Source organism: Mastigocoleus sp. MO_188.B34 (genome assembly GCF_030065675.1).
GTDB lineage: Bacteria > Cyanobacteriota > Cyanobacteriia > Cyanobacteriales > Nostocaceae > Mastigocoleus.
The window spans coordinates 1-47,045 of sequence record NZ_JASJDK010000027.1 but is presented as its reverse complement, the minus strand read 5'-3'; the positions used below and the strand labels follow the sequence as shown (position 1 = coordinate 47,045).

40 protein-coding genes are annotated in these 47,045 nt (G+C 42.0%); 19 read left to right on the top strand and 21 right to left on the bottom strand.

Going from position 1 to position 47,045, the window contains the following annotated elements; all coding sequences use genetic code 11:
* Positions 1–174: 174 nt before the first annotated feature.
* The 10 genes from QNJ50_RS09495 to QNJ50_RS09450 form a co-directional block, all read right to left on the bottom strand.
* Complete coding sequence (locus QNJ50_RS09495) at positions 175–663, bottom strand: GPW/gp25 family protein (protein WP_300634586.1); 489 nt, start codon at positions 661–663, stop codon at positions 175–177.
* 83 nt (positions 664–746) lie between these two features.
* Positions 747–1,040 (bottom strand): PAAR domain-containing protein, encoded by a 294-nt coding sequence (locus QNJ50_RS09490; RefSeq protein WP_300634583.1) that lies wholly within the window; start codon positions 1,038–1,040, stop codon positions 747–749.
* 50 nt (positions 1,041–1,090) lie between these two features.
* Positions 1,091–2,863: a type VI secretion system tip protein VgrG gene (gene vgrG, locus QNJ50_RS09485; RefSeq protein WP_300634580.1), complete on the bottom strand. Its 1,773-nt coding sequence runs from the start codon at positions 2,861–2,863 to the stop codon at positions 1,091–1,093.
* Entirely contained in the window at positions 2,860–3,588 is a 729-nt protein-coding gene (locus QNJ50_RS09480; protein ID WP_300634577.1) for a LysM peptidoglycan-binding domain-containing protein, read from the bottom strand. The genes vgrG and QNJ50_RS09480 overlap by 4 nt, the downstream gene beginning before the upstream one ends.
* A gap of 3 nt (positions 3,589–3,591) precedes the next feature.
* On the bottom strand, positions 3,592–3,768 hold the full coding sequence (locus QNJ50_RS09475; protein WP_300634574.1) for a DUF5908 family protein: 177 nt from the start codon (positions 3,766–3,768) through the stop codon (positions 3,592–3,594).
* Positions 3,769–3,824: 56 nt separating this feature from the next.
* Complete coding sequence (locus QNJ50_RS09470; RefSeq protein ID WP_300634571.1) at positions 3,825–4,277, bottom strand: phage tail protein; 453 nt, start codon at positions 4,275–4,277, stop codon at positions 3,825–3,827.
* Between the two features lie 27 nt (positions 4,278–4,304).
* A complete protein-coding gene (locus QNJ50_RS09465) occupies positions 4,305–4,745 on the bottom strand; it encodes a phage tail protein (protein ID WP_300634568.1) in 441 nt (146 codons plus the stop codon).
* 94 nt (positions 4,746–4,839) lie between these two features.
* The gene (locus tag QNJ50_RS09460) at positions 4,840–6,276 is read right to left on the bottom strand and encodes a phage tail sheath family protein (protein WP_300634565.1); all 1,437 of its coding nucleotides are present in this window, start codon (positions 6,274–6,276) and stop codon (positions 4,840–4,842) included.
* 272 nt (positions 6,277–6,548) lie between these two features.
* Positions 6,549–6,809 (bottom strand): hypothetical protein, encoded by a 261-nt coding sequence (locus QNJ50_RS09455; RefSeq protein WP_300634563.1) that lies wholly within the window; start codon positions 6,807–6,809, stop codon positions 6,549–6,551.
* A gap of 610 nt (positions 6,810–7,419) precedes the next feature.
* Positions 7,420–8,760, bottom strand: a complete 1,341-nt coding sequence (locus QNJ50_RS09450) for an ATP-binding protein (protein ID WP_300634560.1) — start codon at positions 8,758–8,760, stop codon at positions 7,420–7,422.
* A gap of 707 nt (positions 8,761–9,467) precedes the next feature.
* Between QNJ50_RS09450 and QNJ50_RS09445 the strand changes: the two genes are divergently transcribed.
* From QNJ50_RS09445 to QNJ50_RS09405, 9 genes are all read left to right on the top strand, one after another.
* A complete protein-coding gene (locus QNJ50_RS09445; RefSeq protein WP_300634557.1) occupies positions 9,468–9,998 on the top strand; it encodes a hypothetical protein in 531 nt (176 codons plus the stop codon).
* Positions 9,999–10,315: 317 nt separating this feature from the next.
* The gene (locus QNJ50_RS09440) at positions 10,316–11,203 is read left to right on the top strand and encodes a hypothetical protein (protein WP_300634554.1); all 888 of its coding nucleotides are present in this window, start codon (positions 10,316–10,318) and stop codon (positions 11,201–11,203) included.
* 311 nt (positions 11,204–11,514) lie between these two features.
* Positions 11,515–12,273: an N-acetylmuramoyl-L-alanine amidase gene (locus QNJ50_RS09435; protein WP_300634551.1), complete on the top strand. Its 759-nt coding sequence runs from the start codon at positions 11,515–11,517 to the stop codon at positions 12,271–12,273.
* 25 nt (positions 12,274–12,298) lie between these two features.
* Positions 12,299–12,898 (top strand): DUF4255 domain-containing protein, encoded by a 600-nt coding sequence (locus tag QNJ50_RS09430; RefSeq protein WP_300634549.1) that lies wholly within the window; start codon positions 12,299–12,301, stop codon positions 12,896–12,898.
* Positions 12,899–12,900: 2 nt separating this feature from the next.
* Positions 12,901–14,127: a hypothetical protein gene (locus QNJ50_RS09425; RefSeq protein WP_300634545.1), complete on the top strand. Its 1,227-nt coding sequence runs from the start codon at positions 12,901–12,903 to the stop codon at positions 14,125–14,127.
* A 156-nt stretch (positions 14,128–14,283) separates the two neighbouring features.
* On the top strand, positions 14,284–19,884 hold the full coding sequence (locus QNJ50_RS09420; RefSeq protein WP_300634542.1) for a polymorphic toxin-type HINT domain-containing protein: 5,601 nt from the start codon (positions 14,284–14,286) through the stop codon (positions 19,882–19,884).
* A gap of 17 nt (positions 19,885–19,901) precedes the next feature.
* Positions 19,902–20,390 carry a hypothetical protein gene (locus QNJ50_RS09415; protein WP_300634540.1) on the top strand — a complete coding sequence of 163 codons (489 nt, stop codon included), beginning with the start codon at positions 19,902–19,904 and terminating at the stop codon, positions 20,388–20,390.
* Positions 20,387–20,560: a hypothetical protein gene (locus QNJ50_RS09410; RefSeq protein WP_300634537.1), complete on the top strand. Its 174-nt coding sequence runs from the start codon at positions 20,387–20,389 to the stop codon at positions 20,558–20,560. Before QNJ50_RS09415 ends, QNJ50_RS09410 begins: the two co-directional genes overlap by 4 nt.
* On the top strand, positions 20,557–21,567 hold the full coding sequence (locus tag QNJ50_RS09405; RefSeq protein ID WP_300634535.1) for a pentapeptide repeat-containing protein: 1,011 nt from the start codon (positions 20,557–20,559) through the stop codon (positions 21,565–21,567). Before QNJ50_RS09410 ends, QNJ50_RS09405 begins: the two co-directional genes overlap by 4 nt.
* 261 nt (positions 21,568–21,828) lie before the next feature.
* On the opposite strand, the gene QNJ50_RS09400 is transcribed toward QNJ50_RS09405, so the two are convergent.
* On the bottom strand, positions 21,829–21,957 hold the full coding sequence (locus QNJ50_RS09400) for a hypothetical protein (protein ID WP_300634532.1): 129 nt from the start codon (positions 21,955–21,957) through the stop codon (positions 21,829–21,831).
* 70 nt (positions 21,958–22,027) lie between these two features.
* On the opposite strand from QNJ50_RS09400, the gene QNJ50_RS09395 reads away from it, so the two are divergent.
* Positions 22,028–22,690 carry a DUF4157 domain-containing protein gene (locus QNJ50_RS09395; RefSeq protein WP_300634530.1) on the top strand — a complete coding sequence of 221 codons (663 nt, stop codon included), beginning with the start codon at positions 22,028–22,030 and terminating at the stop codon, positions 22,688–22,690.
* A gap of 102 nt (positions 22,691–22,792) precedes the next feature.
* On the opposite strand, the gene QNJ50_RS09390 is transcribed toward QNJ50_RS09395, so the two are convergent.
* On the bottom strand, positions 22,793–25,639 hold the full coding sequence (locus tag QNJ50_RS09390; RefSeq protein WP_300634528.1) for a glycosyltransferase family 39 protein: 2,847 nt from the start codon (positions 25,637–25,639) through the stop codon (positions 22,793–22,795).
* Positions 25,640–25,925: 286 nt separating this feature from the next.
* On the opposite strand from QNJ50_RS09390, the gene QNJ50_RS09385 reads away from it, so the two are divergent.
* On the top strand, positions 25,926–26,159 hold the full coding sequence (locus tag QNJ50_RS09385) for a hypothetical protein (RefSeq protein ID WP_300634526.1): 234 nt from the start codon (positions 25,926–25,928) through the stop codon (positions 26,157–26,159).
* Positions 26,160–26,228: 69 nt separating this feature from the next.
* Here the strand turns inward: QNJ50_RS09385 and obgE are convergent, their stop codons facing one another.
* The 3 genes from obgE to QNJ50_RS09370 all read right to left on the bottom strand — a co-directional run bounded on the left by obgE (position 26,229) and on the right by QNJ50_RS09370 (position 28,809).
* Complete coding sequence (gene obgE, locus QNJ50_RS09380) at positions 26,229–27,260, bottom strand: GTPase ObgE (protein WP_300634523.1); 1,032 nt, start codon at positions 27,258–27,260, stop codon at positions 26,229–26,231.
* A 108-nt stretch (positions 27,261–27,368) separates the two neighbouring features.
* A complete protein-coding gene (locus QNJ50_RS09375; protein WP_300634520.1) occupies positions 27,369–28,052 on the bottom strand; it encodes a Mo-dependent nitrogenase C-terminal domain-containing protein in 684 nt (227 codons plus the stop codon).
* 619 nt (positions 28,053–28,671) lie between these two features.
* The gene (locus QNJ50_RS09370) at positions 28,672–28,809 is read right to left on the bottom strand and encodes a hypothetical protein (protein ID WP_300634519.1); all 138 of its coding nucleotides are present in this window, start codon (positions 28,807–28,809) and stop codon (positions 28,672–28,674) included.
* Between the two features lie 13 nt (positions 28,810–28,822).
* Here QNJ50_RS09370 and QNJ50_RS09365 point away from each other — a divergent pair, with 13 nt between their 5' ends.
* Positions 28,823–29,935 (top strand): glutamate--cysteine ligase, encoded by a 1,113-nt coding sequence (locus QNJ50_RS09365; RefSeq protein ID WP_300634517.1) that lies wholly within the window; start codon positions 28,823–28,825, stop codon positions 29,933–29,935.
* Positions 29,936–30,144: 209 nt separating this feature from the next.
* Here the strand turns inward: QNJ50_RS09365 and QNJ50_RS09360 are convergent, their stop codons facing one another.
* Positions 30,145–30,309, bottom strand: coding sequence for a hypothetical protein (locus tag QNJ50_RS09360; RefSeq protein WP_300634514.1), 165 nt, complete (start codon positions 30,307–30,309; stop codon positions 30,145–30,147).
* Between the two features lie 804 nt (positions 30,310–31,113).
* The gene (locus tag QNJ50_RS09355) at positions 31,114–34,131 is read right to left on the bottom strand and encodes an Ig-like domain-containing protein (protein WP_300634511.1); all 3,018 of its coding nucleotides are present in this window, start codon (positions 34,129–34,131) and stop codon (positions 31,114–31,116) included.
* A 711-nt stretch (positions 34,132–34,842) separates the two neighbouring features.
* Between QNJ50_RS09355 and QNJ50_RS09350 the strand changes: the two genes are divergently transcribed.
* The 3 genes from QNJ50_RS09350 (at position 34,843) to QNJ50_RS09340 (ending at position 37,628) form a co-directional block, all read left to right on the top strand.
* Positions 34,843–35,877, top strand: coding sequence for a chlorophyll a/b binding light-harvesting protein (locus QNJ50_RS09350; protein ID WP_300634508.1), 1,035 nt, complete (start codon positions 34,843–34,845; stop codon positions 35,875–35,877).
* A gap of 66 nt (positions 35,878–35,943) precedes the next feature.
* Entirely contained in the window at positions 35,944–36,909 is a 966-nt protein-coding gene (locus QNJ50_RS09345; RefSeq protein ID WP_300634505.1) for a chlorophyll a/b binding light-harvesting protein, read from the top strand.
* Between the two features lie 371 nt (positions 36,910–37,280).
* A complete protein-coding gene (locus tag QNJ50_RS09340) occupies positions 37,281–37,628 on the top strand; it encodes a hypothetical protein (protein WP_366914242.1) in 348 nt (115 codons plus the stop codon).
* A gap of 118 nt (positions 37,629–37,746) precedes the next feature.
* Here the strand turns inward: QNJ50_RS09340 and QNJ50_RS09335 are convergent, their stop codons facing one another.
* Positions 37,747–39,372: a 2-isopropylmalate synthase gene (locus tag QNJ50_RS09335; protein ID WP_300634502.1), complete on the bottom strand. Its 1,626-nt coding sequence runs from the start codon at positions 39,370–39,372 to the stop codon at positions 37,747–37,749.
* A 127-nt stretch (positions 39,373–39,499) separates the two neighbouring features.
* Here QNJ50_RS09335 and QNJ50_RS09330 point away from each other — a divergent pair, with 127 nt between their 5' ends.
* The 3 genes from QNJ50_RS09330 (at position 39,500) to QNJ50_RS09320 (ending at position 43,223) form a co-directional block, all read left to right on the top strand.
* Positions 39,500–40,189 carry a GntR family transcriptional regulator gene (locus QNJ50_RS09330; protein ID WP_300634499.1) on the top strand — a complete coding sequence of 230 codons (690 nt, stop codon included), beginning with the start codon at positions 39,500–39,502 and terminating at the stop codon, positions 40,187–40,189.
* 264 nt (positions 40,190–40,453) lie between these two features.
* Complete coding sequence (locus QNJ50_RS09325; RefSeq protein ID WP_300634497.1) at positions 40,454–41,980, top strand: acyl--CoA ligase; 1,527 nt, start codon at positions 40,454–40,456, stop codon at positions 41,978–41,980.
* 262 nt (positions 41,981–42,242) lie between these two features.
* Positions 42,243–43,223 carry a 2-dehydropantoate 2-reductase gene (locus QNJ50_RS09320; protein ID WP_300634496.1) on the top strand — a complete coding sequence of 327 codons (981 nt, stop codon included), beginning with the start codon at positions 42,243–42,245 and terminating at the stop codon, positions 43,221–43,223.
* A 195-nt stretch (positions 43,224–43,418) separates the two neighbouring features.
* Here the strand turns inward: QNJ50_RS09320 and QNJ50_RS09315 are convergent, their stop codons facing one another.
* Positions 43,419–43,937 carry a shikimate kinase gene (locus QNJ50_RS09315; RefSeq protein WP_300634495.1) on the bottom strand — a complete coding sequence of 173 codons (519 nt, stop codon included), beginning with the start codon at positions 43,935–43,937 and terminating at the stop codon, positions 43,419–43,421.
* A 151-nt stretch (positions 43,938–44,088) separates the two neighbouring features.
* Here QNJ50_RS09315 and QNJ50_RS09310 point away from each other — a divergent pair, with 151 nt between their 5' ends.
* Positions 44,089–44,394 carry a hypothetical protein gene (locus QNJ50_RS09310; protein ID WP_300634494.1) on the top strand — a complete coding sequence of 102 codons (306 nt, stop codon included), beginning with the start codon at positions 44,089–44,091 and terminating at the stop codon, positions 44,392–44,394.
* Here the strand turns inward: QNJ50_RS09310 and QNJ50_RS09305 are convergent.
* Both QNJ50_RS09305 and QNJ50_RS09300 read right to left on the bottom strand, forming a co-directional pair.
* Complete coding sequence (locus QNJ50_RS09305; RefSeq protein ID WP_300634492.1) at positions 44,363–45,499, bottom strand: ATP-binding protein; 1,137 nt, start codon at positions 45,497–45,499, stop codon at positions 44,363–44,365. The two genes, QNJ50_RS09310 and QNJ50_RS09305, sit on opposite strands and share 32 nt — an antisense overlap.
* A 5-nt stretch (positions 45,500–45,504) precedes the next feature.
* Positions 45,505–47,045: WD40 repeat domain-containing protein (locus tag QNJ50_RS09300; RefSeq protein ID WP_300634489.1), on the bottom strand; the 1,541-nt coding region annotated here is incomplete at its 5' end.

The window sequence follows — 47,045 nt, the reverse complement described above, 5'->3', positions numbered from 1 at the left end:
CTGACTCAGGTTGTAAGCAAAAATCAGAAAATCAGCCAAATCGCCCTCGTCAATTTTGACGAAATCGGGTGACAGGGCTGGAAGTTGTCGCTGTCCCTGGCTCACACCATCGCGGATTAATGGATTTTTCGGTGGTTCGCGGCGGATGTTCATGGGTTTCTGGAGCGAAAAAAATTAAACATTGGTAAAATCGGTAACACTCCCTAATTGCAGATTAACGGGGATTTCTCCTGTATTAATAGCCGGAAGCAAACTACCAGTATTTTCTTCTATGTAGAAGGGATAGACCAAATTAAAGCGAGAATTAGTAGTAATAATTGTGTAATCTATGGTGAGCTTTACACGTCCTTCTAATTGCTCATCCAGACTCAGGTCTAAACTGTTGAGCAGGATGCGCGGTTCGTGATAGATAATAGAAGTACGCAGTTGTTCTTTAATACTACTAGTGATAGTCGGACTTAGGGGTTCAAACACAAAATCTTGGAGGTTGCAACCATAGGTCGGCTGCATTACCCGTTCTCCCAAACTGGTGGATAGGAGAATTTGTAAACTTTGACAAATATCCTCCTCCGCGCTCACTAACTGTATAGTCCTAGAACCTCGATCAAAGGTGGGTGGAAATCCCCAACCAGTTCCCAAAAAAGCTTTATCCTCATTTTCCATTGCCAGTGCTTCGCCCTAATGGATAAATTTTTAATTATGAATTATGAATTATGAATTATGAATTATGAATTATGAATTATGATTCAGCCTCCAATTAACACATTAAATGCTCCTAACACAATTGAACCTCCGTGAGCTGTTGTATCCCCAATCCTGGCGGCGGGTTTTCCGCCAATGAGCACGGTTGTGGAACCCAGGATAATGGTATCCGGTGGTCCGGTACAGGTGCAGGTATCGCCGACTACAGCTGCTGGCATTCCAGCAATTAAAACCGTTGGTACACCTGGACTGATTATTGGTCCACCTACATGGGGGACAACTCCAGTTACCATCGGACAAATATGCATATCTGTCAGACGAGCAGCAGGTTTTCCCATGTTTTCTCCCTTTGTTTTTCTCCCTTTATATATTTAGTCAGGTTTTTATATTAATTAATCTGTACTAATGAGCCTTTCAGCACAGCGATCGCACTAGTCGAGACTTCAGCCCCAGCATTTCCTTCGGCTTTAAATTGAGCGTTGGCTTTCGCATTCACATTCAACCCCTCAATACTGGTATCCTGTTTTGCTGTGAGTGTCAGCTTTCCTGTGGCCTCCACGGTAATATCCTTGGGACTTTTGATACTGATACCACTATCATTCATGGTCATGCTATTATCATTTTGGTCTTTCAAGGTAATACCCTTATCCTCATCGGATATGATAATTTTGTTACCTCCGGGTGTTTCCAAAGTGATAATTTTTTTATCGTCATCGAAGCTGATCTTCATTTCCGAACGCGTAAAAAAGCCCTTGTGGTGGTTGTCATCTTCGGCTTTCAGGGGTGCTGGTTTGGCGCTACTGTTGAGCATTCCCAGAACAATCGGGTCACGGGGGTCGTCATTGAGAAAGCCCAGAACCACTTCATCACCAATTTCGGGACGAAAGAAGGAACCACGATTATCTCCTGCGTCTAAGGTGGCAATCCGAGACCAGATACCATCGCTTTGAGAGTCAATTGTGGGGACTTTGACTAAGATGCGGTCTTCCCCATTGGGGTCATCTTGTAACTGCACCACTACCCCAATTTGCAAGCCGTTGACACCGGGGAGCAGTCCTGATGCCGGTCGTTCCACGATATCTGCTTCTTGGTAAAACCACTGAGGTGCCAGTCCAAGCTGCATATGAGTATACCATGATCCACTATTGATCTCGTGCCGAACGCTGGAGACATATGCTAAACCGTTGAAACGTTTACCTACTCCTTTGAGTTCGATCAAAGCGTCAGGTTTAGCGTCGGGATAGCCAACAGTTTTTACCCGTCCTTGAATCTTGGCTAACCGACTTTTCAGCAGTTGGGCATCAGCCCAGGCTTTTAGTTGCGGTTCTTGTACTCGACCGCTGTGGCGTAATTCCCAGGCGCTTAGGTCAATCGCCTCAGCCAATTTCTTACCTGACAAATTTCCCTGCTTGTTGACTGTAGGCTCGGTTCCTTCAACTTCAACTAACGCCTGATCGGCATAGCTCCATGCCTGTGCCTTCACTGCTTTATACTGGGATCTAGCATCCATTTCGGCTTCAAATTCCAACAGGTTAACGCCATAGTTAAGGGTAATAAGGGAGTTACCACTGGTGCTAGGGGCTTTTACCTTTAGCTTGCCGTTATCCGCGAGGACAATCTGCCCGTTCATTTCAGCCCGTGAGAGAATAAAGTCCCAATCGGTAGCGTAGTATTGGACAATCTCCGGATGCTTGCCTTTAGTACTTTCCACATCCTTAGATATACCACTGTAACTGCCGATAATTTCTTCAATGGCATCGCTGTCTTTTTGTTCGGTAAAATACCGACTGTGACGACCGATGGTTAACTTGGTAGCCAAACCTTTACAATTGATGATCAGCATCGAGTCCCCATTGGCACCAACTTTAATGGCATGTTTAACAATCAGCCCTTTAAACATGGTCTTGTCCTTGCCATCATAACCAATGGCAATTTCCACCTCCTTACCCGGAATTAAGTCTGCTCCCTCACTGGCTGCAAAGGTTTCTTCCGCAGCAGAACCATCCCGCAACACAACTTTTGCCGTGGGTATGCGGTTGACTGCCCGATTAACCGTTACAGACAAGGCGGTATAATCATTTGTGATATCTTTACCCTCAGAGAGTAACTTGAAGGTAGCGACATTATAGAGCGAATTTTCCGGAATAATTAGATCGCTCATAGTTCTGTTTTTTCCAGTGGGGGAAACCTCAGATCGGTGTTGGTTGCTAAACGGCGGAAATTAATCAAACCGTTAACTTTGGCAATTTGTAGGTAATAGGATGAATCGTCATAGGTGCGATAGGTCATCAAAGGTAAAGTGTCACCTGCTTTCACCTTGCGCTGATGGGTGAGATCTGGAGATTTTTTGTTTTCTTCCAGCAATCTCAGTTTCTGTTCGGTATAGCTGGTAAAGGTTGCACTCAGCTTGGCTCGTAAGGGCTTACCATCCGAGGCAAACAAGGTGTAATTAACCTGGAGATTGGTGAGGATGCAGTTAAAGCCATTCTTACGACCATAGCCAAAGGAAAAATCTCCCCACAACAACCGCAAAAAGTTGGGCTTGTGGGTTTCCGGATTCATGGTGTAGGTCAACTGGAAAAATTCCTGTAGTTGGCTAACAACATCTCGGTGAAATTTCCCCGGATTTTGCTTATCGGGGACTACACCAGTTCCATCGAAGATAAAATCAAGCTTAAGTTCTTGGGGCCGAGTATATTTATATTCTGGATCGTTGTGCTGGGCACCATTAGCTTGGCTGCGGTTGTATTCGATTTGAAACTGTTGGGAAAACTGCTCCGGATTGATGGGTAGATCGAAATAGCCGATCTTATTTTGATAGCGATCGTCTTTGTATACCTCAAGCTTAACTTTGGTGAGTTCACCTGTTTTAGCGGCATTGGTCATTAATTAGCGCTCCGATTGTTCCTTGAGGATGGCTAATACCTGTTCTACGCAGGCAGCAATAATATCAGCGTGTTCCCTATTGTCTGTATAATTTGCTGCCTGGCTTTGATTTGTGTTTTGCCCCTGTTCCCCATCGTTGACAGAGGCTTTAATCACCAGTTCTCTAATTTCCAATGGCATATAGTTTCCTTCATATATATAAGCTGTTATATAAGCTGTTTAGTTTTGGGAAATAGCTATTTCTGTGTCTGGAAATAGCTGTAGTTCAATTCCAGGGATTCAATGGCGATGGAATTTTGTTCGGCATTCAAATCTGAAATTGACCACTTCTTCGGCCAAGCATTAATCACTTCCCAAGTAACGAGTGCTTTGGGACTGTTGGGATTTAGTAAGCGTACTAGCAGGTTCATCGGGCGGATGTCAAAGTTGAGAATGGCATCCATGCACCACTTCACCATCTTGGAGTCTTTGACTAAACCTCGCTTGAGTACCAGGGGGTTGTATTTGGTACGAACTGGCAAGGTATGTTCAAAGCGGTTTTCCCCTCCCTCCTTCAGGGATTCAGTCTGCATATCTACACTCAGACCGGTAACGCTTTGAAAACAGGTTTCCACCTTTTGATTGTTGAGTTTTTCCCCTAGAAAAACTACATCAAAAAAGAAACTGACTGGGGGGTAAGTATATGCCATAGTTAACTTTATACCTCCAGGTAGAAACTAGCCATTTTCAATTTTCAGACCTTCGTGGACAATTTCGATTGTTTCGATCGCAATCTCATTACCGTCGGCTTTGAGATCGGTTCCCTGTACTTTGATGGGCCAGGCATTAGTCGCTGTCCAGGTTACCACCACCTCACTACTTTCATTCAACAAAGTGATAATCAAAGTGCGCTGATACGCGCTGTGGTCAGCCTGTTTTACGGCACTATTCCACCAGTCATAAAAATTATTAATACTTTTGAAGGTGCCCCGCTTCATCGTAATGTTGCTATATTTCTGCATACCGGGCATTTTCAGCTTGCTAAATTGGGGCATATTACCTTCGCGGTATTCGATGGGTTCGGTTTCCACATCCAGTCCGGAAACTTCGGAGAATCCCCCTTTGAGATCCCCCGCTTCCACGTTGAAATGAAACTTTGGTAATGGATAGTTAGCCATAGTAAATGTCTATGAGTTAATTCGTGACTTTTAATCTTTGGTTAGTGCGGTTGTGGGCTAATTCAACACATCAGCCCCTAAATGTACTTACTGATTAGCTCTCCTGCATTTTATGGGAGAATTTGAGGATGATAAATTCAGCCGGACGCACCACAGCCATGCCGATTTCGATAATCATGCGACCTTCGAGAATGTCCAAGGCGGTCATAGTTTCGTTGAGTCCCACTTTGACATAGAAAGCTTGCTCCGGCTTGGCTCCAGCTAATGCTCCAGCCCGCCATTGGAGGATGAGAAAGTTGTCGATCATCGCTTTGACTTTCACCCAGGTATTAGCGTCATTGGGTTCAAACACAAAACCTTCAGTGGCTTTCTTGATCGATTCTTCTGCCATATTGAAGAATCGCCGTACTGGAACATACCGCCATTCGTTATCATTACCAGCCAAAGTACGGGAACCCCAAATTAAGGTTCCTTTGCCAGTAAAAGCACGAATCGCATTAATCGACTTACCTGTTGGATGAACATTTAGCTGATCCTGCTGGTCATTTGTGATTTTGAGGGTAGGTTTGACCACTGAAGCTAGGGCTACGTTAGCTGGAGCTTTCCAAACACCACGTGCATTATCCGTACTAGCATATTGACCCACCACTAATGGCGAAGGGGGTAGAACTAGAGGCATTTGATCAATTGCCGCCTTAATTAAAGCATATTGAGTACCGTCTGCACCGGGCGTTATTGCGGGATTGAAGGCATTCATCTTTCCTTCTTCTGTTTCAGCACCCCCATCTACACTGCGAAAGATACTAACTTGATCCTCGTCATAGAAATAGTTGAAGATGGTTTCAATATTAGGGGTGTAAATTGCACTGTATTTCAGCTTTTCCAAAGGTAGGCTTAAATCCCGAAAAGCATCTGCTGCATCCAGAATGGTTTGGGGTGAAGTCAGAAGTTTGAGATCCATGACTGTAAACCGATCCTGTAACTCATAACATTGATCCAAAGCAGCAGTCATTAAGCTAGCGTAGTCTGCATCAATTAGACTTTGACTTTCCGGAAAAACCAGCAGGGTAACTTCATCTTCCTTGACAACTTCCGCCAGACCGTTTCTCAGAGCGTTAACATCAATAGTGCCGCTCATTGGACCAACGGAGACAATATAGCAGGGTCCGCCACCATTATCGAAGAAAGCCTGCATCGCGTAATACAAGTTATTGGGACTGGGAGTACCAATACGAGCATTTACTTTCCGCTCAACCAGTTTGCCATCTTTATTAATGTCCTGGATCACAACTTGAATAGTCGTTTCACTGTTGGCTTTACCGAAAAATAATTCGTATTCCAGCAACGAAGTGATCCGTATTGGTCGCAGTATGGGATTAGCAGGATCGGCGTGAAAGTTTTCGACACCGTACTTAGCCATTTGAGTATATCCAATAAAGGCAGGAATGGCAGTTTCAACCTGAGCAACGGAAGGTGGAAACTTGGAAATTTCCTCGATATAAACGCCTGGAGTTCTGTAGGTACTTGGCATAGTGTTGTGATTGGTTATGGTTTATTCGTTATAAATAGATATCAGAAAAAATAGCGATCGCTTGTTTCTGAGTTGCGGAATCAATTTCGGTTTCTGGCTTAATCAGCATCACTCCCGGTGCTGGTAGAAGATGACAAACTCATCTACCCGGGTTCCGTCTAGATCTAAGCGATAGCGTCCAGGGATTTGCCCAGAGAAATTGAGATTGGTGGCGAACTGACTAGTCAGCGCTTGCGCTATCGCCTCACCAGGAGTATGATTATCCGGGGTTGTCACCTCAAAGGCAAAGGTTTCTTGTTCATTGGCAATCTATCTATCAAGGTGAAACGAAAACGACCGCCAGCATTGACTCTTTCAATAGGATACGTGCAGAATAATACCTGGTGCGGCAGCCAATCTCCCTGGGAAACATACTGGCTACGAGGAAAAATATCCCAATCACTAGTATCAGGTATTGCATTAACAGCAATAGAAGGGGGAAATTTGGAGATTTCCTCGATATAAACGCCTGGAGTTTTGTAGGAGCTTGGCATAATGTTGTGATGGGTATAGTTTATTCGTTACAAATAATCAAGATGTCTCTATCTCTAAGATTGGAAGAGAGAGCATACTGGGAGCACAAGACTCTAATTTATGTTGCTGTTTCAATTTCTTTGATATAAGGCTGCAAAACCTTCTGTATTAATTGCATTATTTCAAGCATCATAACAGTTCGGTGAATAAATCAGCCGTAAAGCAGAATGTTTTATATATTACACAATGAGTTCTGAGGTCAACGTTCAGCAGTTAAGAACTGATGCAGATTCGGTTAGGTATTTATTTTATTAGTTTGTTCTTACCTATTAGTCACGCTAGATTATATAAATTTTTATCCTATTTTTTGAAATTTTATTATTAAAAAACAAACTTTATTTTTTAATAATTTACTCGATTCCTTGAATATTAATTAGGAAATCCTGAATTTATAATCCAGCAATTTTATCTGAATCTGACTCTGCAATAAAAACAATAAACTTATTTGTGTTTTTGTTTTATTGAATGTAATAAATATTTATATTTCCTTTTACTTCTATGTGTTTTCACTTTATAGGCAATCGATTTAGTTATCACAAAAACCCAGTTAATCATTTTTAACTTTCTCCTCTACATAATCTTTCCGGCTTTACTAAACTCCCGCTTTATAGCGTTGAATATATCTTCTTGATGAATAACTACATCGCCATTTTGTAATGCTTGCAAACAACAATGTTGCACCACATTCATAATGTCGGAACCAGTTAATTCATAGTTTGTCGAAAGCTGACTTAGGTCTACATCTTCAGCGAAAGTTACTTGGGATGGGAAAGCCATCTCCCACAGTTGCAACCTCTCTTTAGGGTTGGGTATAGGAAATTGTATGAGTAATTGAAATCTTCGGAGGAACGCTTCGTCGATATTGCTCTTGAAATTAGATGAGAGAATGACCAGTCCGTCGTAGTTTTCTATACGCTGCAGTAGATAACTTACTTCTTGGTTGGCATACTTATCGTGGGCATCACGTACATTAGTGCGTTTGCCAAAGAGAGCATCAGCCTCATCGAAAAAAAGAATCCAACTTTTGCTTTCTGCTCGTGCGAAAAGATTGGCTAGGTTTTTTTCTGTTTCACCTATATATTTTGAAACTACCATAGACAGGTCTACTTTGTAAACATCTTTACTTGTATACTTGCCTAGGAGGCTAGCTGTCAGGGTCTTACCCGTACCAGGAGGACCATAAAAAAGGACACGGTAGCCTAGCTTAAGCTTCTTTCTCATACCCCATTCATAGAGAATGGTTACACCGTGGGTAATCCAGCCTTCCAATTCTCGAATTTGTTGTAAAGTCTGGGCATTAAGAACTAAATCCTCCCACTCCATTTCGGTGGTGATACGCTGAGCAGGAAAACTCATGCTGAAATGGGGGCGGGAAAAGTGTCCCTGGGTAAAAAGGTCGATATAATCCTGAGTCAAGATAAGCTTTCCACTCATCAGGGGTTCGCCATCCGCTGGTGGTTCGAGATACAGTACGCGATCGCGAGCAAATGGATGTTCCTCACTGAAAACTTGTTGCAGACGTAGGCGATCGGCAAAATGTCTGGCTCCGAGAATGAACAGCACAGTTTCACCTGTTGGCAGAAAACCACGATGGGACTTACCGCGCCAACCACCAATTTGAGGATAATCACCCGATTGCGGTACCTGGCTGACGATCATTCGCTCGAAAAAATCAGGTTGTAGATGCGGGGCTAGGGCAATAATCAAAGTTAGTTGTGCGATCGCATCCAATCGATGCTTACGAATAAACCAAACCAAGGGAGCATCTGCTGTCAACCATTTATCTGGTGGTTTAGGCATTGCTTCCCTTGCTTGTCCATGATCCTTGAAGTCAGAGGTCATGCGCCACTCAATTACCTCAGCTAGGTATTTGAGAGCTATTTCTAAGGTCTGAATATCTGGCAAACGCATTATTGTATGCACTACACACGGTTTCGAGGTCTCGACTCATCGCACTTGACGGCACTTTTAGCTTTTAACCTAATAGCTTTTAAACTAATAGTTTTTAAACTAATAGTTTTTAACCGTTGATAGCTAGGTCGACTATTATTTTGATTTATACGCGGGTAAAGGCGAATGTTTAGATATCAACAATTAGGGTATGGGGAAACCTACTCTAACCATTCAAAGTAGATTTGCTTTTACCAACACCTGAGCAAATTAAACCTAGACAAGATTAATCTAACATTTTGTCGGGGTATAAAACAGGCAAAAAAAGGAACATGAGATTTACCTTGAATATTTTATAAAAGCTATATAAGTTGATAGTGAAATTAGTTGTTTTGCTGATTTAGTGATGGTTGTTCTAATAATGTTTCAGAGATCACAATTTTCTTAGATAAGCCTTTGCTAATAATATCTAGTTTTTAACTAATGTATCAATTTTAGTTCTAATCTTGTTATTCCGTAATAAATTTAGATTGATGATGTAATAATAAGCATTATTTGGCCTTAAAGCTAGTAGAGACTTTCTTTCAAGAAAACTATATCCATACTGTAGGGCTTACAAAACTAGATATGATTGGTTTTCTCCCCTCCGACAATTTGTATAAAATGCTATTCACAATCAAGGTGTGAATTGAATGTAGTGGCATCAAATCAAAAGATTGAGAAAATTTATGGGACAAAATACTATTGTTAAGCAAAGTCAAGAATCTTCTTCTAAGGGAGCACTTCTCTATACAGGTGATCAAACTATACCGTGCAAACCCGTTGAAGGTGCTATAGAAACATTATGTAATACTATCTCAGAAGAGGATACTATCACTGTCTACCAAAAAGCTGCTGGGAAGACTTGGAATTTGATTGTGCAAGTCATCGCTATTATCATCTTTTTATTTCGTTTGTCGATTGCTTTAATTATCTGGGTGTGGGGTATAGCTTTTAAAAGTGGACAATATTTTCGCAAGTGGCTTGAGTCTAATCAACCTACTTTCAACGAAATTGTGTATGCAGTGTTTGAAGCCCTGGGGCGACCTCTAAATCGTTTATACCAATGGGCTGCTTCCCTGATTAAAAAATATTTGGGATGGGAAGTCAATTTTGAAGATCCCACAGCAAAATCATCTACAACAAAGGCAGAAGACACCACTAATACGACTCCCACTACTTCTAACTCTGCTGCAGAATCATCAAGTAGCTCTGAGTAAGAACAAGTGAGATTGGGTCTAAAAAATGGATTGAGGATAACTCTAGAGCATATTTCCAAGGAGATAAGACTACTTTTAATTGTTATAACTTGGCGCTGAAAATTCTAGCTGAAAACATAAAATAATCTTTTTTTAAACTAGAAAAGTTTGGTGAAAAATCTGTGCTGTCCTCACAAAATTCTCAACTTAATTCCTTAAAATCAAAACTGCTCTGAATTAGTGAAAATTATATTCAAAGGAAAAATCTAAGATTAATTTCTTCTGATATAGAGCGCAGGTAAGTTTTGATATTAACCTAAAATTTGGAGTGAATAAAAGTGCAGCTTGCTCAAGAACATCATTCCCGTGGAGTAGTTACTATAGCTTTAGCTGGACAAAAAGCAAACTCTGCATTAGTTCAAACTTTAAGGGTAGAAGATGTTGACAACACTGATGAACTAACACCAAAAGAACAAAATGCTCGAGAACAGCTAGAAAAACAGGTAGAGCAATCCTTCTATTTAGCAGGAAAAGCATTACAAAAATTACGAGACCAAAGACTATATCGTTCAACCCATTCTAGATTTGAGGACTATTGTTTTGAACGTTTCTGTTTTCATCGCCGACATCTGTACAATTTGATTAGTGCTGCCTTAGTGGTAGACAACCTTTCTGTTGCTGAATGTGCACAATTTGTGCACATATTACCTACCAGAGAATCTCAGTGTCGACCTCTGACATCTCTAGAGCCCAAGTTACAGAGAACAGCTTGGCAACAAGCTGTAGGTTATGCAGGAGGCAAAGTTCCTTCAAATCGAATTGTAACAAAAGTGGTTAAGCAATTGACTAAAGCTACAGACCTTAAGCAACCTCATTATGTGGGTGAGGTTTGTCTTATTCTCGCTAGGGATGAACCCAAACTAAGAGGGAAAAATAAGTGTTGGGGAATTGTGAGTGCAGTTCAAGAAGATAGTTGCCATTTGCAATTTTGGGATGGAATAGTGGAGTTTATTGAATTCGACTATTTACAATCTTTAAACTATAGCCTAGATGAATGTAGACAGATGCAACAACTAGTTAACCGTTTAACTATGTTGGTAAATAGTGAATCTTTGGAAAAAGTCGCTTATGTTCTTTTGGAGCATTTGGGAAAGATTAGGCGTCCCTATCTGACTCCAATAGAAGAACAGCTGCTCACAGTTCTGGAACAAGAATCTGAACTATAAATAAATTTACTTTTTCTCAATTGGGTACAAGAAATAAAAACTTCAGTCTATTTAATATCAATTAGTGGAATTCCCCATTCCTCTATCGGATAGTGCTGACGAATTGTAGATTTGACCCCTCATCCCAAGAATGTTGTGGGTTTTTTGGGAGATGATTAAATAAGTTGCTTGCGCGCACACTAAAAGGTTAATTTTTAGTCGAATTGGGGGGTGTTATCCCTGAATGACCAGCAGTATTAAGCGTGTGGATAAAACTGAATACTAACAAAACAAAGATAAAGATAATTACTTTTATTTGATGAGTAAGAATTATGATGTTTGCGATCGATATTGGACATAATTGTCCACCGGATACGGGAGCCGTATCAGCTAACTATTCGGAAGATATTTTAACAAAAGAGGTTGGCAATCGAGTAATCAAACTTTTACAACAGCGTGGACACAGAGCGATCGCGGTAAATCCTAAACGTTGCTCTAGCGTAATTAATTCTTTGCGCCAAAGAGTCAATAAAGCTAATGTGAGCGGCGCGGATATTTTCGTGTCGATTCACTTTAATAAGTTTTCTTCTCCTAAGGCAAAAGGTTCAGAAGTTTTTGCTTTTAAACCAGAAGGGAAAGGTCGCGCATTAGCTCAATCAGTCCTAAATCAAATCCTTAAACTAGGTTTTACCAACAGAGGAGTAAAATATAGCGGGTTCTATGTGATTAAAAATACTTTCATGCCAGCAATTCTAATTGAATGCTGTTTTATCAGTTCCTCAGAAGACATGCAGAAGTTTAATGCGGATAAAATGGCTCTCGCAATTGTTAATGGTTTAGTTGGCGAAGATGTGCGGGAAGACATTACTGGCAAATTGCGCATTAATGTTTCCACTTATGCCAAACCTAACAGCGAACAGTCAGAAGACTTAGAGCCAGAACTGCTTTATTTGTTGGAGCCTGGAGATTATGCTGCGAAACTTATTGGTGATGAAGAGTCCCATTTTGTTGTTGAATTTGTTGATAGACAATTAGGTGATAGAGATACCCACTATGTTTATTCTGGTCATTGCGAATTCTTAGAAGCTTGACCAATATCTAATTTTCATTAGACTTATGATCTACGATGCACTGGCACTAATCCAGAAAAATTTGAATGACTACCTAAATGACTACCTAGAGGAAAATGAAGATAAGGTCATACTAGGTAATATTTCCATGGCTGAAGAACTGGGTGGCTCGAACAATAAACTTAATAATCATGTGGTGATGAGTTTGGTGAATTCTCAGGAAGAGGCTACACTCAAAAATGCTCCTAACTATCGCTTGGAGAATGGTCGTACAGTTTACCAAAATCCTCCAGTTCACCTCAACTTATTTATTCTTTTTTCAGTTCTCTACGAAAATTACGACAAGTCTTTGAAGCTCCTTTCGTGGGTAATTGAATTTTTACAAGGAACCAAGGAATTTTCATTTTTAGCCACACCCCCCCCGGATAGTATCGGTAGTATCTCCCAGGATGTGCGGATCGTAATGGATCTTTACCCTCTCACTTTTGAACAAGTTAACCACCTCTGGGGTTCTCTGGGAGGCAAACAAGTGCCCTTCGTTCTTTATCGCGCTCGGCTTGTAGCTTTAGAAGCACCGAAGCGAAAAGCAGAGGGCGAAGTTATTACCGAAGTATATATTAATGAGAACGGTGGAAGGCGCAGGTAGTGATGAAAATTTTATACAAAAAAATTCTTGCCCTAGAACTGTGGCATGATTATTACCTGGGTCAACCCACTCCCCCACAGTTACCGGAGATAGGTTATGACATTTCGGATGTGCTGGCGCTAGTTCCTACCCCTGAATGTTTGCAGGTGTTGCAAAACCTCCGTTGGGTGTTTCGTCCACATCCCCACGGGGGAAGTCTGTTTGCTCGAGTAGATGAAACAACAACTGAAGATTTTCAGACTACTATACCAGTTGATCGACCTTATCAACTCACATTTTGGCTGGTAGTGCGCGATCGCAACTTTGCTAATTTTACCAATCTGCCATTAATCCCTAGTCGCAATCAAATTTATTACTTCTCCAATCTTTCGGGTAATCAAGGGCATGCCTTGTTTCTTACCCAACCTCTACCCAACTATACCGCCAATACTGAATATGACCTAGGGCAACTAGTCAACTACAACAACAGTACCCTAGAAGCTTTACGTTACCAGGGTTCTACACCTGTGATTCCCGATCAAAATGATTGGGAAACTCTGCCCAACAGCCAGTATGTTTCAGTTCTTGATCGGCTACCCATTCAGGGATTCTCCCGAACCCATACTGTTGCTAGTGCGAATCCCGGCGATACCTTCCGTTTTACTTTAGTTAATGTCAACGGGGTAGAAACTTTTGCCCTTGATTTTACTGTTCCTAAAAAACATACCGGAGGTGAGGCGATAGCGCAAGCGCTGACTAGTCAGTTCGCCGTTAACCTAAATTTTTCCGAACAAATCCCCGGTCGTTACCAGTTGTTCTTGGATGGTATCCAGATAGATGAATTTATCTTTTTTGACCCCGCAGCCAACAGTAATGCTTTTGGTATTGTGGAAATTGTCCTCAATCATGATTTAGTACCGGCGGACTTTAAACTCCTGGAAAGCAGTTTTGGGGAAACCTTAATCCGACCTCGAACCTATGTTATTCGCTTTAAAAATCGAGCAACCCGTTGGCGTTATAAGCACGAAAAACCCCATAACCTTAAACTAGAAAATGTACCTGATTACCTCGACCTAATCAATAAAATGAGCTACGCAACCAAAAAACCTGTTGGCTTGCTTCATAAACCTGAGCAACTGCTGAACAACGGTGAGATTAACCTACCTGTTCCTAATGTCTCAATGATTAAGCCAGAAACTAATGCCGAACAGCAGGTAACTGCTATTTTTTCTGATGTATATATGTTTTGATGTTTACATGTAACAAGATACTTAATCTAAGTATAGAAAGTGATATCCCCGCAGGGAATATACATAGCGTTCAATATTTTGCTGAGCAACCTGAGCGTCAGCATGGTGAGATTACGGTAAATGGATGAGTATTAAAAATGGAGTGGACTTGATACCATGAAGACTGCCGAGACTAAAAGCACCCACAGCCAGCAGCACAACAGTACAAATACGCAACAGCCCTTTTTTAATAAGGAGCAGGAAGGTGCTTTTTTCTCGGAGCAATCATCTGAGTACAAGCCATTTTTCTCCGGCGCTGATACCTCATCTTTTATTCAACCCAAATACGCCTCTGGGGATAAGCCTTTCTTCCAACCTGCAACCGTACCCTTGATTCAAGCGAAATGCGCTGCTTGCGAAGCTGAGGAAGGGGAACAAGAAAAAGAGCAGTCGGCAGCAGAAACGCTGGATGTTCAACAAATACCTGCATTTGAAAGTGACGAGAATGCAGTACAGGCAAAAATGACACCTGGAACTGATAGCTCAAAATTTCAGGAAATCGACCGCACTATCCAACAGCAAGCCAATGATGCCGAACTCGACGCGCCCCCAACCGACGACCAAGACGTGCAGCTTTGGGACTGTAGAAAGACTAAGTATGAAGAGCCAACTTGTGTTCAGACTCAGCTTGATGAGACTGAACCAGTAGTTCAGACCAAGTGTGCAGCCTGTGCTGAGGAAGAGCAAACTCAGACCAAACCAGCGCCACCTACGCGCCCCTCACCTGGAGTGATTCGCCGTGAAGCAGTGAGAGGGCTGAAAGGAGCCCATCAACCTTTACCACATGGGAGTCGTATACAAACTGCGTTTGGGCGTCACGATGTCTCTGATGTCCGTACCGAGGTAAGCGGTAATGCAGCAGGGGCAAGTCGGCGCATGGGGGCGTTGGCCTTTACTGCTGGTAGTCGGATTGGCTTCCGCGAGTCACCCAGCTTGCATCTCGCCGCCCATGAAGCAGCTCATACTGTTCAGCAACGTGCAGGGCTAAGCCTTCCGAACCGAGTCGGGCGACCAGGCGATCGCTACGAGCGCAATGCCGATCAAGTAGCGGATGCGGTCGTTGCTGGCCGCTCAGCTGAGCCCTTGCTTGATGAGGTTGCTCAGCCCGACAAACCGTCGAATGAGGGGGTAAAAAGTAGCGAGAATAGTACATTGGCTGCGCCTGCACCCGCAGTGCAACAGCAGATTACCTTGGGCGCTTCGCGCTTGTTTGAGCCTCCTCCGGCTCCCATCGAGGTGGCCACATCGGCTCCAGAGGGAAGAGAAGCAGCACCAGAGACAGCTGCCGTCGAGGCCGAACCGAGGGAGCGTGGTGAGGAAGGCTCAGCGCTTGAGGCTGCCGAAGCGGGAGAAAGTGAAGCACCGCCGGAAGGCGTTTCTACAAGTGGTGGGACATCAGCAGGAGAGGGTGCTCCACCATCGGCGGGGGGAACTCCAGCAGCAGGGGCTGAACCCGCGACACCATCCACAGAAGCGCCGACATCTACCACTGAACCTGCAACGCCATCGACAGAAGCGTCGGCAGCAGGGACTTCAACATCAACGGCTGAATCTGAAACACCAGCAGAAGCATCAGAGGGGGCATCAGGCGGAGGTATTAGTGGACCTTGCTACAACGTTGACTCGCCGCCTCCCCCTGAAAATGCGGAGGAACCCAGCTCGGATGAACGAGGGTCTGCACCGCAGGAGCAGCCGCAGGTTACGTTTGAGCCATGGCCAGACGAGGCAGACGAGTGCCCAGCGGAACAAGCCACAGCTGAAGGGAGTGAACGAATGCCTGAGGGTATCGGTGCGGACTCGGCGGCCAGTGGTGTGCTTGCTGCTGGTGGTGCGCCTGCAATGGCAGCAGGTGCTGAGGGCGGTACGCCAGCCACTGCGACGGCTGCTGAAGGGGCCACGCCCTCCGGCAGCAGAGAAGTTCAGGCCATGTCGAGAGCTGCAACGGCGGGAACTGACCAGAGCTTAGCGGCAGCCAACACTATGGACGGCCAGATCGACAGCGCCGAAGGTGAGCGGGATGCGACCGTCAACGACTATCTTGCGTCTACAGGTGGGTTCGGAGATGTCCTCTCCCGTGCGCGGAGCCTGGAATCGGGGGTGACGTTCCCCGCAGCGGAGGGTTTACAACAGTTTAAGGCCCGCCAGGCAGCTGTCGAAGTCGCGAAGGGCTTTATGGCTCGGGCTTCCGATCAGATCACCGCCGCAGTTGCTTTCGCCCAGGAGCAGGTTCCTGAGATGCTGCGTACCGCAGCAGAATCTGCAAAGAGCAGCATCCAGATCGCCATAGAAACTGAAAAGGCGGCAATCTCGGAGCGCATTGCACAAGCGCGGGCACAGGCAAGGGCTGGAGCCGCTACCGCACGTGCCCACGTTGAGACCGAGTATGCCAGCAGTGCAGTGACCATCGATGCAATAACCCTTGAGGCGATCGCTGCCCTTGACGAAACCCATGCAACATCGATTGAGCAAGTTGATGAAAAGGAGACCAACGGACTCGACAACGTCAACTCTCGTTTCGCGGCTGGACGTGGCCAGCATGAGGCCAAAGGTCCTGAGTACGCGAGACAAGCAATCGCACGAGGCCAACAGCACGCCCATGCATACGAGCCCTGTAAGGGCGATTATAGCGATGACGGTTTCTGGGACGGCTGTCTCACCGTGCGCCGCGCCAGAGCCCAGCAGGACACAGCCTGCAAGACAGCAGCAGGCTATAAGGACACCTTTTTGCGGACGGCTAACAAGAAGGGCTATGACCTGATCGCACTGCGCAGACAGTACCGTTGCGCCGTCATCGCCGGTGCGCGCCGGGTTAATCAGACCCTGGATGACACCCACGAACAGCTTGTCTCGGGTCTAGAGTCCGGACGTATGCAGGCGCTTAATGGCATTGCGCTGGCGCGTAATGAGAACCTTGCCGCCATTGATAATGCGCAAGCTTCAACCCTCAAGGCCCTCTCGGCGCAGGAGCACTCCCAACGACAGGGGGTCAATGACACCGGTTATCTCAAACAGCTTGCGGTTGAGCAACTTGCCCACTCCGGCGCAGCTGGTCTAGCGCACGGCATCTCAGCAGCCATGGACTCGCTCGAGCAGACACTCACGATGTTGCGTGAGCGTTTTGCTCAAGGTGATATCCCCGATCCTGTAGTACTCGCTCAATCGCTGGCCGCTACAGAAGCATCGCTCGGCGGCGGCATGGGTACCCTGCTCGATACGATGATGGAGGGTGCCCAACAGTCTGCAACGCGGATTGAGGAAATGGGGGCAACCTCCGTTGAAGAGCTAGCTGACCTCACAACCCAGAATGACGAACTGAGCGCGCAGACGGAGAGCGGCTTTACTCAACAGATGGGCAGGCTCAAGACCGGAACCTCCAATACCTTTGCCCAGCTCACCGACAACCACGTTCAACAGGCCCAGCAGGCCATGATCGATGGAACGGCTAGCATGGAGCAGGCCGTAGCTGGCTTTGATCAAGCGCTGGCCAGTATCGGAGGGAAAGTTGACGAAGCAATCGCCAAGTCGCTACAGGAGTTGGATAAGCAGCTCAGTGACAAGCTCAAAGAGCTTGACGGCCAAATCACTCGGGAAGCCTTGAAAGCTGCGGAGAAAGAGCAGCCAGCCTGGAAGAGCGTCGTTGCTATCATCCTGATCATCGTGGTCATAATCGCGGCCACCGTCATCAGCATTGTTACGCTGGGTGCGGGTGCCAGCCTGTTCGCAGTGATTCTGGTAGGTGCGCTGGTGGGTGCCGTCAGCGGCGGGTTGATCCAGCTGATCAACAACTGGGCTTCTGGTGAGGCGTGGCATACCGGCCTGGCTCAGGCCATGATCATGGGGGCGATCGGCGGAGCGATCGGCGGTGGTTTGGGCTTTGCTGGAGGAGCGCTTGCCGCTGGGGCAGCAGCAGCAGGTGCCCGGGCTGCCACGCAATTAGCTATTACGCTCACCTCCGATCTGGTGGCGGAAGCCGCCACCCAAGCCATCGGCTACGTAGCTTTTGGTCAGGAATTTAATTGGGAAGGCTTCGTCATGGCGGGGGCCATGTCCGGTGTCAGCTTCCGCGCCCAAGGTCCTCGTGCACGGGGGGGTGCATCTGCCGTGGATGTTCCGACACCCAGAGCGGCGGGAGGAGCTGGTGGCAGACGTGCCGCAGTCGCTCAAATTGCCGGTGGCGCAGCGCTAGGCTTTGGTATCGAGTTGGCTGCAGCCGAGATCAGTGGTAAGGAATTCGATCTTACGAAGGCAGTCTCATCGGCGGCATCGGCGGCAGTTAGTACGCGGATGGCGCGCAGAGGAGGTCCGTCCGGACCGGCTCCGGAGCCGACCACGCGGCTCGGTCGTGCTGCCGAACGCTTCCGAAGCTTCGATCCTGGTGGCGTTGGTGCGCGACTCGAGACGGGGCTTCAAGGTCTTGGGGGTCGCGCATTTGGCCCGCGGCCTAGCGTGGAGCCTCGGGGTGGGGGACAGCCACGAGTTGACGAACCCGCAAGCTCTCGTGTAGAAGAGTCTATGGCACCACGATCGCGAACGACTGAAGAGACTGCACCGACTACACGTTCACACCCCGACGAACCGGATGTTGGCCCCCGACGAACACCTGCGGATGAGCCCGACTTCGGACCCCACAGGCGTCGGCCTAAGGAAAGCTCCGAGCCAAGTACAAGGTCACCTGAGCAAGAGAGGCCTGGTGTACGGACTCGGGCCGAAGTCGATGAAAGTGCGTTGGCACCGAACGTGAAGAAGTCGGCCGAGCAACTTACTCATGCTGTCTGTGGCCGATGTTTTCCGGCCGGAACAAAGGTGCTCACCTCCAGTGGCTACAAGAACATTGAAAAGATCGTAGCTGGAGATTTAGTTCTTGCTCGAGACGATTATGGGGTCGGCCCGGTTGCGGTGCGCCAGGTTCTACAAACTTTTCAAAATGTTGCCAACACACTGCTTGAAATCTCCATCGATGGACAGACGATTTGCACGACACCAGGACACTTGGTGTGGGCTGCCGAAAAAGGCTGGGTTTTTGCAGCAGTTCTTGAGGCTGGCGATCTTCTCTTCACATCCGATGGCCTTCTTAAGCCAATTTCCAAAATTGATCGAGTTGACAGACAGACTGACACGTTCAACTTAGAAGTGGCAGAGCTTTCGACCTACTTCGTCGCAGAGAAAGAAGGACAGGCTGGCATCTGGGTTCACAATACGAGTGCGGCTCGAATTCTTGAGCCAAGTCAAGTACTGGCCGAAGCTGAGCCGAAAGTCGTTATCACCGATCCTGTCGAGATCGAGCGAATTCTAGGTCCCGAGATAAGGGCCTTAGGAAGGCACAATCCAGACAAACCCGAAGGAGGTTTTCTGCAATACTTGAGGAAAGGCGGTGGAGCCGGGTTCCTTGGAGTGACAGTGAATGTAGTAGACCAACTAGATACGGTTGTGGCTAATGTCCGTACGAAGGAGGGGGGGATCCTTACTCTGGTGGATCTTCGTTTGATAGAGCCTGGTCACGTTTGGGATTTGTCGGATCCGGTTACCAGAGGACGAATGGAAGATGCTTACCCACGGTTCAGAAACATGTATCAAGTGATGATTGAGGAGGGAGTTGTGGCGATTAAAGGCCAATTACCAACTGAGGCTGTGCAAGGGCTGGTGTCGATCCCGAAGCGAACGAGTGAGGTAGAGATTCGACAGCTCGCTCAGCATTTGCTGGCATCGTGTAGTGTGTGATGATGAGCCTGATAAACATGAATGAAGTAGAGAAGTATCTTTGTGAAATTCCATGGGCTTCTGCAAGACAGATGACGCTCGAAGCGGATGCGCTTGCCCAGCAGCATATTGCTCTTATGCGCAACGTCTTGGAGTATCGCTCCAGGATGTCTGGCTGTTCGCTGTTGGAAGCCTATTCAGATGCCCAATCAGCTGGCAACGAGGCAAAGGGACACTTGAACTTTTTGAGAATGCTTTTCAAGCGCATTAACTTCCGTGGGGTGCCCGCCAAGGAGCCTTTGATTCTAACCATCTCATCCTACTATTTCTGGGAAAGAGACCCAGAAATGGGGCATTTGAAAAATCCTTGGGCACCCCTGATGAGGCTTTATGAATTGGGATATACAAGTACATTCGACGAAGACGAAGAAACTAGTAGGTTGGATGTAATTATTGAATATGAGGAAGGCAGCAAGGTGTATCCGCTCGTAATCAATCAAGATGAGGAGCAAGATTTAGACCTATGAGTGTGCTACCAATACTAATCGTTCTAACTTTTGGAACTGGCGTTGTTCTTGCCCATCTCCTCCACATTAATTTGGCAGGTGTCCGATTCGCAGACTCTGCTGTTGAAACCGTCTACTTTGCGTTGGTTGATTCTCTACGGGGTCCTGACTCAACTGGAGTTTATCCATGACACTTGATTACTACGACATATTTCGAGAGTTCATTGAACGCCGTCGCACTGTGCGTGCCCTAGTAATTAAAGGGGCAAACCTACATGGGTTAAGGTTGATGGAATTACGCGCGGACGGCCTCGAACTTGAAGAAGCAGATTTGCGCGAAGCCTCTTTGAAGGAGGTTCGTTGGAAAGCCTGCATCCTGTGCGAGGCGCACCTCGATGCAGCGGATTTCACAGATGCTATCCTCAGGCTGTGTGATCTAGATCGGGCACGCGCAACTAACGCAACCTTTTTACGTACTCGTCTCGAGAACAGCACCGCACGCGGTGTTCTGTTTGATGGTGCCAATTTTTTAGGGGCTGTGTTGACCGATACGGATTTCTCGCGTGCCAGCTTTCGCGGCGCAAATCTCGAGAGCGTCTCAGCATCAGGAGCCAACTTTCGCGGAGCCGACCTGAACGGGGCAAACCTCCGAAACGCCGAACTGGTCGATACCGATCTGCGTGGTGCTGATCTGACCGATGCCGATCTCAAGGGTGCCATCTTAGACGGTGCTGATCTACGTGGCGCGATTGGCGTCGAAGACCTCCGAGAAGAACCTGCAACAGAGGCGTTGCCAGAAGAACTCAAACCCCTGATTAGCACCGTTGCGCCTATGGTAGACGAGATGCTTCGCAGCGCTGGACAGACTGGGTTCCTCGATCCTGAAGCCGCCGAGCAATTACAGAAGCAGATGGATGACATTCAACAGGTCCATCCCAGCCGCTCGATACACCCAGACACCCTGCAAGCAGTTTCCGAAGTCATTGGTTCCCTGGGCGACGATGCCTTCCCCACTTTGTTAAAGTCCTTGAGTCAGCCTGGAGGTGGCGATCCGCCCCCAGAGATTCAAGCTTTGATTCAACGCTTGGGGCAGGCCCTTAACCTTGGCGATGGCGCATCACCCGACGAGATTCTCTCGAAGTTGGTGGATATGGATACCGAATCAAGCAAAAATCTCGATCCAAAACCAGACCCCTAACTGGTTTCAACTCTGGGAAGACGGTTATTTGACTATCTTAAAGATTTAAAAGTATAAACAGAAACATAAAATATAGAAATAATAGATATGAGCGCTGTTTGAATAGTACGATCTCAAAGATATCTACCTTCGGCGCTGCGCATCGCCCGTAGGTTAGATTGAGTAAATAAATATTTGCTAGAAAACCTCTCGATTCGATTAAGTGCAAATTCCAATGCCATCTCCTCTTTAAATTTAACTTTACAATTACCTAATCATGCCTTACTCATACAAACGCTCCCGCAAAGCCCCTTCTGCCCCAGAAGCGCAAGGACCCTTCTTTGACAAAGATAACACCAGTCGCGCCTTCTTCAAACCCAGCAAAACCCCCATCCAGAACAAACTCACCATCGGTAAACCTGGCGATGCCTTTGAGCGCGAAGCTGACGCTGTTGCCGATAAGGTCGTAAATCAGCCTGCCATGGATAATGTAGCACCTGGAGTTCAGCGCCAGGATATGCTCCAACGCCAGGACGATCAAGCCAGCCTCAGACTGCAAATGGAGGAGGAAAAGAAAGAAGAAATCGCTACTAAGCCTGAACTCCAGATGGAGGAGGAAAAGAAGGAAGAAGTCGCTACTAAGCCTGAACTGCAAATGGAGGAGGAAAAGAAAGAAGAAGTCGCTACTAAGCCTGAACTGCAAATGGAGGAGGAAAAGAAAGAAGAAGTCGCTACTAAGCCTGAACTCCAGATGGAGGAGGAAAAGAAAGAAGAAATCGCTACTAAGCCTGAACTCCAGATGGAGGAGGAAAAGAAGGAAGAAGTCGATACTAAGCCTGAATCCCAGTCCCAATCATCAGGTAAATCGCTAACTTCTCAACTCCAACGTACAAAAGGTCAAGGTCATCCACTACCAAAAGCAACCCAACTTGAAATGAGCAAGGCTTTGGGTCAAGACTTCACCACTGTTCGCATTCACACTGACCAAGCGGCTGTGGATATGAATCAACAGTTAAAATCCCAGGCTTTTACCCACGGACAAGATATCTACTTTAACCAGGGTAAATTTGACCCTGAATCTAAAGCAGGGAAGCAATTGCTAGCCCATGAGCTTACCCATGTGGTGCAACAAAATAAGAAATAGCTCCTGCTCTGAGACTTAGAGAAATAGATTTTGATAGTGGTGAAATTCACCGTAATGTTTCACCAATTGATGCGATCGCAAAGGTTGAAGATTAATCAATAGTTAGTCTAAATTTGAAAGTATTTGCCATGCTTTAATTACATTACCCTGCATCAGTGCTGCTACTCCAGAAAGGGCTTTAATCTCCATAATCTCAGGATTTTTTGCTAAAGCTGGTTCTAAGCTTTTTTCTGCAGCAGCACCCCGCCAGTCATATAGTTGGACAAATGCTAAATAAGCGTAAGCATAGGGATTTTCCCGATCCAATTGAATTACTTTTTCTAATGAGACGATCGCATCATCAACCCGTCTTTGCAATACATTAGTCAAAGCTAAAGTATATGCCCAATCTCGATATTGTGCTGTTTTAGTTTGAGTGGTATTTTCCAAGCGATAAGTTAAAACTTGTCGTGCTTGTAGTAAATAATCTTGAATTGGATCGTATTGGTTAATCCGTCCAACTTCATCAAATACTTTTTCTAAAGCTTTAACACCTTCCGGCATTGTAGCCCCCAGTTGTCGTAATTGAGTTAGTAAATCAAGTTCGGGAGCGGGACTTGCAATTGCTTCGGGGTTTATTTCTAAAGTTACTTCTGGAACTGGAATTTCATAGGTTTCACCAGAAATCCGGTTCAAATAAGTTGCTTTGAGAGTGTAGTTTCCTGGTACTGCATTTTTTGGCGGTAACATTGCCAATCTTTCAGTAACTTGAAATAATTTTGATTGCGATCGCCCAACATCATTAGATTTTAGTCTACCCATACCAATACCGCGATCGTGCAACCATAAAGTATTTTGGTTGAGGAGATTTTTGTTAGTTGCATTTTGATTTATGGATGTTAAATCTTCAGGAGTTGAATCTTTAGGTGTTGAATCTTCAGGAGTTGAATTTTTTGGAGTAAGATTTGAAGTTATATTTTCCCAATTTAATAATACTAAACCATTTTTGAGCGCCGACCAACTACCCCGCCACTCGTAAGTTACAGGTACGGGTAATCCCGGTGGTGCTGAAGCAGGAACTTTTATTTGTGTAAGAATAATTTTACTTGAAGGTGGAGTATCATCAACAACTCGAACTTCCACAGGCGGTGTTTTTTGATGAAAAAGTTTGATTGTACTGTTATCCGGTAATTCCCAAGTTTTATTTAATTGAAAATCACCACCGGTTTCCACAATTTGCGCGATCGCACTTTGAGCTTGGGGAACCGAACCTTGATTACCAGTTTTTGTTACAAACCAAGAAAGAGAACGCGCATCTCGTTCGACAAAACTTTCCCGGGTTCCTACTTGTCTTCCGTAAACTTGGAAATTCTTTAGTGCACCATAATAATTAAGACTATGCTGATTAACAACTGACGTCGAAGGTAATACTCCCAAGGTGGAACGCAGATATGGTTCGGTTTGAACAATTTGCTCGATAACTTGGGGATGGGGAAATTCTTTTCCTGTGTAAGGATAGTGTTGAACTTTTGCTGACAGGGTTTGGGTGAGTAAATTTCCCGGGATTCCCCCAATGGGAAAAAGGTTAAATAACATTAATATTGTTGCTAAACCCAAAGTACCCCAACGAATTGGTTTTCCCAATGCACTGCGAATGCGGGTTAAACCATATGCTAACAAGATTGATAAAACCGGTAAGTAAGGTAATACGTAACGGTCATCTTTGTTGGGATTAAGAGATGAAAATAAATAAGCACCTAGTAAAAATATTGCCAACCACTTAAATTCTGATAGATGAAGTTGGGGATTAAACCTATTGGGATTTAAATCTTCAATATCTAAATTGTTGGATTCTGAATTGTCGGAATGAAGTTTTTTGAGTTTTAAATTTTTATTTTTAATTTTTACTGCTACTACCCAATACAACAACAATACAAATACTGGTATAAATAATAATGGTAAAGACACCTGATAAGGTAATTGTTGTAAGTAAAAAGTCCAAGCTCCCAATGTATTTAAAGGTGCATCCCCTTCCGCAATTGCCGAATCTACAGTTGCTCGTTTACCAGAGGTTAGAATTAGCAACCAATTTGTCCGATACCAAGGTGCAAACACCAAAGCCGATAAGCCTAAACCAGTAATTAGTTGTAATAACTTTCCCCAACGATGACGGATCAAACTACCCACACCCAGACAAAATAAAGGTGTAAACATAAATATTAGGGCTGTCTGCTTGACCATCAAGGCTAGACCAAATGATAAACCAAAACTAACTAGCCAGAATAAGGAGTTGTGGATAATGGATTTTGGGGTCTTAGGTTGTGAGGTGGGATGTTTTGTATTTTGATATTTTAAATTCTTAGATTTTGAAGTTTTAGATTTTGAAGTTTTAGATTTTAAAGTGTCAGACTGTGAATTTATAGAGTCTGAATTATTACTAATTTCTACATTATTACCCGTAGCCAAATGCCAAGCAGTTAAACAAAAAAAACAAAGACTAACAACCGCTGTCAGCGGTAAATCAAGCAAAAATTCAAGACGATAGCGATAGAGTGCAGGCATTATTTGACACAAAGCCGCAGCCCATAACCCAACTGACTCCGTAAAAAGGATTGTACCCAATCCGTAAATCGAACCTAATAAAATAGCATTGAAAAATAAATTGATTAACGTTGCTTGGTCAAACCCAGTCCCAAAAATATTTTGGAGAATAGCCGTTGCAACATAAGTCAAAGGTGGAATTTTAGAAGATAGCAACCAAAAACTTTGCCACCATTCCCCATTTAACCATTGGGGATCCTGTAACGCTTGCCAATAATTTAAACTACCAGTTAAATAATCTGCTTGATCCCAAGCTGGAATAGATCGATCTAAACTAAACCAAATGCGATCGCAAAAAGCACCAGCTAACCAAATTAGTCCCAGTATCAACAAATTTGTAGTTTTCTTTCGCTTACCTTTAAAAGACATCAATATACCATTTGAGAACAATTAAGTTCTAGAATAATACTCACCACGAAAGTTACATCTGCTTGTAAAAAATTTGCCCCTGCAAAAGCGGTATAATTTGGACTAAGGGTACACTTCTGGGAACTATAGAAGTAGATAAAAAATAAAATAGGTTTTCCCAGAAAATATAGCGCTACGCGCAAGTAAAAATTAAAAAGTAAAAAGTAAAAAGTAAAAATTAAAAAGCCTAACACGTATGGCTTTTAGGGTTAATACATGTCCTAACGTAAATTCGTAGTGCTATACAATGAATCGAGATCGTCAACCAAATCAAAAACGAGACTACAGCAAATTTGTAGCTCGTTTTGGTTGTGGTGCAATTTTTGGAATAACATTAGCGATCGCCGGTGGAGCAATAGCTTATCCAACAACAACAACTGGTTTGTTAGCTGTTATTATCATGTTTGCTTTAGCATCTGGTTTGCTGTCAGTTATCTTTGGGGACAAATTTTGGACAAATCTTTGGAAATGGCTCCCTTGAAGATTTAAACTACAACTTCAAACTATAAATTAAAACTACAACGTCAAACTACAACGTCAAACTACAACCTTAAATTGCAACACTTTCATTAACCTCACTGACACTCAATTGGTCTAAAATTTCCCAAATTTGCTGTAACATTGCGTCAACTCCTTCACCAGTCACAGCAGAGACTAAAAATACTGGTGCATGGGAAAGATGATTTAGTTCAACCTTCAACGCTCCTAAATCCTGAGATTCCCGATCCACCGCATCAATTTTATTCAATGCTACAACTTGGGGACGCTCTGCTAAACCGCGCCCATATACTTGTAACTCTTGCATGATCGTTTGATAATCTTGACACACATCGGTGCTAGTCCCATCAATTAAATGTAATAAGACACGAGTACGCTCGATGTGACGTAAAAAATCATGCCCCAATCCCGCCCCCTGGGAAGCACCTTCAATCAAACCAGGAATATCGGCAAATACCGTACCATCACCAGTTTGTTTGCGTACTACACCTAAATTTGGAATCAGGGTAGTAAATGGATAATCAGCAATTTTGGGACGTGCTGCTGATAAAGCAGAAATTAAAGTAGATTTTCCGGCATTTGGCAGACCAATAATTCCTACTTCTGCCAACAGTTTTAGTTCCAAGCGTAAGAATCTATTTTCTCCCTCAAGTCCTGGGAGAGAATATTCTGGCGCGCGGTTACTGTTACTCAAGAAATGTTTGTTTCCCAGCCCCCCTTTACCGCCTTGGGCTACAACCAGACTTTGTCCATTTTGAACTAAATCTCCAATTAGTTCTCCTGTTTGAGCATCATAAACATTAGTTCCACATGGAACTTCAACGATCAAATCCTTACCGGAAGCCCCAGTACGATTTTTCGGCCCCCCACGACCGCCATTTTCTGCCCGAAAGCGATGATTATATTTAAAATCTAGCAAGGTTTGTAAGTTGGAATCGGCGACAAAAACAACCGAACCACCTTTTCCTCCATTACCCCCAGAAGGTCCGCCAGCAGGTACAAACTTTTCTCGTCGAAAAGCAACAATACCGTCACCACCTTTTCCGGCTTGCACTTCAATTTCTGCTTGATCAATAAATTGCATAGTTAGTCATTAGTTACTTGTCATCAGTCATTAGTCATTAGTTATTAGTCATTGGTTTTCTAACCGGCGACCAGCAAGTACTAACTAATGACCAACAACAACTAATAACTAAATATAATCCGAAATATCTTCATTACACTCATCTGCTAAATAAGACAAAGCACGAAATCGCAAACCTACCATTTGTTCGTAGAGTGGATTGAGTTTGCATAAAGGTGGAATGTGAACGATTTTATGCCCAAATAATTTGATATCGCGTTCGAAGGGGCATTGAGGGGGAATCATCTTACATAGAAAATGGGCAAGCCTGGGATCGTGAATTTCCAGCCCATCAAGCCAAGCACGCAGAGGTTTAAGGGCATTAAGTTGCTTTGGAGATGCGATCGCCACTTCCCGAAAACTGGAGGTTTGCTCCTCATGGAAAGGTTCCAAGGTGTGGCGAAGAGATTCAAGTAGATTTTGTGGTTCCCCAAGCGCCTCACACAGTTGATGTAGAAGTTCATCTTCGCTCGGAGAATAAACCCCATCAGCGATTGCTACCATTACGGCAGTTCGCAAGAAATTCTCTGCGGCTTTGGTGCCTTTACCCAACACAGCAGCTAACTCAGAAGGTTTTATTATCTCCAGGGAATCTATATTTACTCCAGGAGCTAATTCTTCTTTAGTGATGGCGGTAATTAACTGTTTTTCTTGAGCGTCAAAATTACCATCTGCCCAAGCAATAGTTAAAAGCCCGCGCAACCAAACTGCAATTTGTTCGCTGCTGTAGGGAGATTGAACAGCACTTGTCATAAACTCAGGCCTCTAGGTCTATCTATCCCAAGTCCATAGTAGCCTGTGCCCTGGGTCTAAGTCGCGGTTATTTATGGCTATTTTATTAATTAATATCCAAATATTTTCCAGGAGCAGATTACAATCTCGAGTTATGTATTTTTCAATTCTATATTGCAGTGAAATATTGCGATCGAAAATACAAGAGTTTTTCTCGAACTAGCTAAATATCCTTCTCAAAATTTTTTCACTTTTAAGGAATTTTTTTTATCTTTGCCAGTGACTCTTGCTGTAAAATTCTTTTAGTATGATTCTTGATAATATTTTTTATTAAAATCATCCCGTGTATTGTTGAACTGTTGCAGTTAAAAGGTGAATGATCGAAATTAAAAACTATCTGAGGGAGATTCACTACATAGTGCAAATCTTCCCAGATGTAACCATGAAGGAAATTAAACCAGCCAATTTAATTATTTTCCCATTCAATTCAGCTCAGATATTGAAGAAAATAAGTTGCAATATTGATAAATTCGCTACTGCAAAACAGTCTCAGATATTTTTTGCTTGGCGCAAGGAAATAACAAGCAAAAATCACAAACTAACTACCATCAGAGGTCATAAAACTTTATCACAGCAAATATTAAGTATTTGCTGTATTTGCTTGTAAAAGCCTCCTCAAAACCCAAATAACAGCGATCGCGCCCCCAATAGCTAAAATCGCAGTTATTAACTCAGAAATTACATCCCAGAAATCAAACACACAAAAAAATAGATTCACAAAGGAATAGATTATGTTTCATTTTGGCATCGAGCATGAAGTTGCTTTTCTTGACAATGCCGGAAATTTTGCTGATTTTTCCCGTACGAAATTTAAAGATTTTTGTCAGATTATCGATCAATTACCCTTCTATCCTGATGACTATCCAGAATTACGAGTAGGAGATGCTGGTATAAAAAAAAAGCGCTGGTATATTGAAGGATTTGAAAGATTTTTAGACTCAGAAGAAGTTGTAGAATGCGTACCGAAAGGTATTGAAATTAGAACAACTATAAATTCAACTATTCAAGATACAATTACTGAACTTTTCGAAAGTTTTTCTTTGCTCAGGGAAGTATCTTTAGAATTTGGCTATTTACCAGTTTTAGTCAGTTTCAATCCTCACTATGATATATTTAAACCCAATCCACCACTAAATGAATACGAAGTTCAACGGCGAAAAGCATCTCCGGAAAAACAAACTGCAAACATTCCCATGCTTACCTATGGTCCAGATTTAAACATTTCAGTTGCAGATTTACCGGTGGAGCAGGTAATTGATATAGGTTCAAAACTAACTTATTACAGTCCTTATATTATTCCATTTAGTTATACTTCACCTTTTTACCAAGGAAAACTGTGGGAAGGTTTGTCAGTCAGAACATTCATGAGAACCGGACAAAGACCAGCAACTATGGTGTTTGTCGAAAAACATTCTGAATTAATAAAAAGCATACCTTCATTAACAAAAATTGCCCGGATCCCAGCGGAGATAGGTCGAATAGAGTTTAAAGCTTTTGATAGCTGTGATAATTTTTCAATTTATGCAGCCTTACTTGCTTTGTTAAAAGGTATGGTTTTAGATGAGTCACTACCCGGAAGAGCTATGATTCCCGATCCAGCACTACATCAACTCTCAGCTCGAGAAGGATTTAGTAACGAAAGTATTTTTATCCATGCTGGAAAAATTCTACAAGCAGCAGAAATATCATTGGCTAACGATCCTGATCAAGAATTGCTTGCACCTCTCAAAGATTTACTAGACAAGCGAGAAACTCCAGCCCATGAAATGGTACGAAATTTCCATAAATCGGGTTCAATAGAAGAGACTCTCAAACACACGTATTTGAAAAACACAAGCATTTGAGAGTTGGTAAATAACATTTGTCAGCTTGAAAGCTGTTTAATTACCATCAAAAGACCTTTTTGCAAGTATTAATACTTATATGGTCTTCGTAGAATAAGTCTGTAAAAACTCTAACTTCTTCCAAGAGCCCGGTTGATTTAAAAGCCGGGTTTTTTTAGCCCATATCGTTGATTGACAAATTACAAACATTTTGAATATTGTAGATCACCTCAATTTTGTGTTCTATTCAAAACATCTCTATAGATATCTTCCCAACGCACTTGAATCAGGTGCTTGAGTTTATCTAAGTCGTTCTCCGATAGCGAAATATGTTCCTCTTCGAATCTGCTAGATGGAACCAAAACATTTGCAGAAATCGTAGATGTTTTCACCATGACAGTTGCAACATATTTACTTAAGGTTTTTAGAGGCTATTGAAATATAGTAGCAACAAAAAATTTTTTTTGTGTTCAATTTAACAAAATTATTGACCGCTCCATAAAATATTTCTGGTTCATTTATCATCACCTTTTGGTTCTCATTGGAGATATTATAGATACTTAATACAATTGGGTAGAACCAGTAGTTGAGTATGAAGTATTTGAAACTTTCTATTGAGTAAAAATACCTGAAATAATTAATCTAACTTTTGTCAATACTTATGAATGTAATTTCTAATTAATTTTATTTATATTTTCCAATATTTCCCAGAAATATGATATTTTCCAATTTATGGGAATATATTTCATATTAAACTTCCCTTAAATAAATTTTTTTGGGGAAATCTGAGAAAGAAAAATCTGAGTATCGCGTAATTTTAGAAAACGGTAAGCAATTGAATGAACTATGAATTTTAACAAAATAATGTTCTGAAATATTCTTAAATCATTTAATTATTGACTAGCCTCACCCTTGACTGTCGAAGTAAATGATTTAACATTCATATGAGTGTTAAAGAAATATTGTAAGTAACCCGTTTTACGTCATTATTTACATTAAATTTCTTCTAAAAATTAAAATATTACTTAGATATGACATGGGGGCAGCTATTTTATTATACGCTCAAAATCACTTATAAACAGAGGTTTTTAAGCAGCTAATTTACCCCAATCAAGAATCAACAAAAGCTTTGTTGCATAAATGAGCCCAAATAGGTAGGTGCTTTGTCGCACCATACCTAAATACATCTAGAACTGTACCTATATAGTCGGTAACGCACCTGAGATGATGTTCGTCGTTGTTAAGGTAACTTGATCTGTCAAAGTATTTGTGTCACCATCCAGGTCTAGGATTGCAGTTGCAACAATTTCGTTGCTTGCTCCCAGAGAAGGATCGAGACCATCTACTACTAGTGGACCGAAGGAATATCCAAGAGGACCAGAAACTAAATCACTCGGACCGATATTGAGTTCTCCAGGCTCGCCATCTTGGAGTTCACCATTAACAGAAATTTTGAAGTCAATAACTTCACCCAAGACGGGATTGGCGAGTATAGCTCCTGTGAGAGCATCACTAGTTAGCACTTGTTCGGGTCCACCGGTATTATCAATTTTATCAAGTCCAAATCCCGGGCTAATATCGCTACCAGAGCCTACACCAATTGCATTACGCTGAACGTTAAGGTTATCCAGAGCAGCTAATTCACTGGTGAAGTTGATTGCATTGGGGTTGTTGTTACCTACAAATGTATCAGTTCCAGGTTCACCATCACCATCACCACCAGTGTTTGGGAGACCATCTGATAAGAAAAAGAGAAGATTGGTGGCATTTCCGACATCTGGCTCTCCACTAAAGAAGTCGACAGATTTATCTAAAGCATCATCAAAATTTGTGATTCCATCACTTCTCAGACTCAGTAACGTATTTCGCAGAGTTGGATTGATGACATTCGGATTGTTCGGATCGGCAATATCAAAACTACCTTCCATAGTAGCGTTACTTGAAAAGGTAATCAGCCCAATATCAACATTGCTATTATCTAATCCAGGAGTTGCAATAATAGATTCAATCAGGGCAATAGTCGATGCAATTTCAGCATCCAGAATTGTGTTAGACGATCCATCCCCATTCACATCACCAACAGGACTACCATTAAAAGTAGCTCCTGTACTACCGGAAACATCAATCACAATACCAATATTGAATGGTGGCTGGAATTCAGGTGTGGAAATAAAGCCTTCTATAAAGGTTGTACTATTGGCAGTTTGCTGTTCAGTTGTCAATTCAATTTTCTGCGTTTGCGACCCAAGGGTACCTTGAGCAGTAGTAGTTTGACGACCAGGATCGACAATATTGATGTTCGCCGTCGCGGTGTCGGTACCACCATTACCATCAGAAATGGTATAGGTAAAGCTATCTGTACCGCCAGAGAACCCATTAGTTGGTGTATATGTAAAGTTACCATTTGGATCCAAGGTAACGGAACCATTATTGGGGTTAGTATTAATGGTCGCCGTTAACGTGTCGCCATCTAAATCTGTATCATTAGCGATAATATTGCCACTAACAGAGGAGTTAAAGCCGTCGCCATTATTTTCATTTGCTTCTACAGTATAGCTGTCATTAACGGCATTCGGTGCATCATTAACAGGATCTACTGTGATGTTTACAGTTGCTGTATCAGTGCCACCGTTACCATCAGAGATAGTGTAGGTAAAGCTATCTGTGCCATTGAAGTTAGCATCTGGAGTATAAGTATAGCTACCATCTGAGTTTACAGTAACTGAACCATTGCTGGGGTCGCTATTTCCAGTAACAGTTAAGGTATCACCGTCAAGGTCAGAGTCTAAGCCTTCTCCAGTATCGTCGGTAATTACATTGCCACTAACTGGAGTATCTTCATTAGTGGTGTAGTTATTATTTACCGCATCTGGTGGGTCATTAACAGGATCTACTGTAATGTTTACGGTTGCTGTATCAGTGCCACCGTTACCATCAGAGATAGTGTAGGTAAAGCTATCTGTGCCAGTGAAGTTAGGATCTGGAGTATAAGTATAGCTACCATCTGAGTTTACAGTAACTGAACCATTGCTGGGGTCGCTATTTCCAGTAACAGTTAAGGTATCACCATCAAGGTCAGAGTCTAAGCCTTCTCCAGTATCGTCGGTAATTACATTGCCACTAACTGGAGTATCTTCATTAGTGGTGTAGTTGTTATTTACCGCATCTGGTGGGTCATTAACAGGATCTACTGTGACTGTTACCGTTGCAGTGCTAGTATCGCCATCATCATCAGTAATGGTGTATTCAAAATTATCTGTACCATTAAAGTTTGGATCTGGCGTATAGGTTAATGTACCGTCAGGGTTAATTACGACAGTTCCATTGCTAGGATTACCAACGGCGGTCACAGTTGTATTCGGTTCGCCTGCAATATCGTCGTTCGCAAGTACATCAATATTGATAGGTACATCTTCATCAGTAGTTACAGAATCGTTAACTGCATCAGGGTTGGGATCGACGATAACTGTAACTACTGCTGTACTTGTATCACCATCACTATCAGTTATGGTGTAGGTAAAAGTATCTTCTCCAAAGAAATCAGGGTCTGGAGTATAGTCAATGGTGCCATCAGGATTGACGCTAACTGTACCATTAGCTGGACCGTTACCGGGTTCAACAGAAACTGTAGCGGGTCCGTCTCCTTGGTCGTCATTCCCGAGAACGTCAATAGTGACAGGAGTGTCTTCTTCAGTATTAACTGTATCAGGTACTGCATCAGGGGCTAAATCTGATGTTCCCACCAATTTACTACTACCCCTACGACTAGTGCTACCGGGTATTATGCTGTTATTAACACTGGTGAGACGCACACCAAAATCTTGGTTTTCAAATAGATCCAAGGTTAGATCGACAGAATCATGGGAAAGGATAAATGTTGTGGATTGAATATCATCTCTACGAATTCCCGAGGTACCAATCTTGACTCCACCGTCAAACTCAGTATCCGTGCCAATCATATTGATATCAAGACCGAGACTATTTACCCGGTTAGTCCTAAACCGAGATCCAGTAACGTCATCTCCAGCAACAGAAAGACCATTAACTAGCGATTCATCAGAAATATTGAAAAATAAACCTCGTAAATCTGCGATGGTACCGTCAATCACCTCAACTGCGACTTGAATAGTCCCATCTCCAAGCTCAGTTAAAGTTATCCTGGCATTTGCAGGATTGCCTTGTACACTTGAAATATCAAAAGATAATGTGCTGCTCATTATATTTTCCTTCTAAATCACTAAAACCAGACCTATCAAGATGATTGAATCCTCAAGACAACATCCTGAGGAATCAACTATCAACAAGATCGAAATCTAAGCTGACAATTTGGGATTGTGTCTGTCTGAATTGCTTGGTAATACCATCAAGCCCACTCATCGATCACCTTCAAAGGACTGGCTGTAATATCATGTTCTGAAAATTAAGCCTTATACTTAATTTCATCATCCCCATCGTTCAGATAAAAAAAAAGGGGTTTTAGTGGGATTTAGTGGGATTTTGTAACTAAAATTACAGTAAATTTAGTACCAAACACCATTTACCATTTACCACAGCAAAAATATTTATGACTCTGAAGTATATATAATTTTTTATTCATTAAGTTTTGTAAATACTATTGCTAATTAAAATTATTCTCAATAAACTGAGATTAAAATCAAAAGCTATTGCTTATCAACTTCAATAGCATTGCGTGGCGCAACAGCGTTATAAAATTTTCGATGTAGAATCTCTCAAGGTTGCTTATGAAATACCGTATTAACCTTAATAGCCTGTGAATCCGGTATTTTTTGGTAGTTAACTTGTTGACCAGCAAGATTCTAATGCTGTTATAGCTTGTGATGCGGCGTCCTCAATTGCAGAAAATTACCACAAGTTGATATCAATCAGTTGATTATTATTGGCAATAGATTTTATTAAAGAGCTAGACCATGCAAACTTACGACAAACCTCAAGTCAAATATGATTGGTGGGCTGGAAATGCCCGTTTTGCCAATTTCTCTGGGTTGTTTATCGGCGCTCATGTTGCACAAGCTGCTCTAATTGTGCTTTGGGCTGGGGCATTTACATTATTTGAAATATCACGATACAACCCGGAAATTGCCATGGGCGAACAGGGATTAATTTTACTTCCCCATTTGGCTACACTTGGTCTTGGTGTGGCAGATGGAGGAAAAATAGTTGATACTTATCCCTATTTTGTCATTGGAGCCGTACATTTAATATCTTCAGCAGTTTTAGGTGCGGGTGGATTATTCCATACCTTCAAAGGACCAAAGAATTTGAAAGATGCTTCTGGAAGGGCTGCAAAATTTCACTTTGAGTGGAACGATCCGAAGAAGTTGGGCTTTATCTTAGGACATCATCTGCTGTTCTTAGGCGCTGGAGCTTTACTATTAGCAGCAAAAGCAATGTTCTTTGGTGGATTGTATGATGCAGCTTCCCAGACAGTTCGCGTTGTTAGTAGCCCCACCCTTAATCCATTTGTGATTTATGGCTACCAAACTCATTTTGCCTCTGTAAACAACCTTGAAGACTTAGTCGGGGGACATATATTTGTCGGTTTGTTGTTAATTGGAGGTGGAGCTTGGCATATTCTTACAGAGCCATTACCTTGGGCTAAAAAGCTGTTGATTTTCTCTGGTGAAGCTATTCTTTCGTACTCTTTAGGAGGAATTGCTCTAGCAGGATTTGTTGCAGCTTATTTTTGTGCAGTCAATACCCTTGCTTATCCTGTAGAGTTTTACGGTCCAGTTCTAGAGCTTAAGTTTGGTGTTTGCCCTTATTTTGCTGACACTGTACAGTTGCCAAATGGCGCTCATACTGCCAGAGCATGGTTAGCGAATGCCCATTTCTTCTTGGCATTCTTCTTCCTCCAAGGACATTTATGGCACGCACTTAGAGCTATTGGAGTTGACTTCAAGCAAGTCGAGCAGGCATTAAATACTGTAGGTAGCGAATCTTAATCATCACATACAGAGGTGTTGCAATGCAGCACCTCTATTGCAACATATGAGCAGTTTTACAAAGCTATGACAGTTTCAACAGAAAAAACCTTTGCTGAAGGCACAAATTCACCCTGGTTAATTGGTAATGCTCGTTTAGTAGATTTATCCGGTCAACTATTAGGTGCTCACATTGCTCATGCAGGGTTAATTGTATTTTGGGCTGGAACAACCACCATACTTGAGGTCTTACGTTTTGCTCCTGGAGTACCGTTGTCGGAGCAGGGAATGACTTTACTGCCCCATTTAGCAACTTTAGGTTGGGGTGTTGGTAGTGGTGGTGAAATTATAGACACATATCCCTATTTTGTAATTGGGATGTTGCATTTAGTTGCATCTGCAGTTTTAGGAGCTGGAGGGCTATTTCATGTATTTCGCGGTCCGGCTATTTTATCTAGTCTGGGGGGACAAGTAGCAAAATTTCACTATGAATGGTACGACCCGAAAAAGTTAGGTTTTATCTTGGGTCATCACCTAATCATTTTAGGATTTGGAGCATTGCTCTTAGTTGCAAAGGCAATGTTTTTTGGGGGAATCTATGATGCAAACATTGCACAGGTGCGTTTAATTGATAACCCCACTCTAGATCCAAAAATTATCTTCGGTTATTTATTAGGATTGAAAGATGGTGCTTGGACGGCTTTGGGAATGGCGAGTGTTGATAATTTAGAAGATGTCATCGGCGGTCATATTTGGATTGGTTTAATCCTAATTGTTGGTGGAACTTGGCATATTCTGGTACAACCTTTTGGTTGGGTCAAAAAACTGATGCCCATTGATAATGGGTATGAGATTTTGTCCTACAGCTTACTTGGCTTAGCTCTAATGGCTTTAATCTCCAGCGCTTTTGTTGGTAATAATACCATTGTTTTCCCTTCAGAATTTTATGGTTATAACCGAGTAGGATTGGTTAGTATCCAATTATTGTTAAGTTTAGTTGCATTTGCAGGTTTTGTTTGGCATTATTGGCGTTTCCGTCAAACCAGTAATTAATTTTTGACTGGGTTTGATATTTTAATGTCAAGTTTGTTCTTTTGGTAAGTATAAGGTTGTTAGTAATTGGTCATTAGTAACTGGAATTGGGTTGAGCTTATTGGTTTTTCCACGACACACCCTTTAGTAAATTCTCAATAATCTTTTGACAATAGGTTTTTTAGCATAAGATTTCAAATTACCTATTACTCATTAACAATTACTAACTCTAAGATATAAGCAGTACTCAAACGAACAAAACCAAAACCTCTACATTTCGTCCTTTAGCTTCTGATGTCTGTAGTTCACCAAATGGAGCAAGTGTATCTACAGGCATTTTTTTTAGTTTGAAAGTATTTGAGTCTGAAATTATTTGAGTTTGAGGATTATTAATGCTGTTAGCTAAAATTGTTTGTGCTTGTTTTGCCTGGTCTATAGTAATTCTTTCGATCGCAAGTGTGTGGTTCTCCTGGGAAAAAGGACGCAAACATCTCCGAAGATTACATCAAATACCTTGTAATCGTTGCGTTTTCTTTACCAACGACTACCGATTGAAATGTACGGTTAATCCAACCCAGGCTTGTTCTGAAGAAGCTATCAATTGTATTGATTTTGAAGTCAAAATAAAAACATGTAACAGTTGCCACAATTCTCCGAATAAATCTTACATCACATTTCTAAGAAAAGTTTTCCCTGTCCAATACCTACAAAAGAAGGATATAGAGAGCAAATATCCATAGAGATTAGAGATTTGACGCACAAAAAATGTAGAGACGTAATATACTACGTCTCCATAAAGTTAACTGGATTCTGCATAGGTATCTAGTTTTTCTATTACCCCTACCAGAATTTCATAGATTAATGCTTAGATAATATTAAATCTTTTTCTACTTCTGCTTTAGTCCCTACTCTTTGCAAATAACCATAGAGTCGATTAATTGCTTGAATATGAGCAAATGCTGCAGCAACAACTATATCCGTATCCGATGCTTGTCCGGAAAATATTCGCTCTTGGTAACGCAGTCGCACAGTAACTGTACCTAAGGCATCAATTCCCTCTGTTACTGATTGTACGGCAAATTCAATGAGTTGATTGGGAATTTTTATTAATCGATTAATTACTTTATACACTGCATCCACTGGTCCAGCACCAACAACAGCATCAGTTAAGATTTTACCTTCTGGAGTAACAATAGTCACGGTTGCAGTGGGACAAGCACAACTACCGCAAGATACTTGAATATGTTCAATTTGAAAGCCTTTTTCTAGGGTAATCTGAGTCTCATCTCGGACAATAACTTCAATGTCCCAGTCAGAAACTTCTTTTTTCTTGTCAGCAACTTCTTTAAAGCGAATAAAAGCTTTATTTAAATCAGCTTCATTCAATTCAAATCCTAGTTCCCGAAGACGAACTCGAAAAGCATTGCGTCCAGAATGTTTACCTAAAACAATACTATTTTCTTTCAAACCAACCGATGCAGCTTCCATGATTTCATAGGTTTGACGGTGTTTGATAACTCCATCTTGATGAATCCCAGATTCATGAGCAAAAGCATTTGCACCAACTATTGCTTTGTTGGGTTGTACTAGCATTCCAGTGTAGTTGGAAACTAAACGGGAAGTTTTGTAGATTTCCGTAGTTTTAATATTTGTTAGGGGTATTTGTGAGTCAGACGATCGCCCAAAATAAGTATTAAAGTAAAACTGACGCACATCTAAAGCCATAACGATTTCTTCAAGTGCGGTGTTACCAGCACGTTCCCCGATCCCGTTAATGGTACATTCTACTTGACGAACTCCATTCTCAATCGCAGTCAGAGTATTTGCTGTAGCTAAACCGAGGTCGTTTTGGGTGTGAATGGAGAGAATTGCTTGGTTGATGTTGGGAACATTTTGCTTGATACCTTGGAGCAATTTTTCGATCTCTTTTGGCGTTAAGTAACCTACAGTATCGGGAATGTTAATGGTGGTTGCACCTGCTGCGATCGCGCGTTCCAAAACTTGGTAGAGGAACTCTGGATCGGAACGAGTCGCATCCATTGGGGAAAACTCTACGTCTTCCATAAAAGATTTTGCATAAGCAACCATTTCTTCAGCGATCGCTAGAACTTCACTACGAGTTTTTTTCAACTGATACGTGAGGTGAATATCGGACGTAGAAATAAAAGTATGAATCCTACCCCGTGCTGCTGGCTTTAAAGCTTCTGCTGCAGCTTCAATATCTTTGCGAACCGCCCTTGCTAAGCTACAAATTATTGGACCGTTAAGAAGACCCACTTCTCTAGCAATATTTTGTACTGCTTCAAAGTCGCCACGGCTAGAAACAGCAAATCCAGCTTCAATGACGTCTACACCTAATACTCCGAGTTGACGAGCAATAATCAGCTTCTCTTCCGGATTGAGAGTAGCACCGGGGGATTGTTCGCCATCCCGCAAAGTGGTATCAAAAATAATTACTCGGTCTTGTTCTGGTTTAGCGTTCATAATTTTTAGATCTTTCCAAACAAAGATTCAACACCCAAAATAAACAAGCAGTTGCGAATCAGATTATTGTATTCAGATTACTGTATATTGTATACAATATACTAAAAATAGTATACAAAATCTTGAGATGAATTTAAGCGAACTTGCAGCAAATGTACAACAAAAGCAACGCAGTACCCCCGAACTGATTGCTGATGCTTTACGAGAAGCGATTATTCAAGGCATATTTACAGAAGAACAATCTCTCAGGCAAGATGAAATAGCAAAACAATTTGGAGTTAGTCGCATACCTGTTAGAGAAGCACTACGTCAATTGGAAGCAGAAGGTTTAGTAAAGTTTTATAACAACAGAGGTGCTGTAGTTTCTGGTTTATCTCCGAGTGAAGCTCAAGAAATTTGCGAAATTCGCATTGTCTTGGAAAGTATGGCGATTAAATTTGCAATACCTAACTTAGAAGAAGTCGATATAGAAAAAGCTCAATCCATTTTGGATTCAACAGTAAAAGAAACTGATATTGCAATGCTAGGAAAATTAAATTGGGAATTTCACTCCACTTTATATGCCCCAGGAAAACGAAGTAGATTATTAAATATGATTAATAATTTACACATTAGTACAGAACGATATGTACGTTTACAAATGACAAGGATGAATTACTTAGAGCGTTCGCAGAAAGAGCACTACTTACTTTTAGATGCTTGTCGAAATAAAGATACTTCTACTGCTGTGAAATTATTGAAGCGACATATAAACTCAGCAGGGAAAGAATTGGTAGATTATTTAGAAAAACACTCTAAAAAATATGCAAATAAATAATTACTATTGGGTTCAATACTAATCATTCACACCGCTAGCAACAGAAAGACCTGAATGTTTCTGCTTTGTCTATAAGCCCGCAGGGAATAGTCGTAGGCATCGCACTAATTTTATTGTGGTTATAGTTTGAAAACACGCCCTAGGGGGGGATATCAATAATGATTTTGGGTAATAAACCATACTTCCTAAATATCCTCTTACGCGCCGCCTAACACACCCTACGATAATTTTATTTTTGATTTATACGTCTTTTTAGAACAAATAATGGTTTCAAACGATCGCAAGAATAAAACTTTATTGGATCTCTTAATCGGAGATGACGAACATCCTGCTTTAATTGCTCCAGAACGATCAACCTTGAGCTATAAACAATTAAAACAGCAAATCATCGATCTTGCAGCCCAACTCAATAAATTTGGAATTGGTCGGGGCGATCGCATTGCAATTGCGATGACTAATGGACCTGAGATGGTTGTAACTTTTTTAGCTGCAGCTATGTGCGGTACTGCTGCTCCTCTCAATCCCAAATATTCTCAGGCTGAGTTTGCTTTTTATTATGAGGATCTCAATGCTAGTGCATTAATTATTTTAGATGAGGGTATCCCTGCAGCGAAAGCAGCTCTCACAGATAATATCTTGCTAATTCAAGCAAAGTTGCAACCTGAAGGATTATCTTTTCATCTGCAAGGTGTTACAAAACGAGATGAGCGATCGACTGAGTTAGCCCAACCAGAAGATATCGCGATGATTTTACACACCAGCGGTACAACTAGCAGACCGAAGCGAGTTCCCATCAAACATCGAAATTTAGCCGCTTCTGCAGGAAATATCATCGGTACTTATAATTTAACAGCAGAAGACCGGGCATTATGCGTAATGCCTTTATTTCATGTCCACGGTTTAGTTGCTTCCATGCTTTCAACCCTATCTTCCGGGGGAACTGTTATCGTTCCGGTTGGTGGTTTCAACGCTTTAGAATTTTGGAAATGGTTTGCAGAATTTCAACCAACATGGTACTCGGCAGTACCTACAATGCATCAAATGTTACTAGCTAGAGCCAGTCGCAATCCAGAAGCGATCGCCAAAAGTAAGTTGAGATTTCTGCGCTCCAGTAGTTCTTCTTTACCTACTGTAGTCTTGGAACAACTAGAAACAACTTTCAACGCTCCGGTGCTCGAAGCATACAGCATGACTGAAGCATCACATCAAATGACTTCTAATCCTTTACCCCCCGCAGAACATAAACCTGGAACTGTTGGTTATGGCTTTGGAGTCGAAATCAATATTATGGATGAAGCCGGAAATCTTCTTCCTCAGGGTGAGTTGGGGGAAGTAGTGGTGAAAGCTCCCAATGTAGTTGATGGTTACGAAAATAATCCCGAAGCTAACACCAAAGCTTTTACTAATGGTTGGTTTCGCACCGGGGATCAAGGGGTAATTGACGAGTCGGGTTATTTATCCCTGACGGGACGTTTAAAAGAATTAATTAATCGTGGTGGGGAAAAGATTTCTCCTTTAGAAGTAGATAATGTAATTTTGCGTCATCCCGCAGTGGAGGAAGTTCTCAGTTTTGCAGCACCCCATAAAACCCTGGGTGAAGATGTTCACGCAGCAGTTGTTTTAAAAGAAAATATTGATGAACAAGAATTAAGACAATATTGCTTGCAATATCTTGCAGATTTTAAAGTTCCCCGTAAGTTTCACTTTTTAGAAAGCTTACCCCGAGGTGCGACAGGAAAACCTCAGCGACTGAAAATGGCGGAATTACTCAAAATTACTGCAGAAAAGTAAAAAGTAAAAAGTAAAAAGCCATTAGCATAGCGTGTCCGTAGGACATAATTCAAAATTAATATTTTTTATAGCTTGAACTTTTCCCCCTTTCCAAGGGGGTTAGGGGGATCCAAATTCAATAAATTTGTAACTAGTAGTAACTTTTCCCCTTTCCAAGGGGGTTAGGGGTATCCAAATTCAATAAATTTGTAACCAGCAAATTTTTCCAAGGGGTTTAAGGGGATCCAAATCAGCTATTTATGTAATTATGAGGAGCGATCGCATGAAGATTTGCATTTTTGGTGCTGGTGCAATTGGTAGTTATTTAGGAGCAAAATTAGCTAAATTACCACCCTCAGAGGTAAAAGTTACTTTCATCGCTCGGGGAAAACAACTCAAAGCTCTACAAACCCAAGGATTACAACTAGAAGAAAATGGTGTACGAGAAACCACTGATAATTTTATTGCAACTGCTGATGTTGATACCGTTGGACCACAGGATGCAATTTTTGTCACTGTCAAAGCCCAAAGCGTACCTAAATTAGCACCTTCTCTACCGGCTTTATATGGCTCAGAAACAATGGTCGTTACTGCACAAAATGGTATTCCCTGGTGGTATTTTCGTAACAGTGGTACCCAATATGAAGACCGCAAAATTCTTACTGTAGATCCCGATGGGGTCGTAGAAGCAAATATTCCCATCGAGCGAGTCATCGGTTGCATAGTTTACCCCGCAACAGAATTAATTGCTCCTGGAGTAGTGAAACATATTGAAGGCGATCGCTTTACCCTCGGTGAACTGGATGGGAGCAAAAGCGATCGCATCAAAAAATTAGTTCAAGTTCTACGTCAAGCGGGTCTGAAAGCGCCAGTCCGCAACCAAATCCGTAATGAGTTATGGCTTAAACTTTGGGGAAATTTAGCTTTTAATCCCATCAGTGCAATTACACGAGCAACTTTAGAAGATATTTGTAAATACTCATTGACCAGAGAACTAGCCCGGAATATGATGCTTGAAGGGCAGGTGATCGCCGAAAAATTGGGAGTAAAATTTAGTATTTCCCTAGAACAAAGGATTGAAGGAGCATCATCAGTCGGCGCTCATAAAACATCTATGCTTCAAGATATAGAAGCGGGTCGTCCAACAGAAATAGATGCTTTATTAGGAGCAGTAATTGAATTAGGAAAATTGACTGATACTCGAACCCCACATTTAAATTCTATTTATGCCAGCGTGAAATTACTAGAAAAAGGTATCTTATAAATCAATACGGTTCAGATAAGCCTAAATTTCTTTTGTAGAGACGCGACAGAGGCTAACGCCGACGCCGCAGGCTCTGTCGCGTCTCTACAGTGTTATTTGTTTAAAAAAAGTCTTAACTGAACTGTATTGTCTTATAAATTAGATACTTGCAAAAAAAAAGTATAAACATTGACTTTTGTTATTAATTTAAGTAACTTACGTTAAATTTAGCAACCAATCTTGTGTAGCCTTTGGCGATTGCAGATGAACTATATTTAAATGACTGTTTTCAGGTTTTTTAAATAAAATTGGATACTTTTTACGCCGTTTGTGATAACTCTTAAAAGAGTGTAAAATAATTGACTTATTGCTGAACAATTTTCTCCAAGTTTCATAGTTACCATTGCAGACTTCTTGTTTGGTAATTATTCGATTCAGGGATCTTTTGGTAATTCGACTCATAACTGTTACCAAAGAATAGTCTAACCACACTACAGTATCAGCCCGACTCCAAATAATATCTCTCACTTTACTGTATTGACCATCAACAACCCAGCTTTCTTCTGTTAAGGAATCTGCAACGCGTTCACGAAAAATTTCTTTTGGTACTCTTACCCAATTGGATTCCCAGTACAAATAGTCTAATTCTATGTGTGGAATTGTTAGACTTTGGGAAATTTGTTTCGCTAAAGTTGTTTTCCCCGAACCAACACCACCAATTATAGAAATTCGCATGGAAATAATGACTGATTTTAAATTTTTTATAAAGCAAATGTATAGCTTATAGCAGTTTATATATTTTGGCAGGGGATGGGTTATACAATTAACCCTGAAAATACAACCCTGAAAATACAATCCTGAAAATAATAAATAGTCTTAGTTTGTTATGACAAATTTACCCGTTGTTTCCTTCAGTGTAGATCGAACTGTTGTTGCTGAAGGTGGAGAACCACAAATTTTTACTTTTAAGCTTAGCGAACCAGCACCAAGCCGTGGGTTAACGGTGAGACTAAATATAAAATACTCGTATTTGGCTCGTAGTAGCGCTTTAGCGCTAAAGCGCTATTACAAACAAGTTATGATTTTTCTTACTAACCTACTTAAATCAGTTGGTAGAGACGTTACAGAGGCTAACGCGGACGCCGCAGGCTGCAATATCTCTACGAATATTTTGATTGCGGATGTGCACTAAGCCATTTACCAAAATTACTATGATATAAACCATACTTGTTATCTCCATCAATTTGATGCACAGTAAGAAACTCAATCCAGTTTTCTAAGACTTCTTCAACATCATATTCATCAGCATCAATTATTTGGGAAATTTCTTCTACTGTTTGTCCCCTGCGTTGTGATAGTGGTGATTGGTCTTGCACTAATGAATTTTGTACTAGTGTATTCAAAACGGCTTGAGCAATTGGATCTGCTTCTTCTGCTGGAAACATTTTCTGTAAATGCTGTTGGTAATATGTTTCTAAAGCAGGAGGAAAAGATGTTCTATCTAAAATCTCTGCAAGAGAAGAATTTTCTGGATAGAAACCTGTCTCTAGCGCAGTTAAAATTTGTCTGACATACATGAAGTTGTTGTCACTTTTATTTGTTAACTGTTGAGTAAATTCTTGTTGGGTTACTTCAAACATTTCTTTGCTAGCAGTGGATGAATGTAAAGCTTTTTGTATGTGTTGTTGAATATATTTTTGAATATAAGCTTGTATATCTTGGTGATTGTCTTCAGGATAATCCTTTAAATTGAACAATTGAGAAGGTGCTTCTATTAATAAACCAGATTTTTCTCTAAAAAAAGGACGACGAGCGAGGAGAAAATATATCCCTTTTGGCATATATCTGGGAAGATAAAATAAATTTGAACCAATAGACTGTCTGCCGTAGTCTATTGCATCTAAGCTATCAATTACAATGATAAATCTTTGGTTGGGTGCTAATTGGTCGCTAATATATTGGAGAATAAGTTGCAAAGAAGTTCCATTTGCAGCTTCTATCTCAGTGATAATGGTTTTTAGGAATTCTTCAGCTCGATTTTTACCTTTAATTTGAGGGTTATAGTAAAAAACATGGGAATTTTCTCTCACATATTTGGCGAGAATTGCACTTTTACCGCTACCCGGTACGCCAACAATTGTAAAATAACCCCTGTCGTAACGGTTGAGAAAGTCGTTGATTGCGGTGAAGAGAAATTCTCTACCTACGAAATCAAAGATTTTTTCTTGGAGAGTTTGTTGAAATTTCCTTGGTATTATTCTGTTATTGATTTTAATGATTAGCTGTTGAGAATTCATAGTTATTAAATATTATCTGTCACTCCTTCTAAACGAAAAAAATGTAACCGTCCAGATGCTTCTCCCGCCACAACTGTTAAAGCATCTGGTGAAATAGCACAGCAATACATGCTACTATCACCACTAAAAGTCGCAATTACCTCCCCTGTTTCTAAGTTCCATAGCTTGAGAGTTTTGTCCGAGGAAGCAGAAATTGCTCGTTGACTATCTGGTGTGTATGCTACTGCATTAACCGAGTCACTATGACCAGTAAAAGTATAGATTTCTTCCCATGTTTCTAAGTTCCACAGCTTGAGAGTTTTGTCCGAGGAAGCAGAAATCGCTCGTCGATTGTTTGGTGAGATTGTTACTGCATTAACCGATTCACTATGATCAGTAAAAGTATGGATTTCTTCCCCTGTTTCTAAGTTCCATAGTTTGAGAGTTTTGTCATCGGAAGCAGAAATTGCTCTTTTACCATCTTGTGTGATTGCTACTGAGTTAACCAAGGAACTATGACCAGTAAAAGTATGGATTTCTTCTCCTGTTTCTAAGTTCCATAGTTTGAGAGTTTTGTCACAACAGCCATAAATAACCCGTTGACCATCTGGTGTGACAGCTAATGACTTTACCCCGGAACCGCGAACAGTAAAAGTGCGGGTTTCTTCACCTATTTCTAAATTGAAATTCCATTGTTTGACAGTGACAGTTTTGTTCGGTTTCCATAGGTCAGAAATACAGTTACAAGAAGCAGAAATTGCTCGTTGACCATCCGGTGAGATTGTCAATGCATTAACCGAGTCACTATGACTTATAAAGGTATAGATTTCTTTCCCTGTTTCTAAGTTCCATATCTTGAGAGTTTTGTCCGAGGAAGCAGAAATCGCTCGTTGACCATCTGGTGCAATTGCTACTGCATTAACTGAGTCATTATGACCAATAAGAGTATGAATTTTTCCCCCTGTTTCTAAGTTCCATAGCTTGAGAGTTTTGTCCGAGGAAGCAGAAATCGCTCGTTGACCATCTGGTGCAATTGCTACTGAATTAACTAAGGAACTATGACCAATAAAAGTATGTAGTAGTTCGGCTATTTCTAAGTTCCATAGTTTGAGAGTTTTATCGCAATAACCATAAATAACCCGGCGACCATCTGGTGTGATTGCTACTGACTTTACCCCGGAACCATGAACAGTAGAAGTGTAGATTTCTTCCCCTGTTTCTAAATTTAAATTCCATAGTTTGATAGTGACGGTTTTGTTCGGTTTCCATAGGTCGGAAATACAGTTGCAAGAAGCAGAAATGGCTCTTTGACCATCTGGTGAGATTGTTATTGTATTAACCGAGTCACTATGACCAGTAAAAGTATGAATTTCTTCCCCTGTTTCTAAGTTCCATAGCTTGAGAGTTTTGTCCGAGGAAGCAGAAATCGCTCGTTGACCATTTGGTGTAATTGCTACTGCATTAACCGAGTCATTATGACCAGTAAAAGTATGAATTTCTTCCCCTGTTTCTAAGTTCCATAGCTTGAGAGTTTTGTCCGAGGAAGCAGAAATCGCTCGTTGACCAT

Excerpts from the sequence above, each read along its gene's own strand:
- QNJ50_RS09320 (WP_300634496.1), top strand. The coding sequence starts at position 42,243 with ATGAAGATTTGCATTTTTGGTGCTGGTGCAATTGGTAGTTATTTAGGA.
- QNJ50_RS09355 (WP_300634511.1), bottom strand. The coding sequence starts at position 34,131 with ATGAGCAGCACATTATCTTTTGATATTTCAAGTGTACAAGGCAATCCT.
- QNJ50_RS09400 (WP_300634532.1), bottom strand. The coding sequence starts at position 21,957 with ATGGTGAGTTTGTTCTGGATGGGGGTTTTGCTGGGTTTGAAGAAGGCG.
- QNJ50_RS09335 (WP_300634502.1), bottom strand. The coding sequence starts at position 39,372 with ATGAACGCTAAACCAGAACAAGACCGAGTAATTATTTTTGATACCACT.
- QNJ50_RS09345 (WP_300634505.1), top strand. The coding sequence starts at position 35,944 with ATGACAGTTTCAACAGAAAAAACCTTTGCTGAAGGCACAAATTCACCC.
- QNJ50_RS09410 (WP_300634537.1), top strand. The coding sequence starts at position 20,387 with ATGAGTGTGCTACCAATACTAATCGTTCTAACTTTTGGAACTGGCGTT.
- QNJ50_RS09475 (WP_300634574.1), bottom strand. The coding sequence starts at position 3,768 with ATGCCATTGGAAATTAGAGAACTGGTGATTAAAGCCTCTGTCAACGAT.
- QNJ50_RS09415 (WP_300634540.1), top strand. The coding sequence starts at position 19,902 with ATGAATGAAGTAGAGAAGTATCTTTGTGAAATTCCATGGGCTTCTGCA.
- QNJ50_RS09375 (WP_300634520.1), bottom strand. The coding sequence starts at position 28,052 with ATGACAAGTGCTGTTCAATCTCCCTACAGCAGCGAACAAATTGCAGTT.
- obgE (WP_300634523.1), bottom strand. The coding sequence starts at position 27,260 with ATGCAATTTATTGATCAAGCAGAAATTGAAGTGCAAGCCGGAAAAGGT.
- QNJ50_RS09450 (WP_300634560.1), bottom strand. The coding sequence starts at position 8,760 with ATGCGTTTGCCAGATATTCAGACCTTAGAAATAGCTCTCAAATACCTA.
- QNJ50_RS09390 (WP_300634528.1), bottom strand. The coding sequence starts at position 25,639 with ATGTCTTTTAAAGGTAAGCGAAAGAAAACTACAAATTTGTTGATACTG.
- QNJ50_RS09315 (WP_300634495.1), bottom strand. The coding sequence starts at position 43,937 with ATGCGAATTTCTATAATTGGTGGTGTTGGTTCGGGGAAAACAACTTTA.
- QNJ50_RS09405 (WP_300634535.1), top strand. The coding sequence starts at position 20,557 with ATGACACTTGATTACTACGACATATTTCGAGAGTTCATTGAACGCCGT.
- QNJ50_RS09350 (WP_300634508.1), top strand. The coding sequence starts at position 34,843 with ATGCAAACTTACGACAAACCTCAAGTCAAATATGATTGGTGGGCTGGA.
- QNJ50_RS09310 (WP_300634494.1), top strand. The coding sequence starts at position 44,089 with ATGACAAATTTACCCGTTGTTTCCTTCAGTGTAGATCGAACTGTTGTT.
- QNJ50_RS09460 (WP_300634565.1), bottom strand. The coding sequence starts at position 6,276 with ATGCCAAGTACCTACAGAACTCCAGGCGTTTATATCGAGGAAATTTCC.
- QNJ50_RS09445 (WP_300634557.1), top strand. The coding sequence starts at position 9,468 with ATGGGACAAAATACTATTGTTAAGCAAAGTCAAGAATCTTCTTCTAAG.
- QNJ50_RS09340 (WP_366914242.1), top strand. The coding sequence starts at position 37,281 with ATGCTGTTAGCTAAAATTGTTTGTGCTTGTTTTGCCTGGTCTATAGTA.
- QNJ50_RS09395 (WP_300634530.1), top strand. The coding sequence starts at position 22,028 with ATGGATAATGTAGCACCTGGAGTTCAGCGCCAGGATATGCTCCAACGC.
- QNJ50_RS09435 (WP_300634551.1), top strand. The coding sequence starts at position 11,515 with ATGATGTTTGCGATCGATATTGGACATAATTGTCCACCGGATACGGGA.
- QNJ50_RS09305 (WP_300634492.1), bottom strand. The coding sequence starts at position 45,499 with ATGAATTCTCAACAGCTAATCATTAAAATCAATAACAGAATAATACCA.
- QNJ50_RS09495 (WP_300634586.1), bottom strand. The coding sequence starts at position 663 with ATGGAAAATGAGGATAAAGCTTTTTTGGGAACTGGTTGGGGATTTCCA.
- QNJ50_RS09330 (WP_300634499.1), top strand. The coding sequence starts at position 39,500 with ATGAATTTAAGCGAACTTGCAGCAAATGTACAACAAAAGCAACGCAGT.
- QNJ50_RS09325 (WP_300634497.1), top strand. The coding sequence starts at position 40,454 with ATGGTTTCAAACGATCGCAAGAATAAAACTTTATTGGATCTCTTAATC.
- QNJ50_RS09480 (WP_300634577.1), bottom strand. The coding sequence starts at position 3,588 with ATGACCAATGCCGCTAAAACAGGTGAACTCACCAAAGTTAAGCTTGAG.
- QNJ50_RS09385 (WP_300634526.1), top strand. The coding sequence starts at position 25,926 with ATGAATCGAGATCGTCAACCAAATCAAAAACGAGACTACAGCAAATTT.
- QNJ50_RS09455 (WP_300634563.1), bottom strand. The coding sequence starts at position 6,809 with ATGCCAAGCTCCTACAAAACTCCAGGCGTTTATATCGAGGAAATCTCC.
- QNJ50_RS09490 (WP_300634583.1), bottom strand. The coding sequence starts at position 1,040 with ATGGGAAAACCTGCTGCTCGTCTGACAGATATGCATATTTGTCCGATG.
- vgrG (WP_300634580.1), bottom strand. The coding sequence starts at position 2,863 with ATGAGCGATCTAATTATTCCGGAAAATTCGCTCTATAATGTCGCTACC.
- QNJ50_RS09360 (WP_300634514.1), bottom strand. The coding sequence starts at position 30,309 with ATGGTGAAAACATCTACGATTTCTGCAAATGTTTTGGTTCCATCTAGC.
- QNJ50_RS09465 (WP_300634568.1), bottom strand. The coding sequence starts at position 4,745 with ATGGCTAACTATCCATTACCAAAGTTTCATTTCAACGTGGAAGCGGGG.
- QNJ50_RS09420 (WP_300634542.1), top strand. The coding sequence starts at position 14,284 with ATGAAGACTGCCGAGACTAAAAGCACCCACAGCCAGCAGCACAACAGT.
- QNJ50_RS09425 (WP_300634545.1), top strand. The coding sequence starts at position 12,901 with ATGAAAATTTTATACAAAAAAATTCTTGCCCTAGAACTGTGGCATGAT.
- QNJ50_RS09470 (WP_300634571.1), bottom strand. The coding sequence starts at position 4,277 with ATGGCATATACTTACCCCCCAGTCAGTTTCTTTTTTGATGTAGTTTTT.
- QNJ50_RS09430 (WP_300634549.1), top strand. The coding sequence starts at position 12,299 with ATGATCTACGATGCACTGGCACTAATCCAGAAAAATTTGAATGACTAC.
- QNJ50_RS09365 (WP_300634517.1), top strand. The coding sequence starts at position 28,823 with ATGTTTCATTTTGGCATCGAGCATGAAGTTGCTTTTCTTGACAATGCC.